Here is a 57,671-nt window from a genome sequence, read left to right as displayed (position 1 = left end):
CGACCCCGAGCGCATGATCGATGTCGAGTGGGCGCCGACGACGAAGAGCGTGTTCCTCGTGCAGATCCAGGTCGAGGCGCTCGATCGCTCGGGACTGCTCAGTGACGTGACGCGAGTGCTGAGCGAACACCACGTCAACATCCTCTCCGCGACGGTCTCCACCTCGAACGATCGTCTCGCTCTGAGCCGGTTCGTGTTCGAGATGGGCGACACGGTGCACCTCGACCGCGTGCTGAACGCGGTGCGCCGCATCGACGCCGTCTACGACGTCTACCGCGTCACTTCCTCCTGACGAGGTCCTGAAGAAGAGCGAGCGCGGCCAGGCGACGCGGCACGCGGCGTTTGGCCGCGAGCCATTCGATGGCGCCATGAACGGCCTCAGGCGCCCGCTCCGCGCACTGCCCCAGCAGGTTGTAGGCGGTCTCGTCGGTGCCCCGAGCGAGATCGGCGACGGTGCGGGCCGGCGTCGTCACCGGAACGCCGCCGAGACGGAGCAGGTCGCCCTCGGGGATACGCGGATCGCGGTAGACGAAACGCCGGTCCACCGGTTCGTGCAAGCGATGCGCGCTGATGCGCTGCAGGTCGTGACGGACGGGCGCGTCGTCTATGAAGCCGTGCACCCAGGCGGCGCTGCGGTGGGTCGCAGCCATTCGTTCGCCGACAAGCGGACGCAGGGATGCGGCCCGTAGCGCCGCCGTTTCGATCGTGTCCGCGGGAACGAATCCCTCGCCGAGTCCCACGAGATCCCCGTCGAGGCACGCGGCCGTGAGCTCGGCTCGGCTGAGCAGTTCGCTCGGGAAGTAGAGGAAACGGGATCCCATCACCTCAGTGTGCCGGGATCGAACGCCACGACGCGCGGGACCCGTCCGGTCTGTGGACAGGCCCCGCGCGTCGAGGTCAGGCGGAGGAGGGGTCAGCCGCCGATGGCGCGCAGCCACGCCTTCCGTGCTTCCAAGGACTCGCGTGCCGTCTTGGCCGCCTTCGTGTCTTTGCGGGCCTCGGCGTCGGCGAGTTCGCTCTCGAGCTTCTCGATGGCATCCGTCAGCTGGCGGGTCATGTCGTTCGCACGGGCGGTCGTCTCGGGCTCGTTGCGCTTCCACTCGGCGTCCTCGCGCCCGCGGACATGCTGCTCGATCTTGCGCAGTTCGTCGTCGAGGGCGCGCTCACGATCGCGCGGGAAGATGCGGCCGATCTCATCCCACTGGCGCTGGATCTCGGTGAGACGCTGACGGGCCGTGGACAGGTTCTTCTCGTCGACGATGGGCTTCGCCGTCTCGAGCAACGCCTGCTTGGCGACGATCCGTTCCTTGGACTCCTCGGCCTCGGCGGCTTCGCGGCCCTGGCGTGCACCGTAGAGCGCATCGCCGGCAGCCTTGAAGCGAGCCCAGAGCGCATCGTCGACGCGCTTGCCGGCACGTCCCGCTGCCTTCCAGTCGTCGAGAAGGTCGCGGTAAGCGGGGATTCCGTCCTCGCCGCGCGGTGCGAGGGCCTCTGCGCGCTCCACCAGGCGGGTCTTGCGATCCTTGGCGGCCTTGTGCACCTCATCGAGCTCCGCGTAGAACGCGCGGCGATGACGCTCGAGCGCACTGCGCGCGTCGCGGAACCGGGTCCACAGCTGCTGCGACGCGGACTTCGGCAGGCGCGGGCCGTTCTGCTGCTGGCTCTGCCACTGGTCGAAGAGCTCGGTCAGCTCTGCGGTGACCTGCTTCCACTGCAGCGACTTCGGATCACGCTGAGCGAGGGCCTCTGCCCTCTCGACGAGGACGGTGCGCTGGGCCAGTGCGTCATCGACGGCGGCTTTCGCCGCCTCGGCCTCGTTCGCGGTGGCTTCGGCCAGCGAGGCGACCAGGGCGTCGAGCCGAGCGCGCAGGGACTCCAGATCGCCGACGGCTGCGGCGTCAGCGACCTTCTCGCGCAGCGCGTTCGCCGTGTGGCGCAGGTCGGACGCCGACGCACCACCTCGGCGGTGACGCACCTCGAGGAGCGTCACTTCGCTCACGAGATCGGTGTACTTGCGAACGAAGTACGCCAGCGCCTCGTCCGGAGTCCCATCGGGGTACTGGCCGACGACGCGCCAGTTCTCGCCCTCGCGCACGGCGACGGTGCCATCGGCATCCACCCGACCCCAGGGCTCGTCAGCGGCCCCGGTGGTGTCGGGCTGGTCAGGGGTGTGGTCTGTCGCGGCAGTCACGGGGCACCTCGAGCGTCTCGCGTCGGCGGGGGAAATCGGATTCAGCCTAGTACGCCTGCCGGTCGGGCGCCGTGCAGGTCAGGACGTCGGCTCCGGCGTCGGCAGCGGTGTCGATTCGGGAGCAGGGTCGGAGGGTGCCGGGCTGGGTGTCTCGACGGCCGGGGCGCTCGCACCGGGGCCGACCGTGTAGTAGGCGATCTGACCGCCGAGGACGACGAGGACCAGGAGGCCACCACCGAGGCTCGCGATGAGGTTGTCGCGCCGACGTCGAGTGACCTGCGCGTCGTGGTGAGCGCGGCGCGCCTGGTACAGACGAGCGCGTTCGCGCTCGGCGCGCTGCTGCTTGTTTCCCGATGCCACGGTTCCTCCTCGCCGGCCGGACCAGCCGATCCTATGCGGCGGCGACCGCAGTCATCAAAGCCGGCGTCGCCGGCCGCCGTTAGCCTGGGGGAGTGAGCTCCTCCGGTGCCCTCTTCCAGGGCCAGACGCCTCTTGCTGTGCGCATGCGCCCGGCGTCGCTGGCCGAGGTCGCAGGGCAGGGACACCTGTTGAAGCCCGGTTCGCCGCTCGTCGCGCTGGCCGACCCCGAGCGGCAGACGTCCGGAGCGGTGTCCGTGATCCTGTGGGGACCGCCCGGCACCGGCAAGACCACGCTCGCGCAAGCGATCGCCCGCTCCTCCGGGCGCCGCTTCGTCGAGCTGTCGGCCATCACTGCCGGCGTGAAGGACGTTCGCGAGGTGATGCAGGAGGCGCTCAATCAGCGCGACCTGTACGGCCAGTCCACCATCCTGTTCCTGGACGAGATCCATCGCTTCACCAAGGCCCAGCAGGACGCGCTCCTGCCCGGCGTCGAGAACGGTTGGGTCGTGCTGATCGCGGCGACCACCGAGAACCCGTCGTTCTCGGTCATCTCGCCACTCTTGTCCCGCTCGCTCCTGCTGACGCTGCAGCCGCTCGGTGACGACGATCTCGGCGAGCTCGTCGATCGTGCCGTGAGCGATCCACGGGGACTCGCCGGGCGGATCGCGCTCGACGATGAGGCGAGGGAGTCGCTCGTCCGCCTGGCGTCCGGAGACGCCCGGCGTGCGCTGACGGCGCTGGAGGCCGCGGCGGCCATGACCGACGGCGAGGAGGAACCGCGGATCACGGCGGCCCTCATCGCACAGGCGGTCGATCGCGCGCTTCTGCGCTACGACCGCCAGGGCGATGAGCACTACGACGTCATCAGCGCGTTCATCAAGTCGATCCGCGGGTCGGATGCGGACGCCGCGATCCATTACCTCGCACGCATGATCGAGGCGGGGGAGGACCCCCGGTTCATCGCACGGCGTCTGGTCATCTCCGCGGCAGAGGACATCGGGCTCGCCGATCCGCAGGCCCTACCGATCGCGGTCGCCGCAGCGGATGCGGTCGCGTTCATCGGTATGCCCGAAGGGCGTATCCCCCTCGCCGAAGCGACGGTGTATCTCGCGACCACCGCGAAGTCGAACGCTGCGTACAACGCGATCAACGCCGCGATCGCCGATGTGAAGGCCGGTGGCTTCGGCCGGGTCCCCGCACACCTGCGCGACGCGCACTATCCGGGTGCCAAGCGTCTGGGGCATGGCAAGGGCTATGTCTACCCGCACGACCTCGACGTCGGCGTCGCGACGCAGCAGTACCTGCCCGACGAACTGCGAGGGCGACGGTACTACCAACCCACGCAGCGCGGCCTCGAGCGTGACATCGCCGCGCGTGTCGAGAAGATCCGCCGCATCCTCGAAGGATGACCTGTTCGGGCGCCGAATCGCGCCGAACGACCGTCTGATAGCATGAATCGGCTCGAAACCGAGTTTTCGGGCATCCCCCTCCTTCTGCATCACCGTCCGACGCGCCCCGGCGTGCGCGTCATCGGGAGAAGTCGGGTGATACGCCCGTGAGCCGCGAGAGGCGCGGCCACGTCATCGGAAGGACATCTTCGTGACCACGAAGTCCCAGGACCGCCGCAAGGTCCGCCTGTCGCGCGCGCTCGGCGTCGCGCTGACCCCCAAGGCCGCTCGCTACCTCGAGAAGCGTCCCTACGCTCCCGGCGAGCACGGCCGCACCAAGCGCAAGGCTGACAGCGACTACGCCGTCCGTCTGCGGGAGAAGCAGCGTCTGCGCGAGCAGTACGGCATCCGCGAGAAGCAGCTGCGCATCGCGTTCAACGAGGCCCGTCGCACCGACGGCCTGACGGGTGAGAACCTCGTCGAGCTGCTCGAGATGCGTCTCGACGCCCTCGTGCTGCGCTCCGGCTTCGCCCGCACCACGGCGCAGGCACGTCAGTTCGTCGTGCACCGCCACATCATGGTCGATGGCCAGATCGTGGACCGCCCGTCGTTCCGCGTGAAGCCCGGTCAGCTCATCCACGTCAAGGCCCGCTCCGAGGGCACCGAGCCGTTCCAGGTTGCGGCCGCCGGCGGTCACGCCGAGGTCCTGCCGAACGTTCCCGGTTATCTCGAGGTCGAGCTCGACAAGCTCCAGGCCCGCCTGGTGCGTCGCCCGAAGCGCGCCGAGGTCCCCGTGACCTGTGACGTGCAGCTGGTCGTCGAGTACTACGCCGCGCGCTGAGTCGTTCGCGCACGAAGGGCGTCGGGGTCACCCCGGCGCCCTTCGTCGTCTACCCGTCGCGGGCATCCGTTCTCGCCTACGATGGAGGATGCTCGCGACAGACGCGGACACGATGAGGAAGAGGTCACGGTGAGAAGTCTTCTCTGGTTCGCCGTCGGAACGACGGCCGGGTTCGTGCTCGCGCACCTCGTCAACAAGGATCCGCGCGGACACGAGATGCTCGCAGAGATCGATGCCCGCATCACAGAATTCACCGACCGCATCCAAGACGCCTACCACGAGCAGCAGGCCCGGTTCGAGACCGGGCCCGACGCCGCAGGCTCCGCCGCCGACGATCGCTGACCACCCGCGAACTCCGAACGGCCGCTCCGGCGGCCTTCCTGTCCTGCCCGAGGAAGACACCGCATGAAGACCGCCGAGATCGCCCAGCGTTACCTCGACTTTTTCGAGAAGAACGATCACACCATCGTTCCCTCCGCCTCTCTGGTCAGCGATGACCCGACGCTCCTGTTCACCGTCGCCGGCATGGTTCCGTTCGTACCGTTCCTGAACGGAACGGTGCCGCCGCCGTTCCCGCGGGCCGCCGATGTGCAGAAGTGCATCCGGACGAACGACATCGAGGAGGTCGGTCACACCGCCCGTCACGGCACGTTCTTCCAGATGCTCGGGAACTGGTCTTTCGGCGACTACTTCAAAGAAGGTGCCATCACCTACGCCTGGGATCTTCTGACGCGTTCCGAGGCCGACGGCGGTCTCGGTTTCCAGGAGAAGGATCTGTGGGTCACGGTCTACGAGACCGACGACGAGGCCGCCGATCTCTGGCGACGCATCGCTGGACTGCCGGAGCACCGCATCCAGCGACTCGGGCGCGAGGACAACTACTGGTCGACGGGCCAGCCGGGTCCGGCCGGCCCCTGCTCCGAGATCTACTTCGACCGTGGGCCGGCCTACGGGCGCGACGGCGGCCCTGCCGTCGACGATTCGCGGTTCACGGAGATCTGGAACCTCGTGTTCATGCAGTACGCGATCACCAACGTGCGCTCGAAGATCGACTTCGACATCGTCGGTGAACTGCCGAACAAGAACATCGACACCGGCATGGGGCTCGAGCGCGTCGCCTTCATCAAGCAGGGTGTCGACAACATGTACGAGACGGATCAGGTACGCCCCGTCCTCGATCGTGCCGTGGAGCTCTCCGGCCGTCCGTACGGCAAGGAGCACGAGGACGATGTGCGCTACCGCGTCATCGCCGACCATGTCCGGTCGTCCCTCATGCTGCTGTCCGACGGTGTGACGCCGTCCAACGAGGGCCGCGGCTACATCCTGCGCCGCCTCATGCGCCGCTCCATTCGCGCGATGCGACTGCTCGGAGTCGACGGCGCGACCTTCCCGGAGCTCTTCTCGGCGTCTCGCGACGCGATGGCCGCGTCGTACCCCGTCGTGGCCGAGGACTGGGGTCGCATCTCGCAGTATGCCTTCGCGGAGGAGGAGACCTTCCTTCGTACGCTGGCCTCCGGCTCGTCGATCCTCGACCTCTCGATCGCCGAGACCAAGAAGACGGGAGGCGCCTCGATCTCCGGTGACCAGGCGTTCCTCCTGCACGACACGTACGGCTTCCCCATCGATCTGACCCTCGAAGTCGCCGAAGAGGCCGGGCTCAGTGTCGACCGCGACGCGTTCGACACCCTGATGCAGCAGCAGCGCACCCGGGCGAAGGCGGACGCCAAGAGCCGTCGTCGCCAGCTCGCCGATCACAGTGTGTACCGCGACTTCCGCGCTCAGGGCGAGACCGTCTTCACCGGGTACACGGACCTCGCGACCGAGTCGCGCGTGCTGGGCATCCTGCACGATGGCGTCTCTGTCGACCGCGCGCGGCAGGGCCAGGTCGTCGAGGTGATCCTGCCCGCCACCGCTCTGTACGCGGAGTCCGGCGGACAGGTCGCCGACAAGGGGACCATCGTCGGCTCGGGCTTCGAGCTGGACGTGCTGGACGTGCAGAAGCCCGTGCCCGGGCTCATCAGCCACACCGTCGAGGTCCTCACGGGCGAGGTCGGTGTCGGCGACGCGGCGACGACGGTGGTGGATGCGGCCAACCGCCGCGCCGCGCGTCAGGCGCACTCCGCGACCCACCTTGTGCACGCCGCTCTTCGTGACACGCTGGGAAGCTCCGCGACCCAGGCGGGATCGTTGAACCGTGCCGGGTACATGCGCTTCGACTTCAACTGGAGCCAGGCGCTCTCGCCTGCGACGCGGAGCGAGATCGAGGAGATCGCCAACAACGCCGTGCGCGACAACCTCGAGGTGACCACCCGAGTGCTGCCCCTCGACGAGGCCAAGGAACTGGGCGCCATGGCGCTGTTCGGAGAGAAGTACGGCACGACCGTGCGCATGGTCGACATCGGCGGCCCGTGGTCACGCGAGCTGTGTGCCGGTACGCACGTCGCCTCCAGCGCGGAGGTGGGGCTCATCAACCTGGTGGGGGAGTCCTCCGTGGGCGCGACCGCGCGCCGCGTCGAGGCGCTCGTCGGACTGGACGCGTTCCGCGATCTCGCGGCGGAGCGTGCGATCGTGTCCCAGCTGACGTCGGACCTGAAGGTCCCGCGCGAGCAGATCCCCGCGAGGATCGCCGATCTCGCGGCGAGCCTGAAGGCGGCGGAGAAGAAGATCGCCGCCTTCGAGGCGCAGGCTCTCGCGCAGCGTGCCCCCGAGCTCGCGGCGCAGGTGCGCCGGCTCGGACAGGTCGGCGCCGTCGTCGCCTCCATCGGCACCGTCGGATCGGCAGATGATCTGCGCACGGTCGCTTTGGCGGTCCGCGATCGGCTCGGCGAGGACGCGGGCGTCGTCGCTCTCGGCGCGACGACGGGCGGGCGTCCGATCGTCATCGTCGCCACGAATGAGGCGGCACGACGAGCGGGCGTCAAGGCCGGAGTCCTGGCCAAGGGCGCCGCTGGTGTGCTCGGTGGGGGCGGCGGCGGGCGCGACGACGTCGCACAGGGCGGCGGTTCGGATGCGGCTGCGCTTCCCGACGCGCTCGACGGCATCGTCCGATCGCTGGAGACCACGTCGGCGTGAGCGACTTCCGCAGGGGCGTCCGGCTCGGCATCGATGTGGGCAAGGCGCGGGTCGGGGTGGCCCGGTGCGATCCCGATGGGATGCTGGCGACGCCGGTGGAGACGGTCGCGCGCGCGGATGACTCGGCGCAACGCGTCCTCGCCATCGCCCGAGACGAGAATGCGATCGCGCTCTACGTCGGCCTCCCGATCAGCCTGAGCGGCAACGAGACGGCCTCGACGCAGGACGCCCGCGAGTTCGCGCGCGCCCTCGCCGACGCTGGGTCTCTTCCCGTACGACTGGTCGATGAGCGTTTGAGCACGGTGTCGGCGCATGCGGCGCTCCGACGCTCAGGGCGTTCCCAGCGCTCTTCGCGTGGGATAGTGGACCAGGTCGCCGCCGTGATCCTGTTGCAGAACGCCCTCGACGTCGAGAAGCAGACAGGACGGGCGCCCGGCACTCCCGTCGACCCGGACCAGGAGACCGACTGATGTCCGACACACCGTCTTCCCGCCGTGAGGCGCGCGAGGCCGCCGAGCGCGCGAGCGCGGCGCAGCCCGCATCGGCGCCCCAACCGACGCCCGCGGCGTCCGAACCGATCTTCCGCGCGCCGGCGGAGCCCGCGCCGACCACCCCCGCGCGTCCCTCGCTGGACGACCTCTTCACGGGTGATGCGACGACCGAGGTTCTGGGCGCCCCGCCGCCTCCTCCGAACAAGCGCCGGCGTCGCAAGGGCGGGTGGATCGCTCTGGCCATCGTGCTCGTGCTGTTGGGCGGCGTCGCCGCGGGAGGACTCTGGGTGTGGAACACCTACGAGGACAAGATCCGAGCCGTGCTCGGCTGGGAGGAGCCGACCGAATTCGACGCCGCACAAGCGCACGGCGAGGCGACGATCACGATCGTCAGCGGCGACGCCGGTCCCCAGGTCTCCCAGAAGATGTTCGACGCAGGCGTGACGCGCACCGCGACCTCGTTGTACAGCTACATGATCGACAACAACATCGCCTTCACTTTCCAACCCGGAACGTACAAGCTGCAGCAGGAGATGACCTCGGCGGCGGCGCTGGAGGCGCTCGGTGATCCCGCCAACCGGCTCGAGGGGCGCGTCGTGCTCCCCGAAGGACTGACCGTGGATGTGTCGCTGCAGCGGATCGCCGACGGTGCGAGCGTTTCGCTCGACGATCTGACCGCCGCCGTCGCGGACCCCTCGGCCTACGGCGTCTCGGCCTCGAGTCTTGAGGGTTGGCTCTTCCCCGCGACGTACACGATCGAGCCCGGCACCAGTGCGACGTCGATCATCAAGATGATGGTGGACCGCACCGTCCAGTCGCTCGATGCCGCCGGGGTCCCTATCGATCAGCGAGAGCGGATCCTGACGATCGCCTCGATCATCCAGCGCGAGGCGCGATACGAGGCCGACATGCAGAAGGTGTCGCGCGTCATCCTCAACCGGCTCGACCCGTCCAACCAGGAGACCTTCGGTCTGCTGCAGATGGACTCCACGGCACAGTACGGATACGGCGAGCTCCACGCCGGGTCCGTGAGCACGTCGGAACAGGCGCAGCATGACGACAACCCGTGGAACACGTACGTCCATCCGGGATTGCCGGTCGGACCGATCTCGAACCCGGGGGATGTCGCGATCGATGCCGCGATGCACCCCGCCGATGGCCCGTGGCTGTACTTCGTGACGGTGAACCTGGACACCGGGGAGACGGTGTTCACGACGACCTATGCGGAACACCAGAAGTACGTGAAGCAGTTCCAGGAGTGGTGCAGCGAGCACCCGGACTCGGGATGTTGACCGGCACGCGTCTCGCCGTGTGGGGCGATCCGATCGCCCATAGCCGTTCGCCGCTGCTGCACGCAGCCGCCTACAACGTGCTCGGGGTGGCGTGGACGTACGACAGACGACGCGTCGATGAAGCCGGGTTCCCGTCGGCACTCTCGTCGCTCGATGCATCGTGGCGAGGACTGTCGCTCACCATGCCCCTCAAGCCGGCGGGGTTCCAGGCGGCCGTCGAGGTCGACGCGAGGGCGCGCGCGACCGGCGCCGTCAACACGCTGCTCTTCGAGCGGCGTGGTCTCCGCGGGTACAACACGGATGTCGGCGGCATCGTAGCTGCGCTCCGCGAGCTGGGGGTGGGAGAGGTGCCGTCGGCACGCATTCTGGGCGCCGGCGCCACCGCCACATCGGCGTTGGTCGCGCTGTCGGAGATGGGCGTCGGCTCCGTGGAGATCCTGGCTCGCCGTCCGGAGGCGGCGAACGACCTCGTGGCCCGCGGTGCCGCGCTGGGCATGCACAGCACTGCTGGCCCTCTAGACGCCCGGCATCATGCCGTCGACGTCACCGTGGCGACACTGCCAGGCGATGCCGCCCTGGCCCCCGACGTGGTGTCCTCGCTGGCGGATGCGGGTGGCGTCCTCATGGATGTCGTCTACGGCACCTGGCCGACGTCGCTGTCGGCGGCATGGACCGAACGCGGCCTGACCGCGGCGTCGGGGCTGCCGATGCTGCTCCATCAGGCACTCCGACAGGTGCGCGTGTTCGTAGCTGGGGAACAGGACCAACCCCTCGACGACGAAGCCCGCGTGCTGGCCGCAATGCGCCGGGCGCTCGTGGGAGAATAGACGAATGCTCCGCGTGCTCACGGCCGGCGAATCGCACGGCCCCGAACTCGTCGCCATCATGGAGGGCCTGCCTGCCGGTGTGCCCGTCGCCCGTGACGCGATCCAAGCCGACCTCGCCCGACGCAAGCTGGGCTACGGCCGCGGCTCGCGGATGAAGTTCGAGGAGGACGAACTCTCGATCTCCTCCGGCGTGGTGCACGGGTACTCCATCGGCAGTCCGATCGCGCTTCGCGTGGGCAACACGGAGTGGCCGAAGTGGGTCGAGGTCATGAGTCCCGAGCCGGCGCAGCTCACGGAGCGCTCGCGCGGCCGCGGGGCAGCCCTTACGCGTCCTCGGCCCGGTCACGCGGACCTCGTCGGGATGCAGAAGTACGGATTCGACGAGGCGCGTCCCATCCTTGAGCGAGCGAGCGCCCGCGAGACCGCCGCGCGCGTCGCCCTGGGCGCCATCGCGCGCTCGTTCCTCGGCGAGCTCGGCATCCGCCTCGTGAGCCACACGCTCTCGATCGGACCCGTGCGCGTGCCCGAGGGGGCAGCGCTTCCGATGCCGGACGACGTCGACGCACTGGATGCGGATCCGCTGCGCTGCTTCGATGCGACGACGTCCGCGGCGATGGTCGCCGAGGTCGACGCCGCGAAGAAGGACGGCGACACCCTGGGCGGCATCGTCGAGGTGCTCGCCTACGGCGTACCGCCGGGACTCGGGTCGCACGTCCAGTGGGACCGCCGTCTCGACGCCAAGCTGGCGCAGGCGCTCATGAGCATCCAGGCCATCAAGGGTGTGGAGGTCGGCGACGGCTTCGAGACCACCCGTCGACGCGGCTCTGCGGCGCACGACGAGTTGTTCGCGACCGACGGCGGAATCACGCGCGGCACCGACCGCGCCGGCGGCACCGAGGGCGGAATGTCCACGGGGACCGTGCTGCGGGTGCGAGCGGGGATGAAGCCGATCGCGACCGTTCCGCACGCGCTGCGGACTATCGACGTCGCGACGGGTGAGACGGCGTCGGCGCACCACCAGCGTTCGGACGTCTGCGCCGTTCCCGCCGCCGGCGTCGTGGCGGAGGCCATGGTCGCCATCGTCCTCGCCGATGTCGTGCTCGAGAAGTTCGGCGGTGACAACATCGTCGAGACCCGCCGCAACCTTCAGTCCTACCTTGCGGCGATCCCCGACACCTTGCGCACGGCGGACGCCAGCGATCCCGACCTCGATCGATGACGACGCACGCCGACTCGGCGATCGTGCTCGTCGGTCCGATGGGTGCAGGCAAGACCAGCATCGGTAAGCGGGTCGCGAAGGTTCTGGAGGTCGGCTTCGTCGACACGGACGCGACGGTCGTGCGTTCGCACGGCGCGATCTCCGACATCTTCGCCACGCACGGCGAGGCGCACTTCCGCGAACTCGAGCGTGAGGCCGTCGCGCACGCGCTGACGCAGGGCGGCGTGGTGTCGCTCGGCGGAGGCTCGGTTCTCGACCCTGCGACGCGCTCCGATCTCCGGGCCCACCGAGTCGCGCTGCTGACGGTCTCGCCGGCGCTCGTGGCCGGTCGGATCGGGGGAGGGCACCGCCCGTTGCTCGCCGACGAGGGTGAAGATCCCGTCGCTCGCTGGCGCCGCATCCTGGAAGAGCGGATGCCGCTGTACACCGAAGTCGCCGACGCGACGTTCGACACCTCGCACGGACCGCTCTCCGACGTCGTCGACCAGATCGTGGCGTGGGCGCGGACGGCCGCACCGAAGGGACACTCATGACCGAGACGACCGAGATCACCGTCGCCGGGGACAACGGGTACACGATCCACCTCGGGCGCGACATCCTGGATCGTGTCGGGGAGGCGCTCGCCCCGTCCGTGCGCAAGGTGCTCGTCGTCCATCCGCCCACCCTGGGGGCTGCAGCGGCATCGCTGCGGGAGCGGCTCATGGCCGAGGGAGGGCGCGAGGTGCTCCTGGCGGAGATCCCCGACGCCGAGCAGGGCAAGCGCGTCGAGGTGGCCGCGTTCTGCTGGCAGGTCATGGGTCAGGCGGATTTCACGCGGACGGATGCGGTCGTCGGATTCGGCGGCGGCGCGGTGACAGACCTGGCGGGCTTCGTCGCTGCCACCTGGCTGCGTGGCATCCAGGTGGTGCAGGTGCCGACGACCGTCCTCGGCATGGTGGACGCCGCTGTCGGCGGCAAGACAGGGATCAACACCGCGGAAGGCAAGAACCTCGTCGGCGCCTTCTGGGCGCCGCAGGCCGTCGTGTGCGACCTTTCGATGCTGGACGGACTGTCTCAGAACGAGGCGACCGCGGGCTTCGCCGAAGTCGTCAAGGCGGGCTTCATCTGGGCGCCCGAGATCCTCGACCGCATCGAAGCGGAGCCGCAGTCGATCGTGGACCCGTCAGCGGCATCCTTCCGACGCTGCCTCGAGCTCGCGATCGACATGAAGGCGCGCGTCGTGGGCGAAGACTTCCGTGAGGCGGGGCTCCGGGAGATCCTCAACTACGGTCACACGCTCGGCCACGCGATCGAGCATGCGGAGCGCTACCGCTGGCGTCACGGCGCGGCGATCTCCATCGGCATGGTGTACGCCGCCGAACTCTCGCGCCTCGCCGGTCGTCTGCCGGACTCAGCCGCCGGCCGTCACCGCGACATCCTCGAGTCTCTGGGGCTCCCCACGAGCTACCGGGCGGGCGCGTGGCCGCAGCTGCTCGCGACGATGCAGCGCGACAAGAAGTCGCGCGGCGGCATGCTCAGGTTCATCGTGCTCGACGACATCGCCCGTCCGACCGTGTTGCAGGCGCCCGACGAGTCGCTGCTGTTCGCGGCCTACCAGGAGGTCGCCGGCTGAGGACGTCGCGCGACTCGCGCTCCTGGTAGCGTGCGAGCGTGACCACCGCACGTCGTCTCCTGCTCGTCAACGGCCCGAACCTCAATCTGCTCGGGACGCGCGAACCTGACATCTACGGGACGGCGACGCTCGCGGATGTCGAGCGCATCGCGTCGGAGGCCGCGGCTGCGCACGGTTTCGAGCTGCGTGCCGTGCAGAGCAACCACGAGGGCATCCTGCTCGATGCGATCCATGCCGCGCGCGAGGACTGTGCGGGGATCGTGATCAACCCGGGCGGTCTCACCCACACCTCGGTCGTGCTGCGCGATGCCCTGAGCGGTGTCTCGCTCCCCGTCGCTGAGGTCCACATCTCGAATGTGACAGCGCGAGAGGAGTTCCGGCGCCACTCATACGTCCGGGACGTCGCGATCGTGCATGTCGTCGGCGAGGGCGTGCAGGGTTACGCGACGGCGGTGGATCGCCTCATCCGGGTGATCGCCGGACAGTCGGACGGCTGAGGATTCTTCCTTCCTCAGGGAATGAGTCGGCTCATTTTTGAGTTGACTCATTTGTGGCCGATGACACGGGACGCCGGGAGCGGGGAAAGCGACTGAAGCAACAGCGCATCTTCGCTGCTGCGCGCGATCTGTTCGACGAGTTCGGTTACGCGCAGGTGACCACTCAGCAGGTGGCGGATCGCGCGGATGTCGCTGTGGGGACGGTGTTCCGATACGCCGCGACGAAGGCGGAGCTGCTGCTCATGGTGCGTAATGAAGATGTGCGCCACGCCGTACGTCGCGGACTGGATGCAGCCGGAGCGGTGCCGGACGCAGCCGAGGCGGTTCACGCCGCGCTGAGTCCGCTCTTCGAAACCGCGGCGCAGCGCGCCTCGGATGCGGCCGTCTACCAGCGCGAGCTGATGTTCGGCGATGCGGACGAGCCGTACCGAGCGGACGGCTTGGCAGTGGTCGCCGAACTGGAGGACGGTATCGCCCGGATCCTGACCGGCGGCCAGGAGAGCCCGGCCGCCCGCAGTGCGGCCCGCGCGATCTTCGCCTGTGCGCACATCGTGCTCGTTCGACCCCGGGGCGAAGGGCGCTTCGACACCTCCGACCTGCCCAGGCAGATCGCGCAGATCGTCGCCGGCTACCGTGCCGGCGCGGCTGATACCGCGGCCGACCCGACCGCGAAGTGAGCGACGGGGGATCCCCGTCAGAAGGAAGAGATCATGACTGACATCACGACCGTCGCGGTTCTCGGAACAGGTGTTCTGGGATCGCAGATCGCCTTTCAGAGTGCGTACAGCGGATTCCCCGTCGTGGCGTACGACATCAGCGACGAGGCGCTCGTCGGTGCGCGCGAGCGTTTCGAGCGACTCGCCGCCACCTATCGAGCGGAGGTTCCCGGAGCTGCTGAGGGCACGCGCGTCGAGGATGCGCTGGCTCGCGTCACCCTCACCACCAGCCTCGCCGATGCGGCGAAGGTCGACCTCGTGATCGAGGCCGTTCCCGAGGTGCTCGATCTGAAGCGCGAGATCTACACGCAGCTCGCGGGACTCGCGAACGAGAACACGGTCTTCGCGACCAACTCGTCCACACTGCTGCCGTCCGACATCGTCGACTTCACCGGGCGGCCCGACCGCTTCCTCGCGCTCCACTTCGCGAACCGCGTATGGAAGTTCAACACCGGAGAGGTCATGGGCACGGATCGCACCTCGCCCGAGGTGTTCGATGCAGTCATGCGCTTCGCGGAGGCGATCGGCATGGTACCGATCGCCATCCGCAAGGAGAAGGCGGGCTACGTGCTCAACTCGCTCCTCGTTCCGCTGCTCAACGCCGGTATGGGCCTCGCCGCGGGAGGATACGCGTCCGTCGCTGACATCGACAAGACGTGGCGCATCGCCACGGGCGCCCCGATGGGCCCGCTCCAGATGCTCGACGTGATCGGCCTGAACACGCCGTACAACATCCTCACGCACTCGAGCACGGGGGATCAGGCCCTGGCCGCCTGGTTGAAGGAGAACTACATCGACCAGGGCAAGCTGGGTGTCGCGACCGGCGAAGGCTTCTACCGGTACGCATGACCACGCCGCCGCCGGCCCCGCCGCGCCATCGCGTGCCCGGCAGGGCCGGTGGCGATCCCGTAAGATGGGTAGCTGGGCCCTCGCCTGCTGCGACGTGCCCGCAGATCTCACGACGAACGGAACCTCCACCCCCATGGCATCTACCGCAGACATCAAGAACGGCGTCGTCCTCAGCATCGACGGACAGCTGTGGAACGTCGTGGAGTTCCAGCACGTCAAGCCCGGCAAGGGCGGAGCGTTCGTGCGCACGAAGCTGAAGAGCGTCATGACCGGCAAGGTCGTCGACAAGACGTTCAACGCCGGCGCGAAGGTCGACATCCAGAACGTCGACCGCCGTGACTTCACCTACCTCTACAACGACGGTGAGGGCTTCGTCTTCATGGACGTCGCCGACTACGACCAGATCACCGTGGGCGCGGCGACGGTCGGCGACGCGGCCAACTACCTGCTCGAGAACCAGCAGGTGCAGATCGCGTTGCACGACGGCAACCCGCTCTACATCGAGCTGCCCGCCTCGGTCGTCCTCGAGATCACCTACACCGAGCCGGGTCTGCAGGGCGATCGCTCGTCCGCCGGAACGAAGCCCGCGACGGTGGAGACGGGTCACGAGATCCAGGTCCCGCTGTTCGTCGAGACGGGCACGAAGGTCAAGGTCGACACGCGCACGGGCGACTACCTCGGCCGCGTCAGCTGACGGGTGAGCGCTCGTAGCAAGGCGCGCAAACGCGCCCTCGACATCCTGTTCCAGGCGGACGTCCGCGGTGAAGACCCCGCGGCCATTCTCGCCGCAGAAGCCTCACGCGCAGCGGGGGAGCCCGACCGACAAACGTCCTGGTTGTACGCTCGCGACATCGTCGACGGTGTCATCGACCACCGTGACGAGATCGACGAGCAGATCATCACGCACGCCCGCGATTGGAAGATCGAACGGATGCCCGCGGTCGACCGTGCGGTCCTGCGCATCGGTGTCTGGGAAGCCGTCTTCAACGACGAGGTTCCCGTCGCGGTCGCCATCGATGAGGCCGTGGAGCTCGCGAAGGAGTACTCGACCGACGAGGCCGGGGCCTTCGTTCACGGCGTGCTCGCGCGTATTGCCCGCTCGGCCTGACGCGCAGGCCTCGCGCGAACGCTGAGGACCGCCCCGAGCGCGGAAGGGACTGGGCATGACGGCACTGCTGGAGCTCAGGATCGTCAGCCCCGTCCTGATCGGAGTGTTCTGCGCAGCGAGCCTTGTGGCGCTCGGCTACCTCCTCTGGCGACCCGGGCGCAGACGGTGGTTGCTTCATGCGGCTGTCGCGTTCGGTCTCGGAGCTCTGCTCGCGCTCCTGGTCTCGGTCGTCGCCGACGAGACGGGCATGTTCGGCATCACACTGCCGTGGCAGGTGAAGACGTGGGCGTCCGCGGGTCTCGGGGCGACCGCCATCGCGGTCGCCAACCTGTGGGACTCTCGTTGGCGGCGGCGCGTGATCGCTCTGATCGCCGCGGTGCTGTTCCTCCTCACGGCGACCCTCGGAATCAATGCCCATTTCGGGCTCAACGCCACTCTGGCGAATTTCCTGCATATCCAGATCGACAAGCCGATCGTCATCCCCACGGCGTCGCCGGGGGCGTGGGAACCGGACGTGCCCCTCTCCCAGACCTGGCAGCCCCCCTCGGATATGCCGGCGTCAGGGAAGCAGGGGACCGTATCGATCCCGGCGACGAAATCGGGGTTCGCGGCGCGGCAGGCGGGGCTCTACATTCCTCCCGCCGGTCTCACCGCCAATCCTCCGCTTCTGCCGTTGGTCATCCTGATGATGGGGCAGCCGGGGGATCCCGACCCCCAGTACATCGCGGCGACGCTCGACGCGGCCGCCGCGAAGAACAAGGGGCTCGCGCCCTACGTGCTCGTGGTGGATCAGCTCGGCGATCCCACGCGCGACCCCGCGTGTGCGGACTCGCCGATGTACGGGAACGTCGAGACCTATGTGACGCAGGACGTCGTCGACTTCGCCCGGACGCTGCCCGTGATCCCGCGGGCGAAGGACTGGATCATCGCGGGTTACTCCAACGGCGGGGGGTGCGCCTTCACGTACGCGGCCAAGCATCCGGACATCTGGGGCAACCTCCTTTCCATCAGCGGCGAGGTCGTGCCGGGCTCCGAGCACCCTGATGAGACGATCGCGGACGTCTACGGGGGCTCTGAGGCGGCCTACAAGGCGGCACAACCGATGAGCATCCTCGCCTCCGGCGCCGTGGCGTACCCGAACGAATGGGCGCTGTTCACCGCGGGTGAGAACGACCCCGGGTACGTCGCTCAGGCGCAGACCGGAGCAGCCGCGGCTGCGGCGGCCGGATGGGATGCCCAGAGCTACATCGTCCCCGGTGCCGGCCACGTGGTCGACGCCCTGGAAGGCGGGTTGGCGGAGGGCTTTGCTCGGCTGTACCCGCGGTTGGGGCTCGCGCCCTCGTGATCGACGAGCGGTGAGTCGGCGGTGCGCACGGGACACACAGGGGGCGCTGCCTAGACTCGAACGAGGAAAGGACTCTTCTATGCGCATCACGGGTCTCGGCCACGCGGGCATGTTCATCGAGACGGCGGGCGGCAGCATCCTCTGCGATCCCGTCATCGGCCCCTCGTTCTTCGGATCGTGGTTCCCGTTCCCCGACAACCGCGGGCTCGACTGGGAGCGTTTCGGTCAAGCGGACTTCCTTTACATCTCGCACCGTCACCGCGATCACTTCGACCCCCGGCTCCTGCAGCGGTATGTGCGCTCGGACATCCCCGTGCTCCTGCCCGATTACCCGACGGATGATCTCGAGCAGGATCTGCGCGCTCTCGGCTACGAGAACATCGTCTACACGCAATCCGGCGTTCCGCTGCAGTACGGCGAGCTGTCCGTCATGGTCACGCCACTGCGGGCGCCCAGCGACGGCCCCATCGGCGACTCGTCCCTGAGCGTCGATGACGGAACCGCCTCGGTCCTGAACCAGAACGACTCGCACCCGCTCGATCTCGAGAAGCTCCTGGCGTTCTCCAAGCCGGATGCGTACTTCACCCAGGTCTCGGGGGCGATCTGGTGGCCGATGGTCTATGACCTGCCACAGGACGCGAAGCAGAACTTCGCGCAGCTCAAGCGCGATGCGCAGAACAAGCGCGCGATGTACTACATCGAGAAGGTCGACGCCGAGCACGTGTTCCCGATGGCCGGACCGCCGATGTTCCTGCGCGAGGAACTGTTCCGTTACAACGGCCTCGGTCTCGAGAACGACTCGATCTTCACCGACCAGAGCGAGTTCCTGGCGCACATGGCCGAGCGTCGCCCCGAGCAGAAGGGCTACCTGTTCGTGCCCGGTACCCAGGTCGACCTGAATCACGGGGCGATCGAGGTCACGCAGACGCTGTACAGCGAGGCCGAGATCGGGCGCATGTTCGCCGACAAGTGGGCCTACCTCGCCCAGCAGCGTGACAGCCGCCAGCAGGAGATCCGCGAGGAGGAGGCGAGCCGCGCCGAGGTGCTGCCGCCGTCCGAGATGCTGGCCGCCATCAAAGAGTGGTGGGAGCCTTTGCTGCGTCGTGCCCGTACGATCCGCAACGGCGTGGGCGGCAATGTCCGGTTCCGCATCGGCGACCTGGACATGGTGGTGGACTTCCCGAAGGCGAAGGTCCGCGAATACGCGGGGGAGGAGTGCATCTACTGGTACACGATCCCGGCCGACCTCGTGTCCACCAACATCGCCGACCATGAGATCGACTGGTCGAACTCCATCTTCCTGTCGATGCAGTTCGAGGTCGGACGCAGCGGCAAGTTCAACGAGTTCCTCACCACGTTCCTGAAGTGCCTCTCACGCGACCGCATCGAGTACGTCGAGAACTGGTACGCCGAGCAGTCCGATCAGACCGAGGACACCGAGCTCGGCGACTGGGTCGTGCAGCGTCGGTGCCCGCATCTGCGCGCCGACCTGACGAAGACCGGCAAGATCGAGGACGGAGTACTCACGTGCAGTCTGCATGACTGGAAGTGGGACCTCGCGAGCGGGCGCTGCCTGACGACACAGGGGCACCCCATCCGCGCGTCGCGCACCGCGGCCGAGGTCGCCTCCGGCGTCTGAATCGGCAGGCGCGTTCCGCGTCGCCCCGTTCGTCGGCCGGAGCTGATCGCTCGGCCGACGAGCGAGGAGGTCGCAGTTCGGTGGCTCAGGCCTGGTCCGCGGTGTACTGACGGGCGCGACCTCGCACACCCGCGAAGTGGTACGGCCACGGAGACTGTGCCGGCACGGCCACGTCCTGACGGCTCCCCAGGTGGGCCGCAGCGTGTAGGGCACGGTATGCAGGCACATCCACGCTCGTGCGCGCGGCGAGCATCTCCGCGGTCTCGTCAGCGCGGGTGTGCTCACGGTAACCCGGCTGCACGACGCCGGCGAAGAACTCGCTGACGCTGCCCGAGCCGTAGCTGAACATGCCCACGCGCTTGCCGGTCAGGTCGTCGTCGCCGTCGAGCAGAGCCGCGAGTCCGAAGTACAGCGACGCCGTGTACGAGTTGCCGATACGCCGGTTGTAGAGCGTGGAGCGCAGGTAGCGGTCCTCCGCGAGTTCCGTTCCCAGGTGCTCGGCGAGACGGCGATGCGCCTTGGCGGCCATCCGCGTGAACGGCTGGTGGTGGGTGAAGACGTCGATCTCGCCGGACTCCGCCCCACCATGGGCGCGATAGTCGTCCCATGCGCCGACGAAGCCGTCGAGATACGCATCGATGGACAACTTGCCGTCGACGACGGCGGTCACGCTGTCGTTGGGTCGCCAGAAGTCGTCCACGTGGGCGGTGTGCAATCCGGTCGCCGGTTCGATGCTCATGAGGGCAGGGTCCGCGGTGACGAGCATCGCGACCGCACCGGCGCCCTGGGTGGGCTCCGCGGCGGAGTCCAGCTCGTAGCGGGCGATGTCACTTGCGATGACGAGAACCTTCGACCCCGGCTCGCGCGCGACGAGCCCCGCAGCGGCCTGCAGTGCGGCGGTGGCGGAGTAACAGGCCTGCTTGAGTTCGATGACGCGGCTGGTGGAGGGCAGACCCAGCAGATCGTGCACCCAGACACCGGCGGACTTGGACTGGTCGACCCCCGACTCGGTCGCGAAGAAGACGGTGCGGATGCCGTCCACGCCGTGCCGGTCGATGATGCGCCGCGCAGCGGTCGCTCCCATCGTGACGATGTCCTCGTCCGGGCCGGGAACGCTCATCTGGTCCTGGCCGAGCCCGATGTGGAACTTGCCCGGGTCGACGCCCGTCGCCGCCGCCAGGTCGTCGAGCTCCAGCACATGACCGGCGGTCGCGACCGCCAGGTCGTGGATACCGATCAGGGGCGCGGTCATCGCGTGGCCTTTCCGTTGCGCTCCAGCTGGAGGTGGGAAGTCATGAGTTCTCCGGGGTTGGTCTGGGCGGCCAGGAGCGAGAGCTCGCCGCAGAGCACCGTCGCCGCCACGAGGGCGGCCAGGCGCCGCGCATTCTCGCCCGATTCGCGCTCCTCGCGGCATCCGAGGCGGGTGAGCGCCTGCTCGACCTGCGGGAGGTCCTTGCCGTTGCCGACCGTGCCCACGATAAGGGTGGGCAGCGTGCACGAGAAGTAGAGGTCGCCGTCGCCGCGGACCTCCGCCCACGTGATCCCCTGCGAGCCTTCGACGATGTTCGCGGCATCCTGGCCGGTCGCGAGGAAGATCGCGAGCAGCATGTTCGCGTAGTGGGCGTTCGCTGAGCGCAGCGCGCCGGCGATCGTGGAGCCGACGAGGTTCTTGCGCGTGTTCAGCTCGACGATCCGCGCCGCGGTGGAGCGCAGTTGTGTCTCCACGAGCTCTGCCGGGATGAGGATGTCGGCGACGACATTGCGACCGCGGCCGAGGATGCCGTTGACGGCGGTCGCCTTCTTGTCGGAGCAGTAGTTGCCTGAGATCGATCCGTACTCCAGCTCGGGATGCCACTGCAGGATCTGGGTCATGAGGGACTCGGCGGCCAGCGTCACCATGTTGTGTCCGGATGCGTCGCCGGTCGACAGGGCGAAGCGAACGAAAAGCAGGTTGCCGACGACCTCGGTGTCGACATCGAGCAGTCGGGCGTGCCGGCTCTGCGCGGCCACGGTGGCCGCGAGCTCGGCGAAGCGGCCACGGATGTCGCGCCCGGCGCGGACGGCGGTCGCAGCGTCGACGGCTGTGAACAGCGAGGAGCGCGTCATCCGCTCGTCCACGACCGTGACCCGGATGCCGTCATCGATCAGCCGCGAGATGCGCGCGCCCCGCCCGACCGATGGCCAGAGCGGGCTCTCGTAGGTCGCAAGGGGAACCTCCTGCTCTCCCACCACGTCGCCGCTCAGACGTAGCGGACCGACCCAGCGGGTGGGCAGGGGAGTGAACTCACCGGTCATTCCGGCTCCTTCCAGGTGCGCCGAGCGCATCGGACCGATGCGCCAGCGAGGTGATGTCGATCGCGCGTGCCCGCGCGAAGTCGGCGGTCTCGCCGCCGATGATCAGATCCGTCATGACCAGGTCCGCACTCGTGCGCGCACCGAGGACAGTGAGGAGGGCTCGAAGCTGGGTCTTCCATGCGCCGAGCGCCGCGGAAAGGGCATCCGCACCCCCGTCGAGCACGATCCGCAGGAACGTGCCGGAGACGCCGACGGCTCCCGCGCCGAGGGCGAGTCCACGGACGACGTCGAGGGGCGTGCGCACTCCTCCGGAGGCGAGGAGCGGAGGTGCGTCGGACGGCGCATCGAGCAGACACTCGACGGCGCTCTGCCCCCATCCGGCCAGGTAACCGAAATCCGCGTCGACCCGGCGCGCGTTCTCGATCTGCACGAAGTCCGTGCCGCCGCGGCCGGCGACGTCCGCGGCGCGGACACCGATCTCGCCGAGGACGGAGAGCGTGCGTCGACTGAAACCGAAGCCGACCTCTTTGACGACGACGGGGACATCCACCGCGGCGACGATGCGCTCCAGCGAGGCGACCCAGTGACCGAAGGAGCGCCCGCCCTCCGGCATCACGATCTCCTGCACGGCGTTCACATGGATCTGCAGAGCGTCGGCATCGATGAGGTCGATCGCCCGGCGGGCATCGTCCGCCGACCGCTCGATCCCGATGTTGGCGAACAGGAGTCCGTCCGGGTTCTCCTCGCGCAGCACACGGAACGTCGGAGCCGCCTCCGCATGGTCGAGCGCGACACTCATCGACCCCGAAGCGATCGGCACACGCGCTACGGCAGCCGCGCGGGCGAGCGCGCGATTGATCTCGCCCGTGCGGGCGCTGCCGCCGGTCATCGCATTGATGTAGAACGGCGCGGACCAGCGCAGCCCGGCCACCTCGGTGTCGAGGGTCACCTCGGAGGCGTCGATGCCGGAGAGGGCGTGGTGCAGGAAGCGGACGTCGTCGAAGCCGTTCCCCGCGATGAGCGGATGCTGGGCGACGGCGAGCCGCACATGATCGTCCTTGCGGTCCGCAGCGCTCACGGCGCCCCTCCCTCAGCGGGGGACACCGACAGCGTCAGGTGCCGGACGTCGCGTTCCTCCCAGTCGCGGAGCATGCCGGCGATGTCTGCGTCCTCAGGGGCCAGGACGATCCCGCAATCGCCGCCGCCGGCGCCCGATGATTTCGCTGCGGCCCCGGCCGCTTCCGCGGTGTCGCAGAGCGCAGCGAGCGCATCCGTCTCGATGGCGACGCCCGCGCTTCGTCCGAGACGGCGCAGCAGCCTCCGCGCTCGGCGGACGGCATCGAGCGTGGAGTGGTCGTCGCCATCGTCCAGAGCGCGCGCCAGGTCCGTGACGCACGCGCGAGAGTCGAGCAGGAACGCCGGGTAGTCCATGGCGCCCGAGCCGCCCCGTACCGCGTCGACGAGCCGCGCGGTGGATGCGGGGCGACCGGTCCAGCCGACGAGGAAGCGGAGGGATGCGGGCGGCGCGAGGCGGGCGATGTCCAGCGGTGCCCATCCGGGCGACGCCAGCAGCTCGGCGACCGTCGCCTGCGCATCGAGCGCCGCACGCAGCACATCCCGGTCCGGGGAGCGATAGGAGATCCAACCACCGAAAGCGCTGGCGGCGAGGTCGCCCCCGGATGCCTGCGGAGCGACCTGGATGGTGGCCAGCAGGGCCAGGCGGTACGCGTCGCGCCGGGACAGACCGAATCCATAGAACTCGTCGATCGCGCGGATCGTCGCGATCGTCACCGCCGCGGAGGATCCGAGACCGAACTTCCGGCCGGAGGCGTCGTCGAGTCCGCTGTCGATGCGCAGGTCGTAGTAGCGCGCCGGGAGCCCGCGCTCGGAACGCAGACGTTCGGCGAGGGTGATGGCTGCGAGCACGTATTCGTACGGATGGTGCTCGGCATCGATCGTGAGTCCGTCGCCCGCACGGCCCCACACGAGTGGAGTGCGGCCGAACTCGGGCGAATGGATGCTTCCGGAGTCCGCGCTGGGTGTCAGACGGACCGTCAGGTAGCGATCGACGGCGACGAGCACGGCGGGCTCTCCCGGCGTCACGACCGCGTACTCACCCGCGATGAACAGCTTGCCCGGCGAGCGGACGACGATCGGGGCGGTCATCCGACGGACCTTCCGCCGACCACCAGCCCCGGTCCGGGCAGTGCGACGACCGTCTCGGCGAGTGCGCCGAGCTCGCCCGCGACGGCCTCGGCGTCCGCGGCGCGGCACAGGGCGACGACGTTCGGGCCCGCGTCCGCCGTGGCATACGACTCCAGGCCCGCGTCGCGCAGCGCCGCCACGCGGTCGAAGAGCGCGATGCTCGTCGGCGAGAGGTAGCGGATGGACGGTGCCGAGGCCTGGATCACGGCGTGCATCCGAAGGGCGTTGTTCTCGGTGAGGCGTCCGAGCTGCGCCACGTCGCCCTCGATGCACGCACGCCGCGCCTCCTCGAGCGTCGCCGCGGTCGAGGAGATCCACGCGGGGTAGAAGGGCGAGGTGTCCGCCGTGCGGCGCATCGCCTCCCGGCTGGAGACCTGCTTCTCGCCGCTGTCCACGATAGCGACGACCATGGCGAGATCCCCGGGTGCCGGCAGCGGCTCGGCGTAGGACTGCTCGTCGTCGCCCGCGTGCCACAGGGCGAAGCCGCCGAAGACGGAACGCGCGGCGGAGCCCGAACCGCGACGAGCGAGTCTGCTGAGCTCCCTCGCGCTCAGCTGCAGTCCGAAGGCGGATGCGGCGGCGCCGGCGAGTGCGGCGAAGCCTGCCGCGGAAGACGCGAGTCCCGCCGCGGACGGCACGGTGTTGTGGGACTCCACGCGGGCCCGCAGAGCGGAGCCGGAGAGCTCTCGTACGAGGTCGAGGAATCGCGTGGTGCGCTCGGCGGGGACGCCCGACTGCTCACGGCCGTTGAGGACGAACACGTCGGTGTCCAGCGCGTCGTCCACCACGACCGTGGTGGTCGTGGGGAACACGCCGAGCGTCATCGAGAGACTTCCGGTGGCCGGCAGGTTGAGTGCCGTGTCACGTTTGCCCCAGTACTTCACCAGGGCGATGTTGGGATGCGCGATCGCGCGGGCCTCGGTCATGTCGTCGCCTCCACCGTGGTGGTCCAGGTCGCGGCAGCTCCCGCGCCGCGCAGGGCGCCGGCGACCTCGGCAGCGCTCTCGTCGCCGCGGGCGAGCACGAGGACGCATCCGCCGCGCCCGCCGCCGGTCAGTTTCGCTCCCCACGCCCCGTGGGCGCGCGCCGCGGCCGCGAGTGCGTCGAGAGCCGGGTCGCCCACACCCAGACGATCGAGCGCCGTGTGACCCCGGTCCATGACGGCGCCCAGGCTCCGGGCATCACCGGTGGCGAGGTGCGTGCGGGCGTCGCGGGTCAGCTCACCCAACTCGTCGAGGAGGTCCGTCGTTCCCTGCGGGTCTTCATCGTGACGCGTGCGCACACCCGCGACTGCTTCTCTCGTGCGGCCGGAGATCCCGGTGTCGGCGATCACGAATGTGAGCGGCGCGGCCACGGCGACGGGCGACACGGCTCCGTCCTCGAACCAGATCGGCGCGCCGGCACTCACGGCGTGCGCGTCGAGACCGCTCGGCGACACGTGAGCGACACGCTCGGCCCGCTGGATCAGCTCGTGCTCCACGGCCGCATCCAGGACCACCCCGAAAGCCGCCGCGACGGCGCGCACGACGGCAGCGGCGACGGCGGCGGAGGAGCCGACGCCGCGCTCGGCCGGCAGGTTGCTCGCGATACGGAGTTCGATCGACTCATCGGCGGCGCCCACGGCGTCGAGTGCCGCGGTGGCAGCCATGACGGTCGGGCCCAGGCGAGCGGGTGCCGCGGCGAGAGGACCGTCGTACAGGTCGCTGTGCAAAAGGCTCGGACCGCTCGATCGTCGGACGTCCGCTTGCACCTGAAGTGCCGAGAGCGGGATGGCGAGCGCCGGCCGTCGGTAGACGACAGCGTGCTCGCCGAGGAGGATCGCCTTGCCGGATGCCCGCCCGCTCGCTGCGGCAGTGGGGGTCGGCGTCGCCGGCGCATCGGATGGGCGCACGGGACGGGCGGAGGAACTGGTCATAGGAACGCAGGCGAGCCTAACAGCGTCCGCGCCGCCGAGCGCGGAGCCGGCTGTCTGGGATAGTCTGTCCCGCAAACCCCAGCAACCTTTAACCCCGTCCTGAGAGGCGGAGAAGGGAGCGGCGGATGAGCACGCGAACCGTGCTGCATGAGGCCGACATCGCCAGAGCCCTGACTCGGATCTCCCACGAGATCCTGGAGTCCAACCGCGGTCCGGAGGGACTGGTGATCCTCGGCATCCCGACGAGAGGGGTGCCGCTGGCCCGCCGCATCGGTGCCCTGGTCTCCGACTTCGGCGGCTCACCGGTGCCTGTCGGCGCTCTCGACGTCACGATGTACCGCGACGACCTCGCCAGCAACCCCACCCGTGCGCCGCACCGCACCGACATCCCCGCGGGCGGCATCGACCAGCGCACGGTCGTCCTCGTCGACGATGTGCTCTTCTCCGGGCGGAGCATCCGAGCTGCTCTCGACGCGCTCCAGGACATCGGACGCCCCGCAGCGGTGCGGTTGGCTGCACTGATCGACCGGGGTCATCGCGAGCTTCCGATCCGCCCCGACTTCGTCGGCAAGAACCTGCCGAGCGCACGCGACGAGCGCGTCAACGTCCGTCTCGCCGAGACCGACGGCGTCGAGGAGGTGACGATCGAGTCATGAGGAACCTGCTGGACACCCGCACGCTCGGCCGTGAGCAGGCCCTGCGTATCCTCGACGTCGCAGAGGACATGGCCGACACGCAGCAGCGCGAGATCAAGAAGCTGCCGACGCTGCGCGGCAAGACGGTGGTGAACCTCTTCTTCGAGGACTCGACCCGCACCCGGATCTCCTTCGAAGCGGCGGCCAAGCGCCTGTCCGCCGACGTCATCAACTTCTCGGCCAAGGGCTCGAGCGTGTCGAAGGGGGAGTCCCTGCAGGACACCGCCCAGACGCTGCAGGCCATGGGAGCGGATGCGGTCGTCATCCGGCACGGCGCCTCCGGGGCTCCTCGTACCCTCGCCACGAGCGGCTGGATCACCGCCGGCGTGGTCAACGCCGGCGACGGCACGCATGAGCATCCCACGCAGGCGTTGCTGGATGCGTTCACCCTGCGCAAGCGCCTCTTCGGCGCCGAGAGCCGCGGCCGGGACCTCTCCGGCGTGTCGGTCGCGATCGTCGGTGACATCCTGCACTCGCGCGTCGCACGCTCCAACGTATGGCTGCTGCACACGCTGGGCGCGCGGATCACTCTCGTCGGGCCGCCGACCCTCATCCCGCAGGACGTGTCCGCGTGGCCCGCGGCGATCGAGTACGACCTCGACCGCGCCATCGCCGCCGGCCCCGACGCGCTCATGATGCTGCGCATCCAGCTCGAGCGGATGAACGCGGCGTACTTCCCGACCGAGCGCGAGTACGCGAGAGCCTGGGGACTGGACGGCGAGCGTCTCGACGCGCTGCCGGCCGATAGCATTGTCATGCACCCTGGGCCGATGAACCGCGGTCTGGAGATCTCCGCTGCGGCGGCGGATTCGCCGCGATCCACGGTGCTCGAGCAGGTCACCAACGGCGTATCCGTGCGGATGGCCGTGCTGTACCTGCTGCTTGCGGGCGAACGCCCCGCCCTCGAGAAAGAAGGTGCGTCATGAGCGGAACGTACGTGATCCGCGGCGTGCGGCCGGTCGGTGCCGCTGCGGTCGACCTCGTCGTCGCGGACGGCCTGATCCAGGAGATGGGCAGCAGCCTCAGCCGAGCCGGAGCCCGGGTCATCGACGCCGACGGCCTCGTCGCCCTTCCCGGTCTGGTGGATCTGCACACGCATCTCCGGGAGCCCGGGTACGAAGCCTCGGAGACCATCCTCACCGGCTCGCGTGCGGGCGCCGCCGGCGGGTACACCGCGCTGTTCGCGATGCCCAACACATCACCCGTCGCGGACACGGCCGGAGTCGTCGAGCAGGAGCTCGCGCTCGGCGAGGCAGCGGGCCTCGTCGACGTGCAGCCCATCGGGGCGGTCACGGTCGGACAGAAGGGCGAGCGGCTGGCGGAGCTGGGTGCCATGGCCCACTCCCGCGCGCGCGTGCGCGTGTTCAGCGATGACGGCTTCTGCGTCTTCGATCCGCTCATCATGCGTCGCGCCCTCGAATACGTGAAGGCGTTCGACGGCGTGATCGCGCAGCACGCGCAGGATCCGCGTCTGACCGAGGGCGCCCAGATGAACGAGGGTGCCGTCTCCGCCGAGCTGGGTCTCACCGGGTGGCCGGCCGTCGCGGAGGAATCGATCATCGCCCGCGACGTCCTGCTCGCCGAGCACGTCGGCTCGCGCCTGCACGTCTGCCACCTCTCCACGGCGGGCAGCGTGGATATCATCCGCTGGGCGAAGAAGCGCGGTATCGCGGTGACCGCCGAGGTCACCCCGCACCATCTGCTCTTGACCGAAGAACTCGTTCGCGGATACGACGCGCGGTTCAAGGTGAACCCGCCCTTGCGTCGGGACGAGGACGTGCAAGCGGTGCGAGAGGGCCTCGCGGACGGCACGATCGACATCGTCGCGACCGATCACGCACCCCATCCCGCCGAGGCGAAGGCCTGCGAGTGGCAGGCCGCGGCCAACGGCATGGTGGGACTCGAGAGCGCCCTGCGCGTCGTGCACCACACCATGGTCGAGACGGGGCTGCTCGACTGGGCGGACGTCGCTCGCGTCATGAGCAGCGCTCCCGCCGCGATCGGTCGCTTGCAGCGACACGGCCGTCCTCTCGCCGTGGGCGAGCCGGCCCATCTGGCGCTGTACGACGACAGCGTCCGGGCGACTTTCGCGGTCGACGACCTTCGTGGACGCAGCACCAACTCGCCCTACCTCGGGCGCGAGCTGCCGGGTTCGACGCGATGGACGTTCCGCGCCGGCGTGGCGACGGTGCGTGACGGCGTCGTGGTGGATGCGACGGAGGTGAACGCATGAGCCGGGAGGGCGCGCTGCTGGTCATGCTCGCTGTTGCGCTGCTCCTGATCGGTCTCATGCTCTGGGGCTGGCTGCGACGGGTGCGACGAGACAGCGGCCTTGCCGCGCCGCTCGGTTCGCCGCCCGCTGAGGCAGAGACGCTCGCACGTTTCGCCGGCCTGTATGTCGCGACGACCGCGCATGACACCGCCCTGGAACGCCTCGCCGTTCGCGGGCTCGGATTCCGCGCCAAGGCCGACCTCCTGATCACCGATGCCGGCGTGGCACTTGTTGCCCACGGCGGCGAGCCGGTGTTCATCGACAGAACGCGCCTCGTGTCCGCCGAGCAGGCCACCGTCACGATCGACCGCGTGGTCGAACGCGACGGGCTCGCCCGCCTCACCTGGCGCATCGACGACGACACGCTCGTCGACTCCTATTTCCGCCCGCAGGATGCCTCGGCACGCGCGGTCGCCGCCGCCCTCGACGCGATCCTGCCCCACCCCACCTCGACGGGAAACGACGTATGACTCTCTTCCGCACCGGACCGGCTGTCCTCGTCCTCGAGGACGGCACCCGCCACACCGGCCGCGCCTACGGCGCCACCGGGACCACCCTCGGCGAGGTCGTCTTCGCCACCGGTATGACCGGCTACCAGGAGACCCTCACCGACCCCTCCTACGCGGGACAGATCGTCCTGCAGACCGCGCCCCACATCGGCAACACCGGTGTCAACGACGAGGACCCCGAGTCGCGGCGCATCTGGGTCGCCGGCTACATCGTGCGCGACCCCTCTCGCGTCGTGTCCAACTGGCGTGCCGACGAGTCGCTCGACGACGCGCTGACGAACGACGGCATCGTCGGGATCAGCGGGATCGACACCCGTGCCGTGACGCGCCACATCCGCTCTGCCGGCAGCATGCGCGGGGGGATCTTCTCCGGCGACGCCGCAGCGATCGACCCCGAGGAACAGCTGCGCATCGTGCGCGAGGCGCCCGCGATGGCGGGGCAGAACCTGTCGGCATCCGTCTCTGTGGTCGAGACCGAGATCACCCCCGCGACCGCCGAGCGCGTCGGCAACCTGGCCGTGCTCGACCTCGGAGTCAAGCAGGCGACGATCGAGAACCTCGCCGCTCGTGGATTCGACGTGCACGTGCTGCCGCAGACCGCGACGATCGAGGAGATCCGGGCGATCGATCCCGTCGCCGTGTTCTACTCCAACGGTCCCGGTGATCCGGCGGCATCCGCCGATCACGTGGAGCTGCTGCGCGCGGTGCTCGATGACCGCCTGCCGTTCTTCGGCATCTGCTTCGGCAACCAACTGCTGGGACGAGCGCTGGGCTACGGCACGTACAAGCTGCCCTTCGGTCACCGCGGCATCAACCAGCCCGTCATGGACCGCACGACCGGGCGCGTGGAGATCACCGCGCACAACCACGGCTTCGCCGTGGACGCGCCGCTGGACGGAGTGAGCGACAGCCCGAACGGCTACGGCCGCGTCGAGGTCAGCCATGTCGGCCTCAACGACCAGGTCGTCGAGGGGCTGCGCGCCCTCGACATCCCCGCGTTCAGCGTGCAGTACCACCCGGAGGCCGCCGCCGGCCCGCACGACGCGAACTACCTCTTCGACCGGTTCCGGGACATGGTCATCGCCGAGCAGAGCAAGAAGGACACCAAGTAATGCCCAAGCGCGACGACATCCGCTCCGTCCTCGTCATCGGCTCCGGCCCGATCGTCATCGGTCAGGCCTGCGAGTTCGACTACTCCGGCACCCAGGCATGCCGTGTGCTGCGCGCCGAGGGCGTGCGCGTGATCCTGGTCAACTCCAACCCGGCCACGATCATGACCGACCCCGACTTCGCCGATGCGACCTACATCGAGCCCATCAACTGGCGTGTCATCGAGACCATCATCGCCAAGGAGCGCCCCGACGCGATCCTGCCGACGCTCGGCGGCCAGACAGCGCTCAACGCGGCGATCGATCTGCACAAGAACGGTGTGCTGGAGAAGTACGGCATCGAGCTCATCGGCGCCAACTTCGAAGCCATCAACAAGGGCGAGGACCGCCAGATCTTCAAGGAGCTGGTCATCGAGGCCGGGGCGGATGTGGCCGCCTCCGTCATCTGCCACTCCATGGACGAACTCCTCGCCGGTGCCGAGAAGCTCGGTTACCCGCTGGTCGTGCGCCCCTCGTTCACCATGGGCGGCCTGGGGTCGGGCTTCGCGTACGACGAGGCCGATCTCCGCCGCATCGGCGGCGCCGGTCTGCACGATTCGCCCACGAACGAGGTGCTCCTTGAGGAGTCCATCCTCGGGTGGAAGGAGTACGAGCTCGAGCTCATGCGCGACACGGCCGACAACACGGTCGTCGTCTGCTCGATCGAGAACGTCGACCCCGTCGGCGTGCACACGGGGGACTCGATCACCGTCGCCCCCGCGCTCACGCTGACCGACCGCGAGTACCAGAAGCTGCGCGACATCGGGATCGAGATCATCCGTCGCGTGGGTGTCGACACCGGCGGCTGCAACATCCAGTTCGCCGTCGACCCCGTGACCGGTCGCATCATCGTGATCGAGATGAACCCGCGCGTTTCTCGCTCCTCGGCGCTGGCGTCCAAGGCCACGGGATTCCCCATCGCCAAGATCGCGGCCAAGCTCGCGATCGGCTACCGCCTCGACGAGATCCCGAACGACATCACGAAGGTGACCCCGGCGAGCTTCGAGCCGACACTGGACTACGTCGTCGTCAAGGTGCCGCGCTTCAATTTCGAGAAGTTCCCCGCGGCGGACACCACCCTCACGACCACCATGAAGTCGGTCGGCGAGGCGATGGCGATCGGGCGCAACTACGCGACGGCCCTGCAGAAGGCGCTGCGATCGTTGGAGAAGCGCGGCTCCAGCTTCCACTGGGGCGACGAGCAGCGCTCGGTCGAGGAACTGCTGGAGATCGCAGCGACCCCGACCGACGGCCGCATCGTCGTGCTGCAGCAGGCCATGCGCAAGGGCGCGACGATCGAGCAGGCCTTCGAGGCGACGGCGATCGACCCCTGGTTCCTCGACCAGATCGCGCTCATCAACGAGGTGGCCGAGTTCGTGCGCGCGTCCGGCGAGCTCGACGCCGAGGTGCTGCGGGTCGCGAAGGAGCACGGCTTCAGCGATCTGCAGATCGCCGAGCTGCGCGGCATCGGCGAGGCCGAGGTGCGCGGCATCCGTCACGCCCTGGGGCTGCGGCCCGTCTACAAGACGGTCGACACGTGCGCCGGGGAGTTCCCCGCTCTCACGCCGTACCACTACTCGAGCTACGACGCCGAGACCGAGGTGTCGCCCTCGGAGCGCACGAAGGTCGTCATCATCGGCTCGGGCCCGAACCGCATCGGTCAGGGGGTGGAGTTCGACTACTCGTGCGTGCACGCGAGCTTCGCGCTCTCGGATGCGGGCTACGAGACGGTCATGATCAACTGCAACCCCGAGACGGTCTCGACCGACTACGACACGAGCGACCGCCTCTACTTCGAGCCGCTCACGCTCGAGGACGTCCTCGAGGTGCTGCACGCCGAGAGCGCCTCGGGCGAGATCCTCGGCGTCATCTGCCAGCTCGGCGGCCAGACGCCGCTGGGCCTCGCGAAGGGCATCGAGGCGGCGGGCTACCGCATCCTGGGCACGAGCCCCGCCGCGATCGACCTGGCGGAGGAGCGCGAGCTGTTCTCGCGCCTGCTGGACGACGCGGGCCTGGTCGCGCCGCGCAGCGGCACGGCGATCGACGTCGACGGCGCGGTGGGCGTCGCCGAAGAGATCGGCTACCCGGTGCTGGTGCGCCCGAGCTTCGTGCTCGGTGGCCGCGGCATGGAGATCGTCTACTCGACGGAGGCGCTGCGCGACTACTTCGTCCGCATCGCCGACGCGGCCATCATCGGCCCCGGGCTCCCCCTTCTCGTCGACCGGTTCCTCGACGACGCGATCGAACTCGACGTCGACGCCCTGTTCGACGGCGAGGAGCTGTACATCGGCGGGGTGATGGAGCATCTGGAGGAGGCCGGCATCCACTCCGGCGACTCCTCCTGCACCCTCCCGCCCGTGTCGCTGGGCCGCACCGACGTCGACCGTGTCCGTGAGGCGACGCTAGCCATCGCCCAGGGCGTGGGCGTGCGGGGCCTGCTGAACGTGCAGTTCGCGATCAGTGCGGGCGTGCTCTACGTGATCGAAGCGAACCCCCGCGCGAGCCGCACGGTGCCCTTCGTCTCCAAGGCGCTCGGCATCCCGCTCGCGAAGGCGGCCAGCCGCATCATGGCGGGCAGCTCCATCGCCGAGCTCAAGGCCGAGGGGATGCTGCCCGAGCAGGACGGCTCACGCGTCCCGCTGGACGCGCCCGTCGCCGTCAAGGAGGCCGTCCTGCCCTTCAAGCGGTTCCGCACGAAGGACGGCCAGACCGTCGACTCCGTTCTCGGGCCCGAGATGCGCTCGACCGGAGAGGTCATGGGATTCGACCGCGATTTCCCGACGGCGTTCGCGAAGAGCCAGCAGGCCGCCTACGGTGGTATGCCCCTGTCGGGAACGGTGTTCATCTCCGTCGCCGACGCCGACAAGCGCGCCGTGATCCTGCCGGCGCACCGCCTCCAGGAACTCGGCTACGAGCTCGTGGCGACGGAGGGAACGGCGGAGATCCTCGCCCGCAACGGCATCGCCGTGCGCACCGTCAACAAGTACTCGGCCACCCAGGAGACGGGGGAGACGAACATCGTCGACCTCATCAACGCGGGCGAGATCGACATGATCGTCAACACGCCCAGCGGCGGCTTGGCGCGCGCGGACGGGTACGAGATCCGCGCGGCCGCGGTCGCCGCGGACAAAGCCCTGTTCACGACGATGGCCGTGCTCGGCGCCGCCGTCAGCGCGCTGCCCGTGCTGCGCGAGGGCTTCGACGTGAAGAGCCTCCAGGAGTACGCGGTGGAGCGGGCGGCACGCGCGTGAGCGCAGCCGGTTTCGGAACGCGACTGCAGGCCGCGCTCGACGAGTACGGCCAGCTGTGCGTGGGGATCGACCCTCACGCACAGCTGTTGCGCGCCTGGGGCCTCGGCGAGGATGCCGCCGGGGTGCGCGAGTTCGGCCTGCGCGTCGTGGATGCGGCGGCCGGGCGAGTGGGCGTCGTCAAGCCGCAGGTCGCCTTCTACGAGCGGTTCGGATCGGCGGGCTACGCCGCGCTCGAGGATGTGCTCCGGGCGGCCCGGGATGCGGGCCTGCTCGTGATCGCCGACGCGAAGCGCGGCGACATCGGTACGACGATGGACGGCTACGCCGCCGCGTGGCTCGAGCCGGGTTCGCCCCTCGAAGCCGACGCGCTCACCCTCAGCCCGTATCTCGGACCGGAGTCGCTGCACGAGACCATCACTCGCGCGATCCGGACGGACAAGGGCGTGTTCGTGCTCGCTGCGACGAGCAACCGCGAGGCCGCGGCCGTGCAGACCGCCATCACGGTGGATGCATCCGCGGGCGACGACGAGCCGATCGCAGCCCGCGTCGCTCGCGAGGTCGGCTCGTACAACGTGGGAAGCGCGGGAGCCCTGGGCCCCGTCGGCGTGGTGGTGGGGGCGACGCTGCAGCGCACATCGTTCGGACTCACCGACACGGTGCTCGCCGGTACGCCCATCCTGGCGCCGGGCTTCGGTGCGCAGGGTGCTCAGCCGTCGGATCTCGGCGCACTCTTCGGCTATGTGGCGGCGCAGGTCGTCGCCAGCGAGAGCAGGAGCATCCTGTCGGCGGGTCCCGCCCGCCTCGTCGCCCGCATCGACGAGAGACGCGCGCTCTATTCGGAGGTTCGCCGTGGTTGACAGTCGAACGCCCCCGGAGGTCGACCGGGCCGCCGCATCGCGACGAGCCGTCGAGGCGCGTCGCGCCCGTGCATCCCTCAAGCGAGACCTCGCCACGCGCGTGATCAGCGGTCAGGAAGTGCTGCGTCGCGCGGTGGCCGACCCCGTATCCGCCTCAGGAACGCTGCGCGTGCCGGAGTTCCTCACCTCCCTGCCCGCCATCGGCGAGGGCAAGCGCGACCGCATCCTCGCCGAGCTCGGCATCTCGCCCGTCAAGCGTCTCGGCGGTCTCGGGGTGCGCCAGCGCGCCGCGCTCCAGCAGTGGCTCGACGGGCGGCTCCCGGAACCGCAGCCGCGCGCCGCCCGCAGCCGCCTTCTCGTCCTCGCGGGCCCGACCGCGGTCGGCAAGGGCACCGTGGCTGCACACATCCAGGAGCACTATCCGGAGATCCTCCTCTCGGTCTCGGCGACCACGCGCCCGCCCCGTCCGGGCGAGGTCGACGGGACGCACTACTTCTTCGTCGACGACGACGCCTTCGACGATCTCATCGCGCGCGGAGAACTGCTGGAGTGGGCGACCGTGCACAACAAGTACCGGTACGGCACGCCCCGCGGGCCGATCGAACGCGCGTTGGCCGACGGTCGCACGGTTCTGCTGGAGATCGATCTGCAGGGCGCGAGGCAGGTGCGGGCGGCCGCACCGGACGCCGCACTCGTGTTCCTGCTCCCGCCCAGCTGGGACGAGCTCGTGCAGCGTCTGGTCGGGCGAGGCACCGAGGATGCCGAGGAACGCGCGCGACGCCTGCGCACCGCGCGGGTGGAACTGGCGGCTCAGGGGGAGTTCGACTACCGGGTCGTGAACGCAGAAGTCGCCGAGGCGGCGCGCGAGGTCGTAGAATTGACGAAGGCTTCCGCGCGTCCGTCGTGATGCGTCGTCGTCGAACGACTCTCCGCCGACATCCCCGAACCAGGAGGTACCGCCATGGCTGGGACCAACCAGGGCATCATCGAGCCCCCCATCGACAGCCTTCTCGACAAGGTCGACTCGAAGTACCAGCTCGTCATCTACGCATCCAAGCGGGCGCGTCAGATCAACGACTACTACTCCGATCTCCACGAGGGCAACCTCTTCGACAACGTGGGTCCGCTCGTGGACTCCACGATCGAGGACAAGCCGCTGACGATCGCGCTGCACGAGATCAACGAGGACAAGCTGCGGCTGCGTCACGCCGAGTGATCTGATCACCTCGACGCTCCCCCCGGCACTCCCGTGTCCGGGGGGAGCGTCACAGTGAGGGGTGTCCCTCACATCTCGAGTGGGAGTTGCGATGACCGAGCTGCGTCTGTTCACGTCCGAGTCCGTCACCGAAGGGCATCCGGACAAGATCTGCGACCAGATCTCCGACAGCATCCTCGACGCGATCATCGCGGAGGATCCGACCGGCCGTGTCGCCGTCGAGACCCTGGTGACGACGGGTCTCGTACACGTCGCCGGTGAGGTGTCCACGCGTGCCTACGTCGAGATCCCCGCGATCGTGCGCGATGTCGTGAACCGCATCGGATACACCTCCAGCGACACCGGCTTCGACGGCGATTCGTGCGGCGTCTCGGTCTCGATCGGCGCGCAGTCCTCGGACATCGCGGCCGGCGTCAATCAGGCATTCGAGCAGCGCGAGGGACGATCGGTGGATCCGCGCGACGAACAGGGCGCCGGGGACCAGGGCATCATGTTCGGTTTCGCCACGACCGAGACGGCGCAGCTCATGCCCATGGCGGCGTGGACCGCGCACCGGATGGCCGAGCGCCTGGCCGCGGTGCGCCGATCCGGAACCCTCGAATTCCTCCGTCCCGACGGCAAGACGCAGGTCACTCTGGGCTACGACGGCCACACGCCCAAGACGGTCGAGTCGGTCGTGCTCTCGACGCAGCATCATCCGGACATCAGTCAGGACGAGCTGCGCGAGCTGGTGCGTCGGGATGTCATCGATCCCGTCCTCGCCGACACCGGGCTCGACACACCGGATGTGCAGTACTACATCAACCCCGCCGGCCCCTTCGTGACCGGCGGCCCCAAGGGGGATGCCGGGCTGACCGGTCGCAAGATCATCATCGACACCTACGGGGGAGCGGCACGCCATGGCGGTGGGGCCTTCAGCGGGAAGGACCCGTCCAAGGTCGACCGCTCCGCCGCGTACGCCATGCGCTGGGTGGCCAAGAACGCGGTCGCGGCGGGTCTCGCCGAGCGCCTCGAGGTACAGGTCGCGTACGCGATCGGCAAGGCGAGTCCCGTGGGCCTCTACGTCGAGAGCTTCGGCACGGGGCATGTGAGCGACGAGACCATCACGGCGGCCATCCTCGACGTCTTCGACCTGCGGCCCAAGGCCATCATCGACCAGCTGGATCTGCTGCGTCCCATCTACTCGGCCACCGCCGCCTACGGTCACTTCGGCCGCGAGCTCCCCGAGTTCACCTGGGAGCGTCTGGACCGCGTCGACGAGTTGCGCGCCGCAGCCGGGCTCTGAGATGACCGGGGCAGCCGGCCCCTCTCGGCCCGTCGCGCGCGTGCTGCTCGACTCGCCGCTGCCGCAGCTCGATCGCCTCTTCGACTACGCGATCCCGCCGGAGTTCGACGAGGACGCCGTGCCCGGGGTGCGTGTGCGCGTACCGCTGCGCAGCGCCGGCCGCGTCGTCGACGGGTTCCTCGTCGAACGCGGCGAGGAGACGGACCACGAGCGTCCGCTCTCGGAGCTCGACAGCGTGGTCTCACCGATGCCCGTCCTGCCTCCGAGTCTCTACAATCTCGCCCGGCGCGTCGCCGATCGAGCCGCGGGCTCCGCGTCCGACGTGCTCCGCCTCGCCGTGCCGAAGCGGATGGTGCGTGCCGAGAAGGCATGGCTGCACTCGCCCGAGCCTGTCGTCGAGGCACCCCATCCCGACGCGGTGAAGACCGCCGAAGAGGTCCTCGCGGCCTTTCCGCACCTGGCCGAGGGCATCCGCGCCGGTGAACGCCTCGCCGTGGATGCGACGCCGCGCGTCGTGGAGCTCGCGGGGGGCGGCACGGTCGGATCGTGGGCGGTACTGATCGCCGCCGCGGCGACCATCACCCTCGCGGCGGGGCGCAGCGTCGTCATCGTCGTTCCCGACCACCGCGATCAGGAGCAGGTGATGACCGCGCTCGCGGGGCGCGTGCCGCCGAACGCGCTCGTGCAGTCCGATGCGCGGCAGACCGGGCCCTCACGCTACGGTGCGTATCTGCGCACCCTCGCGGCGGCTCCCTGCATCGTGGTCGGAAACCGATCCGCCGTCTACGCGCCCACGAGCGACACGGGTCTCGTCGTGATCTGGGACGATGGTGATCCGTTGCTCGCAGAGCCGCTCAGCCCCGGTGTGCACGCGCGCGACGTGGCACTGCTGCGGCAGGAGAGCGAACAGAGCGCTTTGCTCGTCCTCGGCCACACGCGCACCACGGATGTCGAGCGGCTGGTCCAGATCGGGTGGTTCCGCCACCTGGCGGCGGCACGTCGCGTGACGCCGCGCGTCGTCCTGACGGCGACATCCGACGCGGTCGCGCACGCACGCATCCCGTCCACGGCGTTCCAGGCCGTGCGCGACGCGCTGATGGATGGACCGGTACTGGTCCAGGTCGCGCGCCCCGGGTACGCGCCGGTGGTGGTCTGCTCCTCCTGCCGAGCACCCGCGCGCTGCGCGCACTGCTCGGGTCCGCTCCGCGTGCGCAGACAGGGCCGGCCTCCGGAATGCGCCTGGTGCGGACGGGGCATCGCCGGCTGGCAGTGCACCGTCTGCGAGGGGCAGAACCTGCGCCTCGCATCGTCAGGGAGTGAGCGCACCGCGGACGAGCTCGGTCGGGCGTTCCCCGGGACGCGCGTGATCGTGGCCGACGGCGACCATCCGGTCGCGCGCGTCGAGCACCGCCCTGCTCTGGTCATCGCGACCCGGGGGGCGGAACCGATCGCGGAAGGCGGGTACCGCGCGGTGCTGCTCCTGGACGGCGACCGGATGCTGCTCGCCGAGGACCTGCGCATCGGCGAGTCGTGCCTGCGGTGGTGGTCGAACGCCGCGGCCCTGACGGCGCCGGGCGCGCCCGTGCTGCTCACCGGGGTCGCCGGTCCGCTCGCTCGCGCCCTGGCGACGTGGACGCAGGCCGCGTACGCCCGCTCGGAGCTGGCCGACCGCGCGGTGCTGCATCTGCCGCCCGCGGTGCGGGTCGCCGTCGTGGAGGGCGAGCCGCGAACCGTCCACGGCGCGCTCGCGCAGCTGCGGGCCGAGGTCCCCTCCCTCGACCCGGACGCCGTCCTCGGGCCTGCTGAGATCCTCGGGGAGGACCCGCCCCGCTCGCGCGCCCTCGTGCGTTTCGACTACGGCCACGGCAAGGCCGTGACGGGTCCGCTGCGGGCGGCGGTCATCGCCGACGCCGTCCGCGCGCGTCGTGCACGCGGCCGGGCCCCCGCGCGGAGCCGGAATACACTCAGAGTTCGGGTGGACGTGCCCGATCCCGAGCTGTGAGGAACCCGATGCGTCTTGTCTTCGCGGGAACGCCCGAACCCGCCGTCGCTTCGCTGCGCGCCCTGGCCGCCACCGATCATGATCTCGCTTGCGTCGTCACGCGCCGTGACGCGCCCGTGGGGCGCAAGCGCGTGCTCACCGCGTCGCCCGTCGCCGACGCGGCCGCCGAGTTGGGCCTCGAGGTGCTCAAGACCGACCGGCTGGATGCGGAGGCGACCGAGCGCATCGCGGCGCTCGAACCGGATCTGGGCGTGATCGTGGCGTACGGCGGCCTCGTCCGGCAGCCGCTGCTGAGCACGCCGCGACTCGGATGGATCAACCTCCACTTCTCGCTGCTGCCGCGCTGGCGCGGAGCCGCGCCCGTGCAGCGGGCGCTCATCGCCGGAGACGGCGAGACCGGCACGAACGTCTTCCAGCTGACCGCGGGTCTCGACGAGGGCGATGTATACGGCGGCACCCGCTACCGCATCCCCGCGACAGCCACCGCCGGACGCGTCCTGGAGGATCTCGCGCGAGACGGCGCTGCGGTGCTCGTCGACATCGTCGACCAGTTGGCGGCGCGCACGGCCCGCGGAGTCCCGCAGGTCGGGGAGAGCACGTACGCGACAAAGCTGACCGCGGAGGACGGCCGTCTGGACTGGACGCAGGCGGCGGATGCGGTGCTGGCGCGTTTCCGGGGTACGACGCCCGAACCCGGCGCCTTCACGACGGTCGACGGCGTGCGCGTCAAGATCCACGACATGCATCGCGCGGAGCACGCCGCAGCCTTGGCTCCCGGCGCGATCCGCGCCGTGCAGTCCGAGGTGCTCGTCGGCACCGCCACCGACCCCGTGGCGCTCGTGCGCGTGCAACCGGCGGGCAAGGGGGCGATGGCCGCGGGCGACTGGCTGCGCGGTCTCCGCGCGACGGCGGGGCTGGTGGCGTCGTGAGCCGTTCAGATCCCCGCCGCGTGGCCTTCGACACGCTGCGCGCGGTCGCCGCATCCGATGCCTACGCGAACCTGCTTCTGCCGGTCGAGATCTCACGCGCAGGGCTCGACGCGAAGGACGCGGCGCTCGCGACCGAGCTGACCTACGGGACCCTCCGGCGCCTGGGCACCTACGACGCGATCATCGAGGCGGCGGCGGGGCGTCCCACCGACGAGATCGACGAGGATGTTCTCGACGCCCTGCGGCTGGGCGCGCACCAGCTGCTGTCGACTCGGATCGCCTCGCACGCGGCCGTGCACGAGACGGTCGCGCTCGTACGCGAGACGATCGGCGCAGCGCCGACGGGATTCGTCAACGCCGTGCTCCGGCGGATCTCCCGCGACACGCCCGGGGAGTGGCTCGCCCGCATCGAGGCGGCGGCGCGTTCGGACGACGAACGACGGGGACTCGCGTATGCGCACCCGGTCTGGGTGATCCGCGCCTTCCGTCGGGCGCTGGCCGCAGAGGGGCGCGCCGACGAACTCGACGACCTTCTGCGCGCGGACAACGCGTCGCCACGGGTCTCACTTGCGGTGCTTCCGGGTCTCGCCGACCGGCCCGCCGAGCTCGCTCCGACGCGGTACTCGCCGGTTGGCGCGCTCTCCGCAGGCGGTGATCCCGAGCCGGTGATCCGCGCGGCCGGCGGCCGCATCCGAGTGCAGGACGAAGGCTCGCAGCTGGCGGCGCTCGCCCTCAGCCGTGCCCTGCCCGTCACCCCAGGGGAGCGGTGGCTCGATCTGTGCGCGGGGCCGGGCGGCAAGACCGCCCTGCTCGCCGCAGAAGCCCTCATGGGCGGTGCGCTGCTGGAGGCGAACGAGATCGCGCCGGCCCGCGCGGGCCTCGTGCGTCAGGCTCTCGCGGGGGTGCCGGCCGACGTCGCGGTCAGCGAGGAGGACGGGCGTTCGCGTGCCGGTCGAGCCCGCTACGACCGCATCCTGGTCGACGCGCCGTGCACGGGCCTGGGTGCGTTGCGTCGGCGGCCGGAGGCGCGCTGGCGCAAGTCGCCGGCAGACGTGGCAGCACTCGCGAGCCTGCAGCGGGAGCTGCTGGAGAGCGCCCTCGATGCGCTGACGCCCGGCGGCATCGTCGCCTACGTCACCTGCTCGCCCCACCTGGCGGAGACGAGCGCGGTCGTGGCCGAGGTGCGCCAGCGCCGAGGCGACGACATCGAGGAGCTCGATGCCCGCGCCGTGCTGCAGAACGTGGCGAGCCAGCCCCTCGATCTGCCCGCGCCCGCCGACGGCGCTGGACGCGCCCAGCTGTGGCCTCACCGCCACGGCACGGACGCGATGTCGATCTCGCTCCTTCGACGGCGCGCGTGAGCGTCGCCGATAATGGCAGGGTGAGCGCTCCCCGCATCAACCCATCCATCCTGGCCGCAGACTTCGTCAACATGCAGGCGGAGCTCGGCCGTATCTCCAGTGCCGATTTCGTGCACGTGGACGTGATGGACAACCACTTCGTGCCGAACCTCACCTTCGGTCCGCAGATGGTCGAGAGGGTGCAGGCGACGAGCCCTGTGCCGCTGGATGTGCACCTCATGATCGACGACCCGGACCGCTGGGCGCCCGGTTACGCGGAACTGGGCGCAGCCTCGGTGACGTTCCACCTCGAGGCGGCCGCCGACCCGGTGGGGCTCGCGCGACGGTTGCGTCAGATCGGCGCACGCGCCGGAGTCGCGATCAAGCCCGGTACCTCCGAAGAGCCGCTTCTGGAGCTGCTGCACGAGTTCGATCAGATCCTCGTGATGACCGTGGAGCCGGGTTTCGGCGGACAGTCGTTCATGCCCGAGACGATGCCCAAGCTCGCCCGCCTCGCCGACGCCGCGCGTCGGGTCGAGTCCGCGGTCTGGCTCCAGGTCGACGGGGGCATCGCGCCGACCACCATCGAGCAGGCGGCATCCGCCGGCGCGGACACGTTCGTCGCCGGATCCGCCGTGTTCGGCGCGGCGGATCCGGATGCGGCGATCGCCGGGCTCCGGGCACAGGCCGCCGTGAGGACGCATCGCCACTGAGGGCGACATCCGCGCCGGTCGCCGGACGGTACCCTAGGACGGTGAAGACGTTCGACGACCTGTTCGCGGAGCTCGAGCTCAAGGCCCGGACGCGACCGGCCGGATCCGGCACCGTCGCGGAGCTGGATGCCGGTGTGCATGCGATCGGCAAGAAGATCGTCGAAGAGGCGGCGGAGGTCTGGATGGCCGCCGAGTACCAGAGCGACGCGGAAGCGGCGGAGGAGATCTCCCAGCTGCTCTACCACCTGCAGGTGCTCATGCTGGCCAAGGGCCTGACACCGGCGGACGTGTACCGACATCTCTGATGCCCGCACCCGCCGCATCCGTCATCTTCCCGAGAGTTTTCCCATGCTGAGAATCGCCGTGCCCAACAAGGGCTCCCTTTCCGAGACCGCGGCGGCCATGCTCGCCGAGGCGGGCTACAAGGGCCGTCGCGATCCCAAGGATCTGCACGCCATCGACCCGCTCAACGACGTCGAGTTCTTCTACCTGCGTCCCAAGGACATCGCCACCTACGTCGGTTCGGGTGCGCTCGATGTCGGCATCACCGGTCGCGACCTGCTGCTGGACGCCCGCATGCCGGGCGCTCGCGAGATCGAGGCGCTCGGCTTCGGCGGCTCCACGTTCCGCTTCGCCGGCCCCCCCGGTCGGTTCACGGAACTCGCCGACCTCGAGGGGATGCGGGTCGCCACCGCCTACCCCGGTCTCGTCGACGCCTACCTCGACGAGCACGGTGTCGCCGTCGATCTCGTGCCGCTGGACGGCGCCGTGGAGTCGGCCGTCGAACTCGGCGTCGCCGATGCGGTGGCCGACGTCGTCTCCACGGGCACCACGCTCCGCCAGGCCGGGCTCGAGATCTTCGGGCCGGTCCTCCTGGAGTCGGACGCGGTCCTGATCACCGGCGCGCAGGAGCCCGCGGGACTCGAGACGCTGCTGCGCCGCCTGCGCGGCGTCATCGTCGCGCGCGAGTACGTGCTCATCGACTACGACCTGCCCGCCGATCTCGTCGACGACGCGATCGCCGTCGCCCCCGGGATCGAATCCCCGACGATCTCGCCGCTGCGGGACCCGTCCTGGGTGGCGGTTCGTGTCATGAGCCCGCGCAAGGGCGTCAATCAAGTCATGGACGCGCTCTACGCGATCGGTGCGAGGGCGATCCTCGTGACCGAGATCCACGCGGCGAGGCTCTGATGAGTCTGGTCTGCCGAGTCATCCCGTGCCTGGATGTGGCGGCGGGGCGCGTGGTGAAGGGCGTGAACTTCGAGAACCTCCGCGACATGGGCGACCCCGTCGAGCTTGCACGGCTCTACTTCGAACAGGGCGCTGACGAGCTCACCTTCCTCGACGTGACGGCGACCGTCGACGAGCGGGCGACGACCTACGACGTCGTGCGACGCACGGCGGAAGAGGTCTTCATCCCGCTGACGGTCGGCGGTGGCGTCCGCTCCGACGAGGACGTCGCGAGGCTGCTCGCGGTGGGTGCGGACAAGATCGGCGTCAACTCCGCGGCGATCGCCCGTCCTGCCCTGATCGACGAGATCGCCGACCGCTTCGGTGCGCAGGTGCTCGTGCTGTCGCTGGACGTCAAGCGTGCCGAGGGGATGCCCTCGGGATTCGCCGTCACGACTCATGGCGGCCGCACGCTCACGCAGCTCGACGCTCTCGCATGGGCGCGCGAGGCGATCGAGCGCGGTGCGGGCGAGCTGCTGGTCAATTCGATCGACGCCGACGGCACGAAGAACGGCTTCGACCTCGAGCTCGTCGCTCTGATGCGGGAGATCTCCCGCGTGCCGGTCATCGCCTCCGGCGGCGCCGGTCACGTCGGCGACTTCGCGCCCGCGATCCGCGCAGGCGCAGACGCCGTGCTGGCCGCATCCGTCTTCCACTCCGGTCAGCTCACGGTCGGCGACGTGAAGGATGCGCTGGTCGACGAGGGGATCGAGGTGCGGCGGTGAGCGAGAGCGTCGAAGAGCGCATCGCCCGGGTCCGTTTCAACGACCAGGGGCTGGTCGCGGCGATCGTGCAGCAGTGGGACACCCGCGAGGTGCTCATGATGGGCTGGATGGATGCGGAGGCGCTGCGTCGCACGCTCACCTCGGGCCGCGCCACCTACTGGTCGCGCTCGAGGCAGGAGTATTGGCGCAAGGGCGACACCTCGGGGCACATCCAGGTCGTGCACGGCGCCCGGCTGGACTGCGACGGCGACGCCGTGCTGCTGTCCGTCGAACAGACCGGCCCCGCCTGCCACACGGGCACACGGACCTGCTTCGACGCCGACGACCTCGACCCCGTGCGAGGCGGCGAGTGATCCGTCGCGCGCGCTCGAGCGCCGTACTGGCGATCCTCGGGGCGGGGGCTGTGAGCACGCTGGCCGCCACGCAGACCTGGATCCACGTCTCGCTGACGGACGGCGCAGCCGCTGATGTCACGGTCGCGGGGACGGCGGCGATCCCCGTGCTCACGCCGCTGAGTCTCGCTGTGCTCGCGCTGGGCGCTGCGCTGTCGATCGTCGGCCGGGTACTGCGGATCGTCTTCGGCGCTCTGACGGTGGCTGCGGCGATCGGTATCGCCCTGCTCACAGCGCCCGTCGCCTTCGATGCCCCCGTCGACGCCTACGCCCCGAGTGTGACGGAGACCACCGGCATCACCGGTGACTCGTCGGTGGCGGCACTCGTCGCGAGCACGAGCGTGACCGGGTGGCCCCTCGCCTCGCTCCTCGCGGGGCTCGTGCTGCTGGTGGCGGGCTCCTTCGTTCTCGTCACCGGTTGGCGCTGGCCGGGCGGGGGGCGAAAGTACGACGCACCGCGCCGCCGAACGGCCGTCGCCGACGACGCGCCGCTGGACGCGATCGACTCGTGGGACGACCTCTCACGCGGCGACGATCCGACTTTCCCCGACTCGCCCCGCTAGACTGGATCCGGCCGTCACGTGGCCGCACCCGAAGGAGAGACATGAGCAATTCCATCGACGACCCCGGCCACGGACACTCCCCGGCAGCCTGGACGGCCGTGGTGATCATGCTCGTCGCCGTGGCGCTGGGCACGGTGTTCTTCGTTCTCGACATGCCTGTGCTCGTCTGGGCGTCGGTCGGTCTGCTCCTGGGTGGCCTGATCGTCGGGTGGGCCCTGGCCCGCGCCGGTTGGGGCGTCAACGGCCCGAAGTACGTCGCGAAAGAGCACTGATGGTGCTCGCCGACCTCACGGCCGGCGCAGTCGAGGATGCCCGCGAGCGCGAGTCGCGCACGCCTCTGGCGGCAGTGGAACGCGCCGCGCTGAGCCGTCCCGCTGCGCTCGATGCCCTCGCCGCGCTCGCCCCCGCGGACCGCGTGAAGATCATCGCAGAGGTGAAGCGCGCCAGCCCGTCCCGCGGCGATCTGGCGGCGATCCCGGATCCTGCCTTCCAGGCGTTCCGTTACGAAGAGGGCGGCGCGAGCGCGATCTCGGTGCTGACGGAGGGGCGCAGGTTCAAGGGCAGCCTCGCCGATCTCGAAGCGGTGCGCGAGCGCGTCTCGGTCCCGGTGCTGCGCAAGGACTTCATCGCCACGCCCTATCAGGTGCTCGAAGCCCGGGCGTCCGGGGCAGACCTGGTGCTGCTGATCGTCGCGGCCCTCGAGCAGCCGCTCCTGGCCGAGCTGCACGATCTCGTTCTCCAGCTGGGCATGACGCCGCTCGTGGAGACGCACTCCGCCGAGGAGTTGTCTCGCGCATCCGATCTCGGAGCACGTCTCATCGGGGTGAACGCGCGCAACCTCAGCACCTTCGAACTCGATCGCGATCTGTTCGGCCGTCTCGCCGATTCGTTCCCGAGCGGCGCGATCAAGATCGCTGAATCGGCGGTTCTCACTCCCGACGACGTGCGCCACTACCGCTCCGGCGGCGCGGACGTCGTCCTCATCGGCGAGGCTCTCGTGACCTCGGAACCGGTCGCGACCCTGCACGCTTTTCTGGAGGCTGGATCATGAGTCTGCGCGATGTCAAAGGACCCTTCTTCGGTCAGTACGGCGGGCGCTACATGCCCGAGTCGCTCATCGCCGCGATCGACGAGCTGACCGCCGTCTACGAGTCCGCGATCGTGGACCCCGCCTTCCAGGCGGAGTTCGCGGAGCTGCTGCACTCCTATGCCGGACGTCCGTCGGTGCTGACCGAGGTACCGCGATTCGCCGCCCACGCGGGCGGCGGACGCGTGTTCCTCAAACGTGAGGACCTCAACCACACCGGCTCGCACAAGATCAACAACGTGCTCGGGCAGGCTCTGCTCACCAAGCGTCTGGGCAAGACCCGCGTCATCGCGGAGACGGGCGCCGGCCAGCATGGCGTCGCGACCGCGACGGCCGCGGCGCTGTTCGGCTTCGAGTGCACGATCTACATGGGCGAGGTCGACACCGAGCGGCAGGCTTTGAACGTCGCGCGGATGCGGCTGCTGGGCGCCGAGGTCATCCCGGTCACGACGGGCTCACGCACCCTCAAGGACGCCATCAACGAGGCGTACCGCGACTGGGTGGCGAGCGTGGAGACGACGAACTACATCTTCGGCACCGCGGCGGGTCCGCATCCGTTCCCCGCCCTCGTGCGCGACTTCCAGAAGATCATCGGCGAGGAGGCACGTGCGCAGCTCCTCGAGCAGGTGGGCCGGCTTCCCGACGCCGTGTTCGCGTGCGTGGGTGGTGGTTCGAACGCGATCGGCATGTTCGACGCGTTCCTCGATGACGAGTCGGTGGCGCTCTACGGCGTCGAAGCGGCAGGCGACGGGGTGGACACGCCGAAGCACGCTGCCTCCATCGAACGCGGCCGCGCCGGCATCCTTCATGGCGCCAAGACCTATGTGCTCCAGGACGAGGACGGCCAGACCGTCGAGTCCCACTCGATCTCGGCGGGCCTGGACTACCCGGGCGTCGGCCCCGAGCACGCGTGGCTGGCCGACATCGGGCGTGCGTCATACATCCCGGCGACCGACGACGAGGCCATGCAAGCGCTGCGTCTCCTGTCGCGCACCGAGGGCATCATCCCCGCCATCGAGTCGGCGCACGCGCTGGCGGGTGCGCTGCGCATCGGCAAGGAACTCGGCCCCGACGCGGTCATCGCCATCAACCTGTCCGGTCGCGGCGACAAGGACATGGACACGGCGGCCCGCTACTTCGACCTTTACGACGCCGACGGCGACGAGGGGTCGCCGGTCGACGTTCCGCCCGCGGCGGACGAAGCACGGGGAGAGGGGACCGAACTGTGACCTCACGCGTCGCCGCGGCCATCGAGGCCGCCCACGCCCAGGGACGCGGCGCGTTCGTCGGTTATCTTCCGCTCGGGTTCCCCGACATCGCCACCAGTATCGAGGCGGCCGTCGTGCTCGCCGAGAACGGTGCCGACATCATCGAGCTCGGTCCGCCGTACTCCGACCCGGTGATGGACGGCCTGGTGATCCAGGAGGCGACCCAGGCCGCTCTCGCCGCAGGCTTCCGCCTGCGCCACCTCTTCCCGGCGATCAAGGAGATCGCGAGCCGCGTCGACGTTCCCGTCGTCGTGATGACCTACTGGAACCCCGTCTTCCAGTACGGCGTCGATCGATACGCCGATGACCTGCTCGCGGCCGGGGGAGCGGGACTCATCACTCCCGACATCACCCCCGACGCCGCGGCCGAATGGATCGCGGCGAGCGAACGAACGGGATTGGATCGCATCTTCCTCGCCGCCCCCACCTCGAGCGACGAGCGGCTCGAGCTCGTCGTGCAGAACTCGACGGGATTCGTCTACACGGTCTCGACGATGGGGATCACGGGGGAGCGCGCCGAGCTGGATGCGGCCGCCCGCACGCTCGTGGCGCGACTGCGCGAGCGGGGTGTGGAGCACGCCGCGGTCGGCATCGGCATCTCGAATGCGGAACAGGTTTCCGGCGTCCTGGAGTACGCCGACGGCGCGATCGTGGGCACCGCCCTGGTGCGGGCGCTTCGTGATGGCGGACTCGAGGAGCTGGGACGCACCGCTCGCGCCCTCGCCGACGGTACACGTCGCTGAGTCCGGCTCGCGAGGCCGGTGCTGTTCGCGTAGCGTCGCCGAGGTGAGCTCTTCCACGATCCCCCTGTCGCACCCGCTCTACGGCGCGACGTGGCCGCAGGCGATCGGGCGGTACTTCCTCAAGTACGCGACGTTCGCGGGCAGGGCGAGCCGCAGTGAGTTCTGGTGGTGGGTGCTGACGAACACTCTGGTCGGGATCGGATTCCAGATCGTCTCGACCGCCGCCGGCGCCCCGCTGACGTTCTCGGCATGGCCGGCACCCTACGTGGTGTGGAACGGCGCTCAGTCCGAGGCAGGCGTGACGACGGTCATCGGGGCTGTCGCGGCCCTCTATTCGCTGCTCACCCTGCTACCCGGTCTCGCCCTGACCTGGCGCCGTCTGCACGACACCGATCGCAGTGGGCTGTGGTTCTTCATCCTGCTGATTCCGCTGATCGGGGCGATCGTCCTGCTGGTGTTCACGATCGAGCGTTCCCGACCTGAGGGCGCCCGCTTCGACAGGTATCCCTGAGCGGGCACGAGTGCCCCATCGACGCCTTTAGACTCGTCGTCATGACGTTCGCCCTCACGAGCGCGCCCGCAGGCGTGCTCGCCAGCATCCCGAGCCCTCCGATCAACGGATTCAACCTGTGGCCGGGCGGCCCGGAGATCCGCTTCTACGCGCTGTGCATCATCGCCGGCATCGTTGTGGCCACGCTCCTCACGAACAGGCGCCTGACCAAGCGCGGCGGCGAACCCTGGGTCGTTGTGGACATCGCTCTGTTCGCGATTCCGCTCGCGCTCATCGGTGCACGGATCTTCCACGTGCTCACGCACCCGGGGTTCTACTTCGGCGACGGCAAGAACACCTGGAACCCGTTCGAGCCCGGATCGGTGTGGGCCATCTGGGAGGGCGGTATCGCGATCTACGGCGCCCTCATCGGCGGCGCGATCGGCGCGCTCATCGGCTGTCGCTGGACCGGGATCCGATTCTGGAGCTTCGCCGACGCGCTCGCCCCCGGGCTCATCATCGCCCAGGCGATGGGCCGCTTCGGCAACTACTTCAACCAGGAGCTGTTCGGTCAGCCGACCGACGGGTGGTGGGGGCTGGAGATCGCCCGACCGAACGATGCGATCCCCGTCGGACTGCCAGAGAGCACGCTTTTCCAGCCGACCTTCCTCTACGAGGTCATCTGGAATCTCTTGGGGGCGGCCGTCATCCTGTGGGCCGGCAAGCGCTTCACGCTCCAATGGGGTCGGCAGTTCGGTCTCTACCTCGTCTGGTACTCGGCGGGCCGTATCGTCTGGGAGAACATCCGTATCGACCCGAGTGAGGTGTTCCTCGGGCTGCGCTCGAACGTGTGGGCTGCCATCTTCGGCGTCATCCTCGGACTCGTCATCCTCGTCGTCCAGAGAGTGCGTCACACGGGCTTGGAGGCCTCGCCGTACCGGCCCGGTCGCGAGTGGGTGGACAAGTCGGCTGTACAATCGCAGAACACCGAGGACTTCGTCGATGTGAGCGCACCCCCCGCCGACGAAACCATCACCACTGGCAGCGCCACAAGCACCGCCGCCAAGTAACTCTCCGGGCCGACGTCGTCCCAGCAACAGCAACAATCGAGGACGGTTGGTATGGCTTCGAGCCCCCGTCACAGCGCCCCCGGATCTGCGGGCTTCGGCGCCTTCCCTGCCAAGCAGGGCATGTACAACCCGGCGTTCGAGAAGGACGCGTGTGGTCTGGCCATGGTCGCGACCCTTCGCGGCGAGGCGGGCCACGACATCATCGATCTCGCGCTCACGGCGCTTCGCAACCTGGAGCATCGCGGCGCGATCGGCTCCGACGCCGGCACCGGCGACGGAGCGGGCATCCTCACGCAGATGCCGGACGCGTTCCTGCGCGCCGTCGTGGACTTCGACCTGCCGCCGGTGGGGGAGTACGCGGCGGGTCTCGCGTTCCTGCCGCGCGACGGTGAGGAGCGCGCCGCGCAGAAGGCCGGCATCGAGCGCATCGCGGCGAGCGAGAACCTCGTGGTGCTGGGCTGGCGCGAGGTGCCCACGGAGGAGGAGCACCTCGGCAAGCTCGCCCTCGAGGCACGCCCGGCGTTCGAGCAGCTTTTCCTGTCGCGCCCGGCCGTGGGCGACGCGCCCGCGCTCAGCGGCATCGACCTGGACCGCCGCGTGTTCCGGCTCCGCAAGCGCGCCCGCAACGAGCTCGACGCCTACTTCGTCTCGCTCTCCAGCCGCACGCTCGGGTACAAGGGCATGGTCACGACGCTGCAGCTCGAGCCCTTCTATCCCGACCTGCAGGACGAGCGCTTCGCCTCCGAGCTCGCCGTCGTCCACTCCCGCTACTCGACCAACACGTTCCCGTCGTGGCCGCTCGCGCAGCCTCTGCGGATGGTCGCTCACAACGGCGAGATCAACACGGTCAACGGCAACCGCAACTGGATGCGGGCGCGCCAGTCGCAGCTCGAATCCGAGGTGCTGGGCGACATCCGTCCGCTCCTGCCGATCTGCACCGACGGAGCCAGCGACTCGGCGTCGTTCGACGAGGTGCTGGAGCTTCTGACGCTCACAGGCCGCAGCCTGCCGCACGCCATCATGATGATGGTCCCGGAGGCGTACGAGAAGCAGCCCGACATGGACCCGAAGCTGCGGTCGTTCTACGAGTACCACTCCATGCAGATGGAGCCCTGGGACGGCCCTGCAGCCCTGATCTTCACCGACGGCACCGTCGTGGGCGCCACCCTCGACCGCAACGGCCTTCGTCCGGGACGCTGGACGGAGACGACCGACGGCCTGGTCGTCATCGGCAGCGAGACCGGCGTGCTCGACTTCGAGCCGGAGCGCATCAAGCGCCGCGGTCGGCTGCGACCCGGTCGCATGTTTCTCGTCGACACGGCTCAGCGCCGCATCATCGAGGACGACGAGATCAAGAATGAACTCGCGACCCTCCAGCCGTGGCAGGAGTGGCTGGATGCCGGTCGTGTGCGCCTCTCCGAGCTCCCCGAGCGCGAGCACATCGTGCATCCGATCGCTTCCATCACGCGGCGTCAGCGCACCTTCGGATACACGGAGGAGGAGGTGCGCATCCTCCTGACTCCCATGGGGCAGACGGGCGCCGAACCGTTGGGCGCGATGGGCAGCGACACGCCCGTCGCGGTCCTGAGCGAGCGCCCCCGGCTCCTGTTCGACTACTTCACCCAGCAGTTCGCGCAGGTGACCAACCCGCCGCTGGACTCGATTCGCGAGGAGGTCGTGACCTCGCTGTCGCTGGGCCTCGGCCCCGAGCCGAACCTGCTGAGCTGGGGTGCGGAGCACGCGCGCACCGTCACGCTCGACTTCCCGGTGATCGACAACGACGAGCTCGCGAAGATCCAGCACATCGACACGGCGCTCCCGGGTCGCACCTCCGCCACCATCCGCGGCCTCTACCGCGTGCAGGCCGGGGCGAAGGGGATGGAGAAGCGCCTCACGCAGATGTGCGCTGAGGTCGATCGTGCCATCGAGGACGGTGCCGAGTTCATCGTGCTCAGCGATCGCGACTCCAACGCGGACCTGGCACCCATCCCGTCGCTGCTGATGCTCGCGGCCGTGCACCACCATCTCATCCGCAACGAGACCCGCATGAAGGTCGGTCTCGTGGTCGAGGCGGGTGACGTGCGCGAGGTGCACCACGTGGCCACCCTCATCGGCTACGGAGCCTCGGCGGTGAACCCCTACCTGGCGATGGAGAGCGTCGAGTACCTCGTGCGCGCCGGGTTCATCACGGGCATCTCACCCGAGAAGGCGGTCAAGAACCTGATCAAGGCGCTCGGCAAGGGCGTTCTGAAGATCATGTCGAAGATGGGCATCTCCACGGTCTCGTCCTACGCCGGGGCGCAGGTCTTCGAGGCGGTCGGACTGTCCGAGGAGTTCATCGCGTCCTACTTCACCGGCACCGAGTCGAAGCTGGGCGGTGTGGGGCTGGATGTCATCGCTGCCGAGAACGCGGCACGCCACGCCTTCGCGTATCCGGAGGATGCGGCAGCGCGCGCGCATGAGCGACTGTGGACCGGCGGCGAGTACCAATGGCGTCGGGACGGCTCGCCGCACCTGTTCAACCCGGACACCGTCTTCCGGCTGCAGCACGCGACGCGCGAGCGCCGTTACGACATCTTCCGCGAGTACACGAAGCTCGTGGACGATCAGGCGAGCGAGCTCAAGACGCTGCGCGGCATGTTCGGCCTGCGCACCGGCCTCCGCCCTCCCGTGCCGATCGACGAGGTCGAGCCCATCTCGGCGATCGTGAAGCGCTTCTCCACCGGAGCGATGAGCTACGGCTCGATCTCCAAGGAAGCGCACGAGACGCTCGCGATCGCGATGAACCGCATCGGCGGCAAGTCGAACACGGGCGAGGGCGGTGAGGACGTCGAGCGTCTGCTCGATCCGGAGCGGCGCAGCGCGATCAAGCAGGTGGCGTCGGGCCGTTTCGGTGTCACCAGCCTGTACCTCACCGAGGCCGACGACATCCAGATCAAGCTCGCGCAGGGTGCGAAGCCCGGTGAGGGTGGACAGCTGCCCCCGCAGAAGGTCTACCCGTGGGTCGCGCGCACCCGCGGCGGCACGCCCGGAGTCGGGCTCATCTCGCCGCCTCCGCATCACGACATCTATTCGATCGAGGACCTCAAGCAGCTGATCTTCGACCTCAAACGCGCGAACCCGACGGCCCGGGTGCATGCGAAGCTCGTGAGCCAGTCGGGCATCGGCGCGGTCGCCGCGGGCACGGCGAAGGCCCTGGCCGACGTCATCCTGGTCTCCGGGTTCGACGGCGGAACGGGTGCCAGCCCGCTCAACTCGCTCAAGCACGCGGGAACCCCATGGGAGCTGGGTCTCGCCGAGACGCAGCAGACGCTCATGCTCAACGGCATGCGCGATCGCGTGGTCGTGCAGGTCGACGGGCAGCTCAAGACCGGCCGCGACGTGATCATCGGTGCGCTTCTGGGCGCCGAGGAGTTCGGATTCGCGACCGCGCCGCTCGTGGTCTCGGGCTGCGTCATGATGCGCGTGTGCCATCTCGACACGTGCCCGGTGGGAGTCGCGACGCAGAACCCGGTTCTGCGTGAGCGTTTCACCGGCAAGCCCGAGTTCGTCGTGAACTTCATGGAGTTCATCGCTCAGGAGGTGCGCGAGTACCTCGCCGAGCTCGGGTTCCGATCGCTCGACGAGGCGATCGGCCACAACGAGCTGCTGGACGTCAACGGTGCGATCGAGCACTGGAAGGCGAGCGGCCTCGATCTGGCTCCCGTCCTGGAGGGCCCTGCGTTCGCCGAGGACGAGCCGCGCCGCAACGCCCGCGAGCAGCTGCACGAGCTCGAGAAACACTTCGACGTCACTCTCATCGAGCGCGCGCAGGATGTCATCGCGCACGGCGGAACGGTCGAGATCACGCTGCCGGTGCGCAACACCGAGCGCGCCGTCGGCACGATGCTGGGACACCACGTCACGAAGGCGCGCGGTGCGAACGGGCTGCCGAGCGGTTCGATCGTTGTGAACCTCACCGGATCCGCAGGCCAGTCCTTCGGCGCCTTCATGCCGTCGGGGATCACGCTGCGCCTCGAGGGAGACTCCAACGACTACGTCGGAAAGGGTCTCTCCGGCGGTCAGATCGTGGTGCGTCCGCCTCGCGGATCGAGCTTCGACGCCGCGCAGAACGTCATCGCGGGCAACGTCATCGGCTACGGCGCGACGCAGGGCACCATGTTCCTGCGCGGCGTCGTGGGCGAGCGCTTCCTGGTGCGCAACTCGGGTGCGACCGCTGTCGTGGAGGGTGTGGGCGACCACGCCCTGGAGTACATGACCGGCGGTCTCGCCGTGATCCTCGGAACGACCGGCCGCAACCTCGGCGCCGGAATGTCGGGCGGCACCGCCTATGTGTACCGCCTGGACGAGAACCTGGTGAACCGCGAGTCTCTCGTCTCGGGCGAGCTCGAGCTGGGGGAGCTGGGATCCGGCGACGCCGCGATCCTGCGCGATCTGCTCGAGCGCCACACCGCGGAGACGGACTCGTCTCTGGCGGCATCGCTCCTCGAGGACTTCGAGGAGGAAGTGAAGAACTTCGTGCGGGTCATGCCGCGCGATTACGCAGCGGTGCTGCAGACCCGCGAGGAGGCGTTGGCGGAGGGGCTCGACCCCGACGGCGACATCGTGTGGAGCCGCATCATGGAGGTGACCGGTGGCTGACCCCAAGGGCTTTTTGAAGGTGACCGAGCGGGAGCTTCCCGCGCGGCGTCCCGTTCCCGTGCGCATTATGGACTGGAAAGAGGTCTATGAGCCCGGCGACTCGGCCGTGCTGCGCCGCCAGGCCGGTCGGTGCATGGACTGCGGTATCCCGTTCTGTCACAAGGGATGCCCGTTGGGAAACCTCATCCCGGAGTGGAACGACCTGACCTGGCGCGGTGAGGGCCGCAGCGCGATCGAGCGTCTGCACGCGACCAACAACTTCCCGGAGTTCACCGGACGGCTGTGCCCCGCTCCCTGCGAGAGCGCGTGCGTGCTGGGCATCAACCAGCCGGCCGTGACCATCAAGCAGGTCGAAGTGTCGATCATCGACGAGGCCTTCTCCCACGGATGGGTCGAGCCGGAGCCGCCGGAGCGGCTCACGGGCAAGACGGTCGCCGTGGTCGGTTCCGGACCCGCGGGTCTCGCCGCGGCTCAGCAGCTGACCCGAGCCGGTCACACGGTCGCGGTGTTCGAGCGCGACGACCGCATCGGCGGTCTGCTGCGCTACGGCATCCCCGACTTCAAGATGGAGAAGCGCCACCTGGAGCTGCGTCTTCGTCAGATGCAGGACGAGGGAACGAGGTTCCGTGCCGGCGTCGAGATCGGACGCGACATCACGTGGGACGACCTGCGCAGCCGGTACGACGCTGTCGTCGTCGCGACCGGCTCCACGGTGCCGCGCGATCTCTCCATCCCGGGGCGCGACCTGGCGGGCGTGCACTTCGCGATGGAGTACCTGGTCGAGTCGAACCGCGCGGTGGCGGGGGAGAAGCTCCACACGCAGATCAGCGCCGAGGGCAAGCACGTCGTCGTCATCGGCGGTGGCGACACCGGCGCCGACTGCATCGGCACCGCGCACCGTCAGGGCGCGCTGAGCGTGACGAACCTCGCCATCGGCAAGCAGCCTCCCGCATCCCGCCCGGATGCCCAGCCCTGGCCGACGACACCCACGATCTTCGAGGTGCAGTCCGCACACGAAGAGGGCGGCGAGCGGGTCTTCCTGGCCTCCACCGTCGAGTTCCTCTCGAACGAGGTCGGGGAGGTGCGCGCACTGCGCGTGGCCGAGACCGAGTTCGTCGACGGACGCCGCGTGCCCAAGAGCGGCACCGAGCGGGAGATCCCGGCCGACCTCGTGCTCATCGCAATGGGTTTCACGGGTCCGGAGCGCACGGAGCTCGAGGGGCAGCTGCAGACGCAGTTCACCTCGCGCGGCAACCTCGAGCGCGACGACGCGTACCAGACCACCACGCCCGGCGTGTTCGTGGCCGGTGACGCGGGACGCGGCCAGTCGCTCATCGTGTGGGCGATCGCCGAAGGGCGTGCGGCGGCCGCATCCGTCGACCGCTACCTGATGGGTTCCACCGCATTGCCCGCTCCTGTACGGCCCACCGATATCGCGATCGGGTTGCAGCCCGCGTAGGCTGAACCTGCATCCCCTTCATCGCTAAAAGACCCGGAGTTCGAACTCGGATGAGACGCGCGAAAATCGTCGCAACCCTAGGCCCGGCAACTTCCTCCTACGAGATGGTCCGCGCGATCATCGACGCAGGTGTGAACGTCGCCCGCCTCAACCTCAGTCATGGTGACTACTCGGTCCACGACGCGAACTTCGCGAACGTGCGCCGTGCCGCAGAGGACGCCGGCTCCGCCGTCGCGATCCTCGTCGACCTGCAGGGGCCCAAGATCCGCCTCGGCAAGTTCGCCGATGGACCTCACGAGCTCGCCGTGGGTGACATCTTCAAGATCACGGTCGAGGACATCCTCGGCACGAAGGAGATCGTCTCGACGACCTTCAAGGGCCTGCCGCAGGACGTGAAGCCGGGTGACTTCCTCCTGATCGACGACGGCAAGGTGCGCGTCGAGGTCATCGAGACCGATGGCACCGTCGTCACCACGAAGGTCATCGTCGCCGGCCCCGTCTCCAACAACAAGGGCATCAACCTGCCCGGCGTGGCCGTCAACGTCCCCGCCCTGTCGGAGAAGGACGAGGCCGATCTTCGTTGGGGCCTGAACGCGGGTGCGGACATCATCGCGCTCTCGTTCGTGCGCAACGCCGAGGACGTGAACCGCGTGCACGAGATCATGGCGGAAGAGGGCCGGCGTGTGCCGGTCATCGCCAAGATCGAGAAGCCGCAGGCGGTCGACAACCTCGAGGAGATCATCGACGCCTTCGACGGCATCATGGTCGCTCGTGGCGACCTCGGTGTGGAGCTTCCGCTGGAGGCCGTGCCGATCGTGCAGAAGCGCGCGGTCGAGCTGTGCCGTCGGATGGCGAAGCCGGTCATCGTGGCCACGCAGATGCTCGAGTCGATGATCGAGAACCCGGTCCCGACCCGCGCCGAGACGAGCGACGTCGCCAACGCCGTCCTCGACGGCGCGGACGCGGTCATGCTCTCGGGCGAGACGAGCGTCGGCAAGTATCCGGTCGGCGTCGTCGAGACGATGGCGCGCATCGTGGCCTCCACGGAGGAGCACGGACTCGACCGCATCGCTCCGCTGAACACGAAGCCGCGCACGCAGGGTGGCGCGATCACCCTGGCTGCGATGGAGGTCGCGCAGTTCGTCGAGGCGAGCTGGCTGTGCATCTTCACCGAGTCCGGCGACACCGCTCGTCGCATGTCGCGCCTGCGTCCCAGCATCCCGATGATGGCGTTCACGCCGGACCCGGCGATCCGTCGCCGCATGGCCGTCACGTGGGGCATCCAGTCGGCGCTGGTGGAGCACGTGCCGCACACCGACCACATGTTCATGCAGGTAGACGAGTTCTTCCTGTCCAAGGGCCTGGCGAAGGAGGGTGACAAGGTCGTCGTGATCTCCGGTTCCCCTCCCGGTATCGCCGGCTCGACGAACGACATCCGCATCCACAAGATCGGTGACGCCGTCAACGGCCGCGCCCCGATCTGGTCGGGCGAGTAACCCGCGAGGTGCACAGAAGGGACCTTCCCCACCGGGGGAGGTCCCTTCTGCTGTGTGGCGCTTGGGTCTGGTGCAACTTGCGGTGCGCGACGCAGGCATGCGTGTCTCACCACTTCACGCAGGAGGCCTCGGGAACGTGCACGAGTGAGACAGGGAGGACCCGGGGCGGCCCGCGCTGGGATGCGTGTCTCAACCCTTCACGCAGGAGGCCTCGGGAACCTGCACGAGTGAGACACGAAGGACCCGGGGCGGCCCGCACAGGGATGCGTGTCTCAACCCTTCACACAGGAGGCCTCGGGAACGTGCATGAGTGAGACACGACGTGCACGCGTGCGACACGATATTGGTGCCGGCGGTGGGAGTCGAACCCACACACCCTTTCGAGTAACCGAGTTTGAGTCGGTCGCGTCTGCCATTCCGCCACGCCG

General features: G+C 69.3%; 54 protein-coding genes, 1 tRNA gene and 1 pseudogene (2 of these 56 running past the window's edge). 46 read left to right on the top strand and 10 right to left on the bottom strand.

Features of this window, described 5'->3' with window-relative positions:
- Positions 1 to 292, top strand: the 3' portion of a protein-coding gene (locus SK224_RS09410) for a bifunctional (p)ppGpp synthetase/guanosine-3',5'-bis(diphosphate) 3'-pyrophosphohydrolase (RefSeq protein WP_320434441.1). Its footprint begins 1,964 nt before the window's first position; 292 of the gene's 2,256 nt are visible here — the last part of the coding sequence; its start codon lies beyond the left edge, outside the window; it ends in the stop codon at positions 290 to 292.
- On the opposite strand, the gene SK224_RS09405 is transcribed toward SK224_RS09410, so the two are convergent.
- From SK224_RS09405 to SK224_RS09395, 3 genes are all read right to left on the bottom strand, one after another.
- Positions 279 to 821 (bottom strand): type IV toxin-antitoxin system AbiEi family antitoxin, encoded by a 543-nt coding sequence (locus SK224_RS09405; protein ID WP_320434440.1) that lies wholly within the window; start codon positions 819 to 821, stop codon positions 279 to 281. The genes SK224_RS09410 and SK224_RS09405 overlap by 14 nt on opposite strands.
- A gap of 92 nt (positions 822 to 913) precedes the next feature.
- Entirely contained in the window at positions 914 to 2,191 is a 1,278-nt protein-coding gene (locus SK224_RS09400) for a DUF349 domain-containing protein (protein ID WP_320434439.1), read from the bottom strand.
- A gap of 78 nt (positions 2,192 to 2,269) precedes the next feature.
- On the bottom strand, positions 2,270 to 2,551 hold the full coding sequence (locus SK224_RS09395; RefSeq protein ID WP_320434438.1) for a dioxygenase: 282 nt from the start codon (positions 2,549 to 2,551) through the stop codon (positions 2,270 to 2,272).
- A gap of 143 nt (positions 2,552 to 2,694) precedes the next feature.
- Here SK224_RS09395 and SK224_RS09390 point away from each other — a divergent pair, with 143 nt between their 5' ends.
- The 17 genes from SK224_RS09390 (at position 2,695) to SK224_RS09310 (ending at position 19,447) form a co-directional block, all read left to right on the top strand.
- Positions 2,695 to 3,960 (top strand): replication-associated recombination protein A, encoded by a 1,266-nt coding sequence (locus SK224_RS09390; protein WP_320434743.1) that lies wholly within the window; start codon positions 2,695 to 2,697, stop codon positions 3,958 to 3,960.
- A gap of 190 nt (positions 3,961 to 4,150) precedes the next feature.
- Positions 4,151 to 4,780 carry a 30S ribosomal protein S4 gene (gene rpsD / locus SK224_RS09385; RefSeq protein ID WP_243227891.1) on the top strand — a complete coding sequence of 210 codons (630 nt, stop codon included), beginning with the start codon at positions 4,151 to 4,153 and terminating at the stop codon, positions 4,778 to 4,780.
- A gap of 129 nt (positions 4,781 to 4,909) precedes the next feature.
- Entirely contained in the window at positions 4,910 to 5,122 is a 213-nt protein-coding gene (locus SK224_RS09380) for a hypothetical protein (protein WP_320434437.1), read from the top strand.
- A 63-nt stretch (positions 5,123 to 5,185) separates the two neighbouring features.
- Positions 5,186 to 7,852 carry an alanine--tRNA ligase gene (gene alaS, locus SK224_RS09375; protein WP_320434436.1) on the top strand — a complete coding sequence of 889 codons (2,667 nt, stop codon included), beginning with the start codon at positions 5,186 to 5,188 and terminating at the stop codon, positions 7,850 to 7,852.
- Entirely contained in the window at positions 7,849 to 8,322 is a 474-nt protein-coding gene (ruvX, locus tag SK224_RS09370) for a Holliday junction resolvase RuvX (RefSeq protein ID WP_320434435.1), read from the top strand. Before alaS ends, ruvX begins: the two co-directional genes overlap by 4 nt.
- Positions 8,322 to 9,635 (top strand): endolytic transglycosylase MltG, encoded by a 1,314-nt coding sequence (gene mltG, locus SK224_RS09365; protein WP_320434434.1) that lies wholly within the window; start codon positions 8,322 to 8,324, stop codon positions 9,633 to 9,635. The genes ruvX and mltG overlap by 1 nt, the downstream gene beginning before the upstream one ends.
- The gene (locus tag SK224_RS09360; RefSeq protein ID WP_320434433.1) at positions 9,605 to 10,462 is read left to right on the top strand and encodes a shikimate dehydrogenase; all 858 of its coding nucleotides are present in this window, start codon (positions 9,605 to 9,607) and stop codon (positions 10,460 to 10,462) included. Before mltG ends, SK224_RS09360 begins: the two co-directional genes overlap by 31 nt.
- Before the next feature lie 4 nt (positions 10,463 to 10,466).
- Positions 10,467 to 11,681 carry a chorismate synthase gene (gene aroC / locus SK224_RS09355; RefSeq protein ID WP_320434432.1) on the top strand — a complete coding sequence of 405 codons (1,215 nt, stop codon included), beginning with the start codon at positions 10,467 to 10,469 and terminating at the stop codon, positions 11,679 to 11,681.
- Positions 11,678 to 12,214: a shikimate kinase gene (locus SK224_RS09350; RefSeq protein WP_320434431.1), complete on the top strand. Its 537-nt coding sequence runs from the start codon at positions 11,678 to 11,680 to the stop codon at positions 12,212 to 12,214. The genes aroC and SK224_RS09350 overlap by 4 nt, the downstream gene beginning before the upstream one ends.
- Positions 12,211 to 13,293, top strand: a complete 1,083-nt coding sequence (gene aroB, locus SK224_RS09345; RefSeq protein ID WP_320434430.1) for a 3-dehydroquinate synthase — start codon at positions 12,211 to 12,213, stop codon at positions 13,291 to 13,293. The genes SK224_RS09350 and aroB overlap by 4 nt, the downstream gene beginning before the upstream one ends.
- Before the next feature lie 38 nt (positions 13,294 to 13,331).
- A complete protein-coding gene (aroQ, locus tag SK224_RS09340) occupies positions 13,332 to 13,790 on the top strand; it encodes a type II 3-dehydroquinate dehydratase (RefSeq protein WP_320434429.1) in 459 nt (152 codons plus the stop codon).
- 53 nt (positions 13,791 to 13,843) lie between these two features.
- The gene (locus tag SK224_RS09335; RefSeq protein ID WP_320434428.1) at positions 13,844 to 14,467 is read left to right on the top strand and encodes a helix-turn-helix domain-containing protein; all 624 of its coding nucleotides are present in this window, start codon (positions 13,844 to 13,846) and stop codon (positions 14,465 to 14,467) included.
- A gap of 33 nt (positions 14,468 to 14,500) precedes the next feature.
- Positions 14,501 to 15,355: a 3-hydroxyacyl-CoA dehydrogenase gene (locus SK224_RS09330; protein ID WP_320434427.1), complete on the top strand. Its 855-nt coding sequence runs from the start codon at positions 14,501 to 14,503 to the stop codon at positions 15,353 to 15,355.
- Positions 15,356 to 15,488: 133 nt separating this feature from the next.
- On the top strand, positions 15,489 to 16,049 hold the full coding sequence (efp, locus tag SK224_RS09325) for an elongation factor P (RefSeq protein ID WP_137416962.1): 561 nt from the start codon (positions 15,489 to 15,491) through the stop codon (positions 16,047 to 16,049).
- A gap of 3 nt (positions 16,050 to 16,052) precedes the next feature.
- Positions 16,053 to 16,463 (top strand): transcription antitermination factor NusB, encoded by a 411-nt coding sequence (gene nusB / locus SK224_RS09320; RefSeq protein WP_137416963.1) that lies wholly within the window; start codon positions 16,053 to 16,055, stop codon positions 16,461 to 16,463.
- A gap of 55 nt (positions 16,464 to 16,518) precedes the next feature.
- The gene (locus SK224_RS09315) at positions 16,519 to 17,808 is read left to right on the top strand and encodes an alpha/beta hydrolase (RefSeq protein WP_320434426.1); all 1,290 of its coding nucleotides are present in this window, start codon (positions 16,519 to 16,521) and stop codon (positions 17,806 to 17,808) included.
- A gap of 79 nt (positions 17,809 to 17,887) precedes the next feature.
- The gene (locus tag SK224_RS09310) at positions 17,888 to 19,447 is read left to right on the top strand and encodes a Rieske 2Fe-2S domain-containing protein (RefSeq protein ID WP_320434425.1); all 1,560 of its coding nucleotides are present in this window, start codon (positions 17,888 to 17,890) and stop codon (positions 19,445 to 19,447) included.
- Positions 19,448 to 19,532: 85 nt separating this feature from the next.
- Here the strand turns inward: SK224_RS09310 and SK224_RS09305 are convergent, their stop codons facing one another.
- The 6 genes from SK224_RS09305 to mvk are packed head-to-tail and all read right to left on the bottom strand — an operon-like array spanning position 19,533 to position 25,862.
- The gene (locus SK224_RS09305) at positions 19,533 to 20,699 is read right to left on the bottom strand and encodes a hydroxymethylglutaryl-CoA synthase (protein ID WP_320434424.1); all 1,167 of its coding nucleotides are present in this window, start codon (positions 20,697 to 20,699) and stop codon (positions 19,533 to 19,535) included.
- Complete coding sequence (locus SK224_RS09300; protein ID WP_320434423.1) at positions 20,696 to 21,742, bottom strand: hydroxymethylglutaryl-CoA reductase; 1,047 nt, start codon at positions 21,740 to 21,742, stop codon at positions 20,696 to 20,698. The genes SK224_RS09305 and SK224_RS09300 overlap by 4 nt, the downstream gene beginning before the upstream one ends.
- Entirely contained in the window at positions 21,732 to 22,820 is a 1,089-nt protein-coding gene (gene fni, locus SK224_RS09295; protein ID WP_320434422.1) for a type 2 isopentenyl-diphosphate Delta-isomerase, read from the bottom strand. The genes SK224_RS09300 and fni overlap by 11 nt, the downstream gene beginning before the upstream one ends.
- Positions 22,817 to 23,908 (bottom strand): phosphomevalonate kinase, encoded by a 1,092-nt coding sequence (locus tag SK224_RS09290; RefSeq protein ID WP_320434421.1) that lies wholly within the window; start codon positions 23,906 to 23,908, stop codon positions 22,817 to 22,819. Before SK224_RS09290 ends, fni begins: the two co-directional genes overlap by 4 nt.
- Positions 23,905 to 24,873 carry a diphosphomevalonate decarboxylase gene (gene mvaD, locus SK224_RS09285; RefSeq protein WP_320434420.1) on the bottom strand — a complete coding sequence of 323 codons (969 nt, stop codon included), beginning with the start codon at positions 24,871 to 24,873 and terminating at the stop codon, positions 23,905 to 23,907. The genes SK224_RS09290 and mvaD overlap by 4 nt, the downstream gene beginning before the upstream one ends.
- Entirely contained in the window at positions 24,870 to 25,862 is a 993-nt protein-coding gene (gene mvk / locus SK224_RS09280; protein WP_320434419.1) for a mevalonate kinase, read from the bottom strand. The genes mvaD and mvk overlap by 4 nt, the downstream gene beginning before the upstream one ends.
- A gap of 122 nt (positions 25,863 to 25,984) precedes the next feature.
- Between mvk and pyrR the strand changes: the two are divergent.
- From pyrR to pyk, 28 genes and pseudogenes are all read left to right on the top strand, one after another.
- A pseudogene (pyrR, locus tag SK224_RS09275) lies at positions 25,985 to 26,518 on the top strand (bifunctional pyr operon transcriptional regulator/uracil phosphoribosyltransferase PyrR); the annotation flags it as partial.
- Positions 26,515 to 27,483 (top strand): aspartate carbamoyltransferase catalytic subunit, encoded by a 969-nt coding sequence (locus SK224_RS09270; protein WP_320434418.1) that lies wholly within the window; start codon positions 26,515 to 26,517, stop codon positions 27,481 to 27,483. The pseudogene pyrR and the gene SK224_RS09270, both read left to right, overlap by 4 nt.
- Complete coding sequence (locus SK224_RS09265) at positions 27,480 to 28,790, top strand: dihydroorotase (RefSeq protein ID WP_320434417.1); 1,311 nt, start codon at positions 27,480 to 27,482, stop codon at positions 28,788 to 28,790. The genes SK224_RS09270 and SK224_RS09265 overlap by 4 nt, the downstream gene beginning before the upstream one ends.
- Entirely contained in the window at positions 28,787 to 29,299 is a 513-nt protein-coding gene (locus SK224_RS09260) for a hypothetical protein (protein WP_320434416.1), read from the top strand. Before SK224_RS09265 ends, SK224_RS09260 begins: the two co-directional genes overlap by 4 nt.
- Positions 29,296 to 30,450 carry a glutamine-hydrolyzing carbamoyl-phosphate synthase small subunit gene (gene carA, locus SK224_RS09255; protein WP_320434415.1) on the top strand — a complete coding sequence of 385 codons (1,155 nt, stop codon included), beginning with the start codon at positions 29,296 to 29,298 and terminating at the stop codon, positions 30,448 to 30,450. The genes SK224_RS09260 and carA overlap by 4 nt, the downstream gene beginning before the upstream one ends.
- A complete protein-coding gene (gene carB / locus SK224_RS09250; protein WP_320434414.1) occupies positions 30,450 to 33,737 on the top strand; it encodes a carbamoyl-phosphate synthase large subunit in 3,288 nt (1,095 codons plus the stop codon). Before carA ends, carB begins: the two co-directional genes overlap by 1 nt.
- On the top strand, positions 33,734 to 34,594 hold the full coding sequence (gene pyrF / locus SK224_RS09245; protein WP_320434413.1) for an orotidine-5'-phosphate decarboxylase: 861 nt from the start codon (positions 33,734 to 33,736) through the stop codon (positions 34,592 to 34,594). The genes carB and pyrF overlap by 4 nt, the downstream gene beginning before the upstream one ends.
- Complete coding sequence (gene gmk, locus SK224_RS09240; RefSeq protein ID WP_320434412.1) at positions 34,587 to 35,501, top strand: guanylate kinase; 915 nt, start codon at positions 34,587 to 34,589, stop codon at positions 35,499 to 35,501. Before pyrF ends, gmk begins: the two co-directional genes overlap by 8 nt.
- Positions 35,502 to 35,555: 54 nt before the next feature.
- A complete protein-coding gene (gene rpoZ / locus SK224_RS09235; RefSeq protein ID WP_137416980.1) occupies positions 35,556 to 35,810 on the top strand; it encodes a DNA-directed RNA polymerase subunit omega in 255 nt (84 codons plus the stop codon).
- A gap of 91 nt (positions 35,811 to 35,901) precedes the next feature.
- Positions 35,902 to 37,095, top strand: a complete 1,194-nt coding sequence (metK, locus tag SK224_RS09230; RefSeq protein ID WP_320434411.1) for a methionine adenosyltransferase — start codon at positions 35,902 to 35,904, stop codon at positions 37,093 to 37,095.
- 1 nt (position 37,096) lies between these two features.
- Positions 37,097 to 39,097, top strand: a complete 2,001-nt coding sequence (locus SK224_RS09225; protein ID WP_320434410.1) for a primosomal protein N' — start codon at positions 37,097 to 37,099, stop codon at positions 39,095 to 39,097.
- A gap of 8 nt (positions 39,098 to 39,105) precedes the next feature.
- A complete protein-coding gene (gene fmt, locus SK224_RS09220; protein WP_320434409.1) occupies positions 39,106 to 40,026 on the top strand; it encodes a methionyl-tRNA formyltransferase in 921 nt (306 codons plus the stop codon).
- The gene (locus SK224_RS09215; protein WP_320434408.1) at positions 40,023 to 41,387 is read left to right on the top strand and encodes an RsmB/NOP family class I SAM-dependent RNA methyltransferase; all 1,365 of its coding nucleotides are present in this window, start codon (positions 40,023 to 40,025) and stop codon (positions 41,385 to 41,387) included. Before fmt ends, SK224_RS09215 begins: the two co-directional genes overlap by 4 nt.
- A 20-nt stretch (positions 41,388 to 41,407) precedes the next feature.
- On the top strand, positions 41,408 to 42,079 hold the full coding sequence (rpe, locus tag SK224_RS09210) for a ribulose-phosphate 3-epimerase (protein ID WP_320434407.1): 672 nt from the start codon (positions 41,408 to 41,410) through the stop codon (positions 42,077 to 42,079).
- Positions 42,080 to 42,120: 41 nt separating this feature from the next.
- Positions 42,121 to 42,384 carry a phosphoribosyl-ATP diphosphatase gene (locus tag SK224_RS09205; protein ID WP_274288155.1) on the top strand — a complete coding sequence of 88 codons (264 nt, stop codon included), beginning with the start codon at positions 42,121 to 42,123 and terminating at the stop codon, positions 42,382 to 42,384.
- 43 nt (positions 42,385 to 42,427) lie between these two features.
- Positions 42,428 to 43,270, top strand: coding sequence for an ATP phosphoribosyltransferase (hisG, locus tag SK224_RS09200; protein ID WP_137416986.1), 843 nt, complete (start codon positions 42,428 to 42,430; stop codon positions 43,268 to 43,270).
- The gene (hisF, locus tag SK224_RS09195) at positions 43,270 to 44,034 is read left to right on the top strand and encodes an imidazole glycerol phosphate synthase subunit HisF (RefSeq protein WP_320434406.1); all 765 of its coding nucleotides are present in this window, start codon (positions 43,270 to 43,272) and stop codon (positions 44,032 to 44,034) included. The genes hisG and hisF overlap by 1 nt, the downstream gene beginning before the upstream one ends.
- The gene (gene hisI, locus SK224_RS09190) at positions 44,031 to 44,387 is read left to right on the top strand and encodes a phosphoribosyl-AMP cyclohydrolase (RefSeq protein ID WP_320434405.1); all 357 of its coding nucleotides are present in this window, start codon (positions 44,031 to 44,033) and stop codon (positions 44,385 to 44,387) included. The genes hisF and hisI overlap by 4 nt, the downstream gene beginning before the upstream one ends.
- Positions 44,384 to 44,989, top strand: a complete 606-nt coding sequence (locus tag SK224_RS09185) for a Trp biosynthesis-associated membrane protein (protein WP_320434404.1) — start codon at positions 44,384 to 44,386, stop codon at positions 44,987 to 44,989. Before hisI ends, SK224_RS09185 begins: the two co-directional genes overlap by 4 nt.
- Before the next feature lie 41 nt (positions 44,990 to 45,030).
- Positions 45,031 to 45,261, top strand: coding sequence for a DUF6704 family protein (locus tag SK224_RS09180; protein WP_320434403.1), 231 nt, complete (start codon positions 45,031 to 45,033; stop codon positions 45,259 to 45,261).
- Between the two features lie 2 nt (positions 45,262 to 45,263).
- Positions 45,264 to 46,040 carry an indole-3-glycerol phosphate synthase TrpC gene (gene trpC / locus SK224_RS09175; RefSeq protein ID WP_320434742.1) on the top strand — a complete coding sequence of 259 codons (777 nt, stop codon included), beginning with the start codon at positions 45,264 to 45,266 and terminating at the stop codon, positions 46,038 to 46,040.
- On the top strand, positions 46,037 to 47,305 hold the full coding sequence (gene trpB, locus SK224_RS09170; protein ID WP_320434402.1) for a tryptophan synthase subunit beta: 1,269 nt from the start codon (positions 46,037 to 46,039) through the stop codon (positions 47,303 to 47,305). The genes trpC and trpB overlap by 4 nt, the downstream gene beginning before the upstream one ends.
- Entirely contained in the window at positions 47,302 to 48,087 is a 786-nt protein-coding gene (trpA, locus tag SK224_RS09165) for a tryptophan synthase subunit alpha (RefSeq protein WP_320434401.1), read from the top strand. Before trpB ends, trpA begins: the two co-directional genes overlap by 4 nt.
- A gap of 43 nt (positions 48,088 to 48,130) precedes the next feature.
- Positions 48,131 to 48,598 (top strand): DUF805 domain-containing protein, encoded by a 468-nt coding sequence (locus tag SK224_RS09160; protein WP_320434400.1) that lies wholly within the window; start codon positions 48,131 to 48,133, stop codon positions 48,596 to 48,598.
- 41 nt (positions 48,599 to 48,639) lie between these two features.
- Positions 48,640 to 49,647: a prolipoprotein diacylglyceryl transferase gene (gene lgt / locus SK224_RS09155; protein ID WP_320434399.1), complete on the top strand. Its 1,008-nt coding sequence runs from the start codon at positions 48,640 to 48,642 to the stop codon at positions 49,645 to 49,647.
- A gap of 51 nt (positions 49,648 to 49,698) precedes the next feature.
- A complete protein-coding gene (gene gltB / locus SK224_RS09150; RefSeq protein ID WP_320434398.1) occupies positions 49,699 to 54,288 on the top strand; it encodes a glutamate synthase large subunit in 4,590 nt (1,529 codons plus the stop codon).
- Positions 54,281 to 55,747 (top strand): glutamate synthase subunit beta, encoded by a 1,467-nt coding sequence (locus tag SK224_RS09145; RefSeq protein ID WP_234072859.1) that lies wholly within the window; start codon positions 54,281 to 54,283, stop codon positions 55,745 to 55,747. Before gltB ends, SK224_RS09145 begins: the two co-directional genes overlap by 8 nt.
- Positions 55,748 to 55,797: 50 nt before the next feature.
- Positions 55,798 to 57,243 carry a pyruvate kinase gene (pyk, locus tag SK224_RS09140; protein WP_309731591.1) on the top strand — a complete coding sequence of 482 codons (1,446 nt, stop codon included), beginning with the start codon at positions 55,798 to 55,800 and terminating at the stop codon, positions 57,241 to 57,243.
- A 344-nt stretch (positions 57,244 to 57,587) separates the two neighbouring features.
- Here the strand turns inward: pyk and SK224_RS09135 are convergent.
- Positions 57,588 to 57,671, bottom strand: a tRNA-Leu gene (locus tag SK224_RS09135) (it continues 2 nt past the right edge of the window).

This window comes from Microbacterium sp. BG28, assembly GCF_034044005.1.
GTDB lineage: Bacteria > Actinomycetota > Actinomycetes > Actinomycetales > Microbacteriaceae > Microbacterium.
The sequence above is the reverse complement of the archived record's forward strand: the minus strand, read 5'-3'. Positions and strand labels throughout refer to the sequence as shown.

What these genes read in the sequence shown, in the direction of transcription:
- alaS (WP_320434436.1), top strand. Translation starts at nt 5,186, where the DNA reads ATGAAGACCGCCGAGATCGCCCAGCGTTACCTCGACTTTTTCGAGAAG.
- SK224_RS09315 (WP_320434426.1), top strand. Translation starts at nt 16,519, where the DNA reads ATGACGGCACTGCTGGAGCTCAGGATCGTCAGCCCCGTCCTGATCGGA.
- rpoZ (WP_137416980.1), top strand. Translation starts at nt 35,556, where the DNA reads ATGGCTGGGACCAACCAGGGCATCATCGAGCCCCCCATCGACAGCCTT.
- SK224_RS09260 (WP_320434416.1), top strand. Translation starts at nt 28,787, where the DNA reads ATGAGCCGGGAGGGCGCGCTGCTGGTCATGCTCGCTGTTGCGCTGCTC.
- SK224_RS09290 (WP_320434421.1), bottom strand. Translation starts at nt 23,908, where the DNA reads ATGACCGCCCCGATCGTCGTCCGCTCGCCGGGCAAGCTGTTCATCGCG.
- hisF (WP_320434406.1), top strand. Translation starts at nt 43,270, where the DNA reads ATGAGTCTGGTCTGCCGAGTCATCCCGTGCCTGGATGTGGCGGCGGGG.
- aroB (WP_320434430.1), top strand. Translation starts at nt 12,211, where the DNA reads ATGACCGAGACGACCGAGATCACCGTCGCCGGGGACAACGGGTACACG.
- carA (WP_320434415.1), top strand. Translation starts at nt 29,296, where the DNA reads ATGACTCTCTTCCGCACCGGACCGGCTGTCCTCGTCCTCGAGGACGGC.
- fmt (WP_320434409.1), top strand. Translation starts at nt 39,106, where the DNA reads ATGCGTCTTGTCTTCGCGGGAACGCCCGAACCCGCCGTCGCTTCGCTG.
- mvaD (WP_320434420.1), bottom strand. Translation starts at nt 24,873, where the DNA reads ATGACCGAGGCCCGCGCGATCGCGCATCCCAACATCGCCCTGGTGAAG.
- SK224_RS09225 (WP_320434410.1), top strand. Translation starts at nt 37,097, where the DNA reads ATGACCGGGGCAGCCGGCCCCTCTCGGCCCGTCGCGCGCGTGCTGCTC.
- efp (WP_137416962.1), top strand. Translation starts at nt 15,489, where the DNA reads ATGGCATCTACCGCAGACATCAAGAACGGCGTCGTCCTCAGCATCGAC.
- pyk (WP_309731591.1), top strand. Translation starts at nt 55,798, where the DNA reads ATGAGACGCGCGAAAATCGTCGCAACCCTAGGCCCGGCAACTTCCTCC.
- SK224_RS09270 (WP_320434418.1), top strand. Translation starts at nt 26,515, where the DNA reads ATGAGGAACCTGCTGGACACCCGCACGCTCGGCCGTGAGCAGGCCCTG.
- mltG (WP_320434434.1), top strand. Translation starts at nt 8,322, where the DNA reads ATGTCCGACACACCGTCTTCCCGCCGTGAGGCGCGCGAGGCCGCCGAG.
- SK224_RS09350 (WP_320434431.1), top strand. Translation starts at nt 11,678, where the DNA reads ATGACGACGCACGCCGACTCGGCGATCGTGCTCGTCGGTCCGATGGGT.
- SK224_RS09390 (WP_320434743.1), top strand. Translation starts at nt 2,695, where the DNA reads ATGCGCCCGGCGTCGCTGGCCGAGGTCGCAGGGCAGGGACACCTGTTG.
- carB (WP_320434414.1), top strand. Translation starts at nt 30,450, where the DNA reads ATGCCCAAGCGCGACGACATCCGCTCCGTCCTCGTCATCGGCTCCGGC.
- SK224_RS09300 (WP_320434423.1), bottom strand. Translation starts at nt 21,742, where the DNA reads ATGACCGGTGAGTTCACTCCCCTGCCCACCCGCTGGGTCGGTCCGCTA.
- SK224_RS09405 (WP_320434440.1), bottom strand. Translation starts at nt 821, where the DNA reads ATGGGATCCCGTTTCCTCTACTTCCCGAGCGAACTGCTCAGCCGAGCC.
- mvk (WP_320434419.1), bottom strand. Translation starts at nt 25,862, where the DNA reads ATGACCAGTTCCTCCGCCCGTCCCGTGCGCCCATCCGATGCGCCGGCG.
- SK224_RS09265 (WP_320434417.1), top strand. Translation starts at nt 27,480, where the DNA reads ATGAGCGGAACGTACGTGATCCGCGGCGTGCGGCCGGTCGGTGCCGCT.
- metK (WP_320434411.1), top strand. Translation starts at nt 35,902, where the DNA reads ATGACCGAGCTGCGTCTGTTCACGTCCGAGTCCGTCACCGAAGGGCAT.
- SK224_RS09330 (WP_320434427.1), top strand. Translation starts at nt 14,501, where the DNA reads ATGACTGACATCACGACCGTCGCGGTTCTCGGAACAGGTGTTCTGGGA.
- SK224_RS09310 (WP_320434425.1), top strand. Translation starts at nt 17,888, where the DNA reads ATGCGCATCACGGGTCTCGGCCACGCGGGCATGTTCATCGAGACGGCG.
- hisG (WP_137416986.1), top strand. Translation starts at nt 42,428, where the DNA reads ATGCTGAGAATCGCCGTGCCCAACAAGGGCTCCCTTTCCGAGACCGCG.
- lgt (WP_320434399.1), top strand. Translation starts at nt 48,640, where the DNA reads ATGACGTTCGCCCTCACGAGCGCGCCCGCAGGCGTGCTCGCCAGCATC.
- SK224_RS09305 (WP_320434424.1), bottom strand. Translation starts at nt 20,699, where the DNA reads ATGACCGCGCCCCTGATCGGTATCCACGACCTGGCGGTCGCGACCGCC.
- aroC (WP_320434432.1), top strand. Translation starts at nt 10,467, where the DNA reads ATGCTCCGCGTGCTCACGGCCGGCGAATCGCACGGCCCCGAACTCGTC.
- gltB (WP_320434398.1), top strand. Translation starts at nt 49,699, where the DNA reads ATGGCTTCGAGCCCCCGTCACAGCGCCCCCGGATCTGCGGGCTTCGGC.
- trpB (WP_320434402.1), top strand. Translation starts at nt 46,037, where the DNA reads ATGAGTCTGCGCGATGTCAAAGGACCCTTCTTCGGTCAGTACGGCGGG.
- SK224_RS09180 (WP_320434403.1), top strand. Translation starts at nt 45,031, where the DNA reads ATGAGCAATTCCATCGACGACCCCGGCCACGGACACTCCCCGGCAGCC.